Annotated in this window: 47 protein-coding genes and 4 pseudogenes; 31 read left to right on the top strand and 20 right to left on the bottom strand. The window is 40.9% G+C overall.

Annotated features, from left to right (window positions below):
* Positions 1-70 precede the first annotated feature (70 nt).
* Together V7K38_RS10060 and V7K38_RS10055 are read left to right on the top strand one after the other, a co-directional pair.
* On the top strand, positions 71-448 hold the full coding sequence (locus V7K38_RS10060) for a hypothetical protein (protein ID WP_334857438.1): 378 nt from the start codon (positions 71-73) through the stop codon (positions 446-448).
* Positions 449-478: 30 nt separating this feature from the next.
* Positions 479-2,968, top strand: a complete 2,490-nt coding sequence (locus V7K38_RS10055; protein WP_334857437.1) for a caspase, EACC1-associated type — start codon at positions 479-481, stop codon at positions 2,966-2,968.
* Between the two features lie 52 nt (positions 2,969-3,020).
* Here V7K38_RS10055 and V7K38_RS10050 read toward each other — a convergent pair whose 3' ends face one another.
* The 3 genes from V7K38_RS10050 to V7K38_RS10040 all read right to left on the bottom strand — a co-directional run bounded on the left by V7K38_RS10050 (position 3,021) and on the right by V7K38_RS10040 (position 11,811).
* Entirely contained in the window at positions 3,021-3,662 is a 642-nt protein-coding gene (locus tag V7K38_RS10050) for a Uma2 family endonuclease (RefSeq protein ID WP_334857435.1), read from the bottom strand.
* A 179-nt stretch (positions 3,663-3,841) separates the two neighbouring features.
* Positions 3,842-5,743: a sensor histidine kinase gene (locus V7K38_RS10045; RefSeq protein ID WP_334857433.1), complete on the bottom strand. Its 1,902-nt coding sequence runs from the start codon at positions 5,741-5,743 to the stop codon at positions 3,842-3,844.
* A gap of 110 nt (positions 5,744-5,853) precedes the next feature.
* Positions 5,854-11,811 carry a trifunctional serine/threonine-protein kinase/ATP-binding protein/sensor histidine kinase gene (locus tag V7K38_RS10040; protein WP_334857431.1) on the bottom strand — a complete coding sequence of 1,986 codons (5,958 nt, stop codon included), beginning with the start codon at positions 11,809-11,811 and terminating at the stop codon, positions 5,854-5,856.
* A 145-nt stretch (positions 11,812-11,956) separates the two neighbouring features.
* On the opposite strand from V7K38_RS10040, the pseudogene V7K38_RS10035 reads away from it, so the two are divergent.
* The 6 genes and pseudogenes from V7K38_RS10035 to V7K38_RS10010 all read left to right on the top strand — a co-directional run bounded on the left by V7K38_RS10035 (position 11,957) and on the right by V7K38_RS10010 (position 15,591).
* Positions 11,957-12,283, top strand: a pseudogene (locus V7K38_RS10035) (DUF433 domain-containing protein).
* Positions 12,284-12,286: 3 nt separating this feature from the next.
* Positions 12,287-12,616 carry a DUF5615 family PIN-like protein gene (locus tag V7K38_RS10030; RefSeq protein WP_334857430.1) on the top strand — a complete coding sequence of 110 codons (330 nt, stop codon included), beginning with the start codon at positions 12,287-12,289 and terminating at the stop codon, positions 12,614-12,616.
* A gap of 107 nt (positions 12,617-12,723) precedes the next feature.
* Entirely contained in the window at positions 12,724-13,449 is a 726-nt protein-coding gene (locus V7K38_RS10025; RefSeq protein WP_334857429.1) for a pyridoxine 5'-phosphate synthase, read from the top strand.
* 149 nt (positions 13,450-13,598) lie between these two features.
* A complete protein-coding gene (locus V7K38_RS10020; protein WP_334857427.1) occupies positions 13,599-14,318 on the top strand; it encodes a SnoaL-like polyketide cyclase in 720 nt (239 codons plus the stop codon).
* Between the two features lie 65 nt (positions 14,319-14,383).
* Positions 14,384-14,713 carry an MgPME-cyclase complex family protein gene (locus V7K38_RS10015; RefSeq protein WP_334857425.1) on the top strand — a complete coding sequence of 110 codons (330 nt, stop codon included), beginning with the start codon at positions 14,384-14,386 and terminating at the stop codon, positions 14,711-14,713.
* Positions 14,714-14,895: 182 nt separating this feature from the next.
* A complete protein-coding gene (locus V7K38_RS10010; protein ID WP_334857424.1) occupies positions 14,896-15,591 on the top strand; it encodes a hypothetical protein in 696 nt (231 codons plus the stop codon).
* A gap of 111 nt (positions 15,592-15,702) precedes the next feature.
* On the opposite strand, the gene V7K38_RS10005 is transcribed toward V7K38_RS10010, so the two are convergent.
* The 3 genes from V7K38_RS10005 to folD all read right to left on the bottom strand — a co-directional run bounded on the left by V7K38_RS10005 (position 15,703) and on the right by folD (position 18,451).
* The gene (locus V7K38_RS10005; protein WP_334857423.1) at positions 15,703-16,164 is read right to left on the bottom strand and encodes a divergent PAP2 family protein; all 462 of its coding nucleotides are present in this window, start codon (positions 16,162-16,164) and stop codon (positions 15,703-15,705) included.
* A 254-nt stretch (positions 16,165-16,418) separates the two neighbouring features.
* Positions 16,419-17,351 carry a geranylgeranyl diphosphate synthase CrtE gene (gene crtE / locus V7K38_RS10000; RefSeq protein WP_334857421.1) on the bottom strand — a complete coding sequence of 311 codons (933 nt, stop codon included), beginning with the start codon at positions 17,349-17,351 and terminating at the stop codon, positions 16,419-16,421.
* 221 nt (positions 17,352-17,572) lie between these two features.
* Positions 17,573-18,451, bottom strand: a complete 879-nt coding sequence (folD, locus tag V7K38_RS09995; protein WP_334857420.1) for a bifunctional methylenetetrahydrofolate dehydrogenase/methenyltetrahydrofolate cyclohydrolase FolD — start codon at positions 18,449-18,451, stop codon at positions 17,573-17,575.
* Between the two features lie 209 nt (positions 18,452-18,660).
* On the opposite strand from folD, the gene V7K38_RS09990 reads away from it, so the two are divergent.
* From V7K38_RS09990 to V7K38_RS09980, 3 genes are all read left to right on the top strand, one after another.
* Positions 18,661-19,149, top strand: coding sequence for a hypothetical protein (locus tag V7K38_RS09990; RefSeq protein ID WP_334857419.1), 489 nt, complete (start codon positions 18,661-18,663; stop codon positions 19,147-19,149).
* A 21-nt stretch (positions 19,150-19,170) separates the two neighbouring features.
* On the top strand, positions 19,171-19,599 hold the full coding sequence (locus V7K38_RS09985) for an NUDIX hydrolase (RefSeq protein WP_334857417.1): 429 nt from the start codon (positions 19,171-19,173) through the stop codon (positions 19,597-19,599).
* Between the two features lie 138 nt (positions 19,600-19,737).
* Entirely contained in the window at positions 19,738-20,841 is a 1,104-nt protein-coding gene (locus tag V7K38_RS09980) for an AI-2E family transporter (RefSeq protein WP_334857449.1), read from the top strand.
* Positions 20,842-20,851: 10 nt separating this feature from the next.
* Here V7K38_RS09980 and V7K38_RS09975 read toward each other — a convergent pair whose 3' ends face one another.
* The 3 genes and pseudogenes from V7K38_RS09975 to V7K38_RS09965 form a co-directional block, all read right to left on the bottom strand.
* Positions 20,852-22,261: a sensor histidine kinase gene (locus V7K38_RS09975; protein ID WP_334857415.1), complete on the bottom strand. Its 1,410-nt coding sequence runs from the start codon at positions 22,259-22,261 to the stop codon at positions 20,852-20,854.
* Positions 22,262-22,711: 450 nt separating this feature from the next.
* Positions 22,712-22,843 (bottom strand): annotated as a pseudogene (locus V7K38_RS09970) (hypothetical protein); the annotation flags it as partial.
* 292 nt (positions 22,844-23,135) lie between these two features.
* Positions 23,136-23,363: pseudogene (locus tag V7K38_RS09965) on the bottom strand (3-deoxy-7-phosphoheptulonate synthase); the annotation flags it as partial.
* 348 nt (positions 23,364-23,711) lie between these two features.
* On the opposite strand from V7K38_RS09965, the gene V7K38_RS09960 reads away from it, so the two are divergent.
* The 5 genes from V7K38_RS09960 (at position 23,712) to V7K38_RS09940 (ending at position 28,183) form a co-directional block, all read left to right on the top strand.
* Positions 23,712-24,206: a hypothetical protein gene (locus V7K38_RS09960; RefSeq protein WP_334857413.1), complete on the top strand. Its 495-nt coding sequence runs from the start codon at positions 23,712-23,714 to the stop codon at positions 24,204-24,206.
* A gap of 107 nt (positions 24,207-24,313) precedes the next feature.
* Positions 24,314-24,967, top strand: a complete 654-nt coding sequence (locus tag V7K38_RS09955) for a pentapeptide repeat-containing protein (protein ID WP_334857410.1) — start codon at positions 24,314-24,316, stop codon at positions 24,965-24,967.
* Positions 24,968-25,460: 493 nt separating this feature from the next.
* The gene (locus V7K38_RS09950) at positions 25,461-26,318 is read left to right on the top strand and encodes a DUF72 domain-containing protein (protein WP_334857409.1); all 858 of its coding nucleotides are present in this window, start codon (positions 25,461-25,463) and stop codon (positions 26,316-26,318) included.
* A gap of 182 nt (positions 26,319-26,500) precedes the next feature.
* On the top strand, positions 26,501-27,625 hold the full coding sequence (locus tag V7K38_RS09945; RefSeq protein ID WP_334857407.1) for a site-2 protease family protein: 1,125 nt from the start codon (positions 26,501-26,503) through the stop codon (positions 27,623-27,625).
* 234 nt (positions 27,626-27,859) lie between these two features.
* Complete coding sequence (locus V7K38_RS09940; RefSeq protein ID WP_334758451.1) at positions 27,860-28,183, top strand: hypothetical protein; 324 nt, start codon at positions 27,860-27,862, stop codon at positions 28,181-28,183.
* On the opposite strand, the gene nagA is transcribed toward V7K38_RS09940, so the two are convergent.
* Positions 28,176-29,360, bottom strand: coding sequence for an N-acetylglucosamine-6-phosphate deacetylase (gene nagA / locus V7K38_RS09935; RefSeq protein WP_334857406.1), 1,185 nt, complete (start codon positions 29,358-29,360; stop codon positions 28,176-28,178). The two genes, V7K38_RS09940 and nagA, sit on opposite strands and share 8 nt — an antisense overlap.
* A 138-nt stretch (positions 29,361-29,498) precedes the next feature.
* On the opposite strand from nagA, the gene purE reads away from it, so the two are divergent.
* The 8 genes from purE (at position 29,499) to V7K38_RS09895 (ending at position 35,308) form a co-directional block, all read left to right on the top strand.
* Complete coding sequence (gene purE / locus V7K38_RS09930; RefSeq protein WP_334857405.1) at positions 29,499-30,017, top strand: 5-(carboxyamino)imidazole ribonucleotide mutase; 519 nt, start codon at positions 29,499-29,501, stop codon at positions 30,015-30,017.
* Between the two features lie 93 nt (positions 30,018-30,110).
* Complete coding sequence (locus V7K38_RS09925) at positions 30,111-30,410, top strand: putative quinol monooxygenase (protein WP_334857404.1); 300 nt, start codon at positions 30,111-30,113, stop codon at positions 30,408-30,410.
* A complete protein-coding gene (locus V7K38_RS09920) occupies positions 30,410-30,532 on the top strand; it encodes a hypothetical protein (RefSeq protein ID WP_334857403.1) in 123 nt (40 codons plus the stop codon). The genes V7K38_RS09925 and V7K38_RS09920 overlap by 1 nt, the downstream gene beginning before the upstream one ends.
* A gap of 39 nt (positions 30,533-30,571) precedes the next feature.
* Positions 30,572-31,351, top strand: coding sequence for a class II glutamine amidotransferase (locus tag V7K38_RS09915; protein ID WP_334857402.1), 780 nt, complete (start codon positions 30,572-30,574; stop codon positions 31,349-31,351).
* A gap of 517 nt (positions 31,352-31,868) precedes the next feature.
* On the top strand, positions 31,869-33,062 hold the full coding sequence (locus tag V7K38_RS09910; RefSeq protein WP_334857400.1) for a sulfate ABC transporter substrate-binding protein: 1,194 nt from the start codon (positions 31,869-31,871) through the stop codon (positions 33,060-33,062).
* A 156-nt stretch (positions 33,063-33,218) separates the two neighbouring features.
* Complete coding sequence (gene cysT, locus V7K38_RS09905; RefSeq protein WP_442940761.1) at positions 33,219-34,079, top strand: sulfate ABC transporter permease subunit CysT; 861 nt, start codon at positions 33,219-33,221, stop codon at positions 34,077-34,079.
* Positions 34,066-34,941: a sulfate ABC transporter permease subunit CysW gene (gene cysW, locus V7K38_RS09900; protein ID WP_334857398.1), complete on the top strand. Its 876-nt coding sequence runs from the start codon at positions 34,066-34,068 to the stop codon at positions 34,939-34,941. The genes cysT and cysW overlap by 14 nt, the downstream gene beginning before the upstream one ends.
* 100 nt (positions 34,942-35,041) lie before the next feature.
* On the top strand, positions 35,042-35,308 hold the full coding sequence (locus V7K38_RS09895; RefSeq protein ID WP_334857396.1) for an NIL domain-containing protein: 267 nt from the start codon (positions 35,042-35,044) through the stop codon (positions 35,306-35,308).
* Positions 35,309-35,430: 122 nt separating this feature from the next.
* On the opposite strand, the gene V7K38_RS09890 is transcribed toward V7K38_RS09895, so the two are convergent.
* The gene (locus V7K38_RS09890) at positions 35,431-36,309 is read right to left on the bottom strand and encodes an aspartoacylase (RefSeq protein WP_334857395.1); all 879 of its coding nucleotides are present in this window, start codon (positions 36,307-36,309) and stop codon (positions 35,431-35,433) included.
* A gap of 190 nt (positions 36,310-36,499) precedes the next feature.
* On the opposite strand from V7K38_RS09890, the gene V7K38_RS09885 reads away from it, so the two are divergent.
* Positions 36,500-37,681, top strand: coding sequence for an AGE family epimerase/isomerase (locus V7K38_RS09885; protein ID WP_334857393.1), 1,182 nt, complete (start codon positions 36,500-36,502; stop codon positions 37,679-37,681).
* Between the two features lie 183 nt (positions 37,682-37,864).
* Here V7K38_RS09885 and V7K38_RS09880 read toward each other — a convergent pair whose 3' ends face one another.
* The 3 genes from V7K38_RS09880 to V7K38_RS09870 form a co-directional block, all read right to left on the bottom strand.
* The gene (locus V7K38_RS09880; RefSeq protein WP_334857392.1) at positions 37,865-39,193 is read right to left on the bottom strand and encodes an ATP-binding protein; all 1,329 of its coding nucleotides are present in this window, start codon (positions 39,191-39,193) and stop codon (positions 37,865-37,867) included.
* A 101-nt stretch (positions 39,194-39,294) separates the two neighbouring features.
* Positions 39,295-40,584 carry a tellurite resistance TerB C-terminal domain-containing protein gene (locus V7K38_RS09875; RefSeq protein WP_334857390.1) on the bottom strand — a complete coding sequence of 430 codons (1,290 nt, stop codon included), beginning with the start codon at positions 40,582-40,584 and terminating at the stop codon, positions 39,295-39,297.
* A gap of 149 nt (positions 40,585-40,733) precedes the next feature.
* A complete protein-coding gene (locus V7K38_RS09870; protein ID WP_334857389.1) occupies positions 40,734-42,074 on the bottom strand; it encodes an ATP-binding protein in 1,341 nt (446 codons plus the stop codon).
* A 98-nt stretch (positions 42,075-42,172) separates the two neighbouring features.
* Between V7K38_RS09870 and V7K38_RS09865 the strand changes: the two genes are divergently transcribed.
* On the top strand, positions 42,173-42,493 hold the full coding sequence (locus V7K38_RS09865; protein ID WP_334857388.1) for a TMEM14 family protein: 321 nt from the start codon (positions 42,173-42,175) through the stop codon (positions 42,491-42,493).
* Between the two features lie 277 nt (positions 42,494-42,770).
* Here V7K38_RS09865 and V7K38_RS09860 read toward each other — a convergent pair whose 3' ends face one another.
* Entirely contained in the window at positions 42,771-43,631 is an 861-nt protein-coding gene (locus V7K38_RS09860) for a fructosamine kinase family protein (RefSeq protein ID WP_334857387.1), read from the bottom strand.
* 212 nt (positions 43,632-43,843) lie between these two features.
* Positions 43,844-45,121 carry a M16 family metallopeptidase gene (locus tag V7K38_RS09855; RefSeq protein WP_334857386.1) on the bottom strand — a complete coding sequence of 426 codons (1,278 nt, stop codon included), beginning with the start codon at positions 45,119-45,121 and terminating at the stop codon, positions 43,844-43,846.
* Between the two features lie 565 nt (positions 45,122-45,686).
* Here V7K38_RS09855 and V7K38_RS09850 point away from each other — a divergent pair.
* The 3 genes from V7K38_RS09850 to V7K38_RS09840 all read left to right on the top strand — a co-directional run bounded on the left by V7K38_RS09850 (position 45,687) and on the right by V7K38_RS09840 (position 51,097).
* Positions 45,687-45,965 (top strand): GlsB/YeaQ/YmgE family stress response membrane protein, encoded by a 279-nt coding sequence (locus tag V7K38_RS09850; RefSeq protein WP_334857385.1) that lies wholly within the window; start codon positions 45,687-45,689, stop codon positions 45,963-45,965.
* Positions 45,966-46,023: 58 nt separating this feature from the next.
* Complete coding sequence (locus tag V7K38_RS09845) at positions 46,024-46,929, top strand: hypothetical protein (RefSeq protein ID WP_334857384.1); 906 nt, start codon at positions 46,024-46,026, stop codon at positions 46,927-46,929.
* Between the two features lie 532 nt (positions 46,930-47,461).
* Positions 47,462-51,097 carry a response regulator gene (locus V7K38_RS09840; RefSeq protein ID WP_334857383.1) on the top strand — a complete coding sequence of 1,212 codons (3,636 nt, stop codon included), beginning with the start codon at positions 47,462-47,464 and terminating at the stop codon, positions 51,095-51,097.
* On the opposite strand, the gene V7K38_RS09835 is transcribed toward V7K38_RS09840, so the two are convergent.
* From V7K38_RS09835 to V7K38_RS09825, 3 genes are all read right to left on the bottom strand, one after another.
* On the bottom strand, positions 51,071-51,406 hold the full coding sequence (locus V7K38_RS09835) for a hypothetical protein (protein ID WP_334857382.1): 336 nt from the start codon (positions 51,404-51,406) through the stop codon (positions 51,071-51,073). The two genes, V7K38_RS09840 and V7K38_RS09835, sit on opposite strands and share 27 nt — an antisense overlap.
* A gap of 198 nt (positions 51,407-51,604) precedes the next feature.
* Positions 51,605-52,300: a Uma2 family endonuclease gene (locus V7K38_RS09830; protein WP_334857380.1), complete on the bottom strand. Its 696-nt coding sequence runs from the start codon at positions 52,298-52,300 to the stop codon at positions 51,605-51,607.
* A 250-nt stretch (positions 52,301-52,550) separates the two neighbouring features.
* Positions 52,551-53,567 (bottom strand): ribose-phosphate pyrophosphokinase, encoded by a 1,017-nt coding sequence (locus V7K38_RS09825; protein ID WP_334857378.1) that lies wholly within the window; start codon positions 53,565-53,567, stop codon positions 52,551-52,553.
* 699 nt (positions 53,568-54,266) lie between these two features.
* Between V7K38_RS09825 and V7K38_RS09820 the strand changes: the two genes are divergently transcribed.
* Positions 54,267-56,216 (top strand): amino acid transporter, encoded by a 1,950-nt coding sequence (locus V7K38_RS09820; protein WP_334857376.1) that lies wholly within the window; start codon positions 54,267-54,269, stop codon positions 56,214-56,216.
* 52 nt (positions 56,217-56,268) lie between these two features.
* On the opposite strand, the pseudogene V7K38_RS09815 reads toward V7K38_RS09820, so the two are convergent.
* Positions 56,269-56,461: pseudogene (locus V7K38_RS09815) on the bottom strand (ISKra4 family transposase); the annotation flags it as partial.
* A gap of 599 nt (positions 56,462-57,060) precedes the next feature.
* Between V7K38_RS09815 and V7K38_RS09810 the strand changes: the two are divergent.
* Entirely contained in the window at positions 57,061-57,411 is a 351-nt protein-coding gene (locus V7K38_RS09810; RefSeq protein WP_334857374.1) for a histidine triad nucleotide-binding protein, read from the top strand.
* The last annotated feature ends 260 nt before the right edge of the window (positions 57,412-57,671 follow it).

Raw genomic sequence — 57,671 nt, 5'->3', positions numbered from 1 at the left:
ATTATGTCAATAGAGATATCACGGAAATAGAGTTGAGTGCCAACTGCTAAAAAACTTAAAAGGGTAACAAATGAGTTCTGAATCTAACGTCAAACTGACGATCGCTCTTTCTAATCCAGACTTAGATGCAGAGGAGCAAGAACAGGAAACGCGGAATCTGCTGCGAGAGATCAAAGACTTAGATGTAGAAAGTGCTGAACTGGTAGCAGTTACAGAAATACCCGAAGGAGCCAAGTCTGTTGGCGGTTTTCTAGTAGGGGTGTTGCAGGCAGAGGTGAGCCTAGCCAATTTTAAGAAATTGTTGGGATTTTTGGGCGATCGCTTGGGCAACAAAACCATTGAATTGGAAGTCGAGGCTAACGGTAAGAAACTCAAGGTGAAAGCTAGCAGTCGGGAAGAGTTAAATGCTGCCATTGAACAAGCGCAAAAGTTTGTCGCAGGTAACTGATAAATTCCATTAGCAAGGAAGAGTAGCGAGATGGCAAAAGTAGCACTGCTAATCGGAGTCAGTGAGTATGAACCTGGACTTACTCCATTGCCAGCAGCAACAAAAGATGTCGAGGCGATGCAGCAAGTTTTGCTAAACCCGCAGATAGGGGGTTTTGATGACGTAACACTACTGATAAATCCTCAACGACAAACAATGGATGAGGCGATAGAGAGACTATTTAGCGATCGTCAAAGAGATGACCTCCTGCTGCTATTTTTCTCTGGTCATGGAATTAAAGATGAGAAGGGCAACCTTTACTTTGCTGCTTGCAATACTAAAAAAAGTGATAAAGGAGAACTAGTTAAGGCCACAACAGTACCAGCTAGCTCTGTACATTCGGTTATGAGCAATAGCCGTTGCAAACGCGAAGTAGTAATTCTCGATTGTTGCTTTAGTGGTGCATTTGCCGAGGGTATGGCGGCTAAAAATGATGGTTTTGTGGATGTAAAGAACCAATTGGGTGGAGAAGGGCGGGCTGTTCTTACATCTTCGACTTCAACTCAATTTGCTTTTGAACAGCAAGGAGCAGATACCTCAACTTACACCACCTACATAGTTGAGGGGCTGAAGACTGGTGCAGCAGATAAGAATGAAGATGGTTGGATTTCTGTTGATGAATTGCATGAATATGCTACCAAGGCAGTACAAGAAGCTACTCCGGCAATGAAACCGGAGATATATGCTATCAAAGAAGGCTATAAAATAAACCTTGCTAAAGCACCTATTGATGATCCCAAGCTCATATATCGTCGAGAAGTTGATTATTGGGTAAGAGACGGTGAGATTATTAATATGGGTCGTATTCCTTTAATTAAGCGACAAAAAGAATTAGGACTTAAACCTGATGAAGCTTCTGGTATCGAGGCTGAAGTTTTAAAACCTTATCAAGACTACAAAGAAAATTTACAGGAATATCAAAAGGCGTTCATCGAAGCAACTAAAGGTAAATTATCTGTTAGTGACAATACTCATGCTGATTTGAAACGTCTTCAGCAAGCGTTAGGACTTAGAGATGAAGATATAGCGCTAATCGAAGCTCCAATAATTGCCGAAAACTCATCTAGCTCAACTCCTCCACCTCCTCGAAAAAACAATTTTCTCCAATATATAGGAGCGTGCATCATCGGCATAGTTATTGGCGGCACTGTAATATACGCTCTTTTTCACAGAGATACATCTAGCTCTTGTGCTATGGAAAATTATATTTCGAGCGACAGAATCAGTTTTGGTGAAAAAATCTTATTGAAGCAGGATACAAACTCAGACAAAGAAGCTGGAGTTAGAGCATTAGCTCAAGGTGATTGTCTGACTGCTATTAGTAAATTTCAAGCATATCGGAAAACAAATCCTAGTGATCCAGAAGCATTGATTTACTTGAACAATGCTAAAGCTCGTCAACAAGGAAATCGACTCAAAATTGCTGTGAGTGTACCTATTGGTGAAAGTCCAAACATAGCACAAGAGATGTTACGCGGTGTGGCTCAAGCTCAAAATGAAGTGAATAGTGGTGTTGGTATCAATGGTAAAGCGTTGGAAGTAGCGATCGCTAATGATGACAACAAACCAGAGATTGTCTCAAACATCGCCACTAAGTTTGTCCAAGATCCCAGCATTTTAGCTGTAGTGGGACATAATGCTAGTCGTGCTTCTCTCGCCGCAGCTTTAGTGTATCAATATAAGCTGGTAATGATATCTCCTACTAGCTATTTTCAAGATATCACCCCTTTTGGTAAAGGTGAGAATAGCTATATTTTTCGTACTGCTCCTAGTATTGTTTCCATAGTAAGTAAAGTTTCGAGTTCCGCCATAAATGACAATAGAAAAAGTAACTTTCTTATCTGTTTCGATGAAAATCCAGATAATGAGTCTGGTAAAAATTATTTTGTCAAAGCAATAAGAGAGGCTGGCGGTACTATCAATCCCATCGATTGTAATATTTCGGACTCTCAATTTAAACCAGAAACAGTCCTTTTTCAAGCTAGAAATAAAGGTGCTAATGCCTTATTGTTAGCTTTCTACCTTGATAAATCAAGGGATAAAACCGGGCAAGGTCGTGCGTTAGTAAGAGCTAATCAAGGTCGGTTGGCTTTATTTAGTACTCCGGCACAGGATACGGAAGAAACCTTAGAGGAAGGACAAAATATCAACAACATGATTATCTCTGTACCTTGGCATCCCCAAGCATTTCGCAGTTCTCTATTTGGGAAAAATGCTGAGAATCTTTGGGGTGAAACTGTGAATTGGCGAACGGCAACATCTTATGATGCAACTCTGGCAATCGTCAAAGGTTTACAACAAAGTAACACCCGTAAAGAACTAAAAAAGATACTACACAGTCCAACTTTTTCATTCGATGGCGCAACGGGAAAGATTCAGTTTTCCCAATCAGGCGATCGCATCAATAACCCCGCCTTCTCGGTCAAAGTTCAACGAATACCTGGCACTGATAAATATCACTTTGTGCCGATTCAACCTTAGTTTTACAGCTTTAATTAATAGCGATCGCCTTTCTCAGAAGGCCTTAGATTTTCTATGATAAATTATTCTTCACCCAATCTCGAAAGTTACGCATAGCTTGACTTCTCCCAATTGTTAAACACTGCTGAACATATTCATTCACTAATTCAATAATTGGAATATTAGGAAAATTAGGACTAGATTCAGATTTTATGTATTTCCCTTCTCTTAGCACAGAAATTTCTAACCCTTGTTGTGTATGTCGCCAAAGTTCAGGAACTCCCAATATTTCATAATTATCAAATCGAGTCCGAGAAGTAATATCAACTTCGATTGCTAAATCTGGTGGTGGATCTATATTTAAATCAAGGCGATTTTTTCCAATTACAGCAGCTTGATTTTGAATATAAAAATAGGTGTCTGGTTCTACTGCTTGCCGCGATCGCTCATTTTTAAGTGTTGTGGAACCAAAAGGTTCAAAATCGATTTGGAGTATTTCTAATAAAATTTTGACTAAATCTCCAATAAGTTCTTTATCTTTTTCGTGTTCTGGTAGAGGAACCATAATTTCTAACCACCCATTACTATAAGAAATCCGTGCGGCACGCCTTTCTCCCATTTCATCTAAAATATTTTCTAACTGCTGCCAGCTAATATCTTGGAGTAACATTTGTTGACCAGGCTTGACGATAATTTGTTGCAGTTTTAAAAGCATATTACCTCAGAGAGTTGATGTACTCTGTGAAAATTCACGTTGTCCAGATCACCGACTTCTCAAAGAAGTTGGGCATCTAACTACCAATTGAATTGACAAATTAACTTTCTTAAAGTATATCGCCTCTCAGCATAAGTGTAGAAATTAGCAAAAAATTATTAATATAATCTTTAGTTGTTTCAATGTTTAGCGCAATTTTTACTTGTTAAAGGAATACGGATAGTAAACTCTGTGCCATGTCCTGGAGTAGAATCAACTTCAATACTTCCTGCGTGTTTTTCTACAACAATTTGATAAGCGATCGCCATTCCTAATCCAATTCCTTTGCCCACAGGTTTTGTAGTGAACATATAGTCAAATACTCGTTGCTTAACCTCTTCTGACATACCAATTCCATTGTCATAAATCTGAATCATCACTTGTTTCTCATTAGCAAGTTCAGTCCGAATGCAAATTTGTCCTTGATTCTTTACTAATGACTCTTCTATAGCATCGATTGAATTCGCTAAAACATTCATAAACACTTGATTTAGTTGCCCTGCATAGCATTCTACTAGAGGTAAATCACCGTACTTCTTAAGGATCTGAATTTCTGGTTGATTAGGCGTAGCTGTGAGGCGATGATTTAGAATCATCAGAGTGTTGTCTAATCCTTCATTAATATCTACAAATTTCATGTCTGCTTCATCGAGGCGCGAGAAATTTCGCAGCGATAGCACAATTTGACGAATGCGCTTGGTTCCCACTTGCATCGATGCCATTAGTTTGGGTAAATCTTCTGCCAGAAACTCAATATCAAGGTCTTGGGTGCGATCGCTAATTTCTGGTGTAGCATTTGGGTAGGTTGCTTGATAAAGCTTAAGCAAATCGAGGATGCCTTCGCTGTACTCGCTGGCATGATTGAGATTTGCATGGATAAAATTAGCAGGATTATTGATTTCGTGTGCCACCCCAGCAACCATTTGTCCCAGGCTAGACATTTTTTCGGTGTGGATGAGTTGAGCTTGGGTATTTTGCAATTCTTTCAAGGTTTTGCTGAGTTGCTGCGCTTGCTGGCTGGAAATCAAGGCGCGATCGCGAATCTGTTCATATAGTTGCACCTGTCGCCATGCACCGATCAACCCAACTACTAGCAATCCTCCCAAAACCGTAGCCAACAAGTTCAACGCCTGTAATGGCGATTCAATATTTTCTTGGGGTACAACTAAAGCTACCGACCAATTTGCTTCTTTTAGGGGAGTATAAGCAATATAGTTCCATTTTTCATCCAATTGAGCAAGTTCAATATTTGTGCGTTTAGCTACCATCTTTTGAGTAATTTCAACTAACCTACTATTGGGTGAATTGAGGAAACTCTCGGCGGCTTTTTCGGGTGTGCCGATTAGTCGCGTGTCGGGATGAGCAATGGGAACTCCTTGAGAATTCAGTGCAAAGGCATAGCTACCCTTACCTTGATGTAAATCGCCAATCACCTCAACTACCCGATTAATCTCAATCCCTCCCATCAAAACACCTGATGGTTTTATGCCTGTTTTACCCGCAATTGGTGAACTAATCTGAATCTGCAACTGATTGCTTGTGCGCCCAATAATCGGATCGGCGGCTACCGTTTCACCCGCTATACTTTTGTGAAAAAATTCTCTATCTTTAACATTTGTCCGACCTCCCTGAGTATTAATCAATGCACCATCTGGTGTGGCGAACGCGATGAGCAAAAACGTTTGCAGCCGCCTTACCTCTGATTGCAAATAAGGTTCCATCACAGGCCAATCTAGCGATCGCACCACTGGAGAATTTGCCAAAGTCTTAATTTCTGTCTTCCGAATAGCTAACCAGTTATCAATATCATTCTGACCTTGGTAGGTTTTTAATAATGCTTGCTGTTTCAGACTATCGAGTAATAACCCCTTAACAATTTTGTAACTGGCGATCGCCGTGGTGCTAATACTAATGGATAGAATTACCACAATTGATAGCAACACAAAATTGCGCGATCGCCATTTCAATAAGTAGCGATTTTTGTCCGTTGAGGCATACCGTTGGAGATTGATTTTCAACCAACCTTTGCGTAATTTAAGCATTATCGTCGTTTTAATCCAATTTAAAATTTAAAAAGCTAAAACGAAGAGTGCTGACTCAAGTAAAAGTACTCAGCACGGGCTAAACGCCCCGCTAGCGCTAACAGCACTCATTATTCTTGTTGAGTAGAAATTTGAATGACAAACTCTGTGCCTTGTCCAAGTTCTGAAGTGCAGCAGAGGGAACCACCATGCGCTTCTACTATAATTTGCCGAGCGATCGCTAATCCTAATCCAGTGCCTTTTCCTACAGGCTTGGTGGTGAATAAATGGTCAAATACTCGTTGCTTGACCTCCGGTGACATCCCCACACCGTTATCGGCAATCTTAATCAAAATGTGCTGACCTGATTCTGCTACACGAGTTTGAATAGTAATGCGATTGGGGTTATGTAGAATCGCTTCCAAACTCCGCTCTGTATTGTATTGTTCAAGTGCATCAATGGCATTTGCCAACAAGTTCATAAATACCTGATTAAGTTGTCCAGCAAAGCATTCCACTAGAGGAAGTTTGCCATAATTCTTGACTACTTCAATTGCTGGACGGTTTTCGTTAGCTTTTAAACGGTGTCTGAGAATCAGAATAGTACTATCAATGCCTTCGTGAATATCAAAAGGAACTTTATAATCTTTATCTGCTCTAGAAAAGCTTCGCAAACTGTTACTGATACCACGGATACGATTAACACCCAATTTCATCGAATCCAGCAATTTCGGTAAATCTTCGCGTAAATAATTCAGGTCGATGGCATCAATTTCGTCTTGAATCTCTGAGCCAGGTTTGGGAAACTTTTGTTGATAAAGATTAATTAGTACAAACAAATCTTTAACATAATCTTTGGCTGGTTCAATGTTGCCTGCAATGAAGCAGATCGGATTGTTAATTTCATGGGCAACACCTGCCACTAAATTACCAAGAGCAGACATTTTTTCACCTTGAACCAATTGCAATTGCATAGTTTGGAGTTCTTGCAATGCTTCTTCTAATTGTTGCTTTTGATGTTGCAGCAATTGTTGTGCTTGCTGGCGTTCGGTGATGTCTTCAGATGTGCCAAGGATACCAAAAACCTTTCCTTCTCTATCTTTTAAGGGAATTTCATTTGTATTAGACCAGATTTGTGTGCCGTCTAGTTGTTGTACGGTTTCGATAATATTGAGTTCTGCTTCCCCAGATTCGATGATACGGCGATCGCGTGCTACAAAAAAATCTGATTGTTCGCTAGTCCAGTGAAGATCGTAGTCTCTTTTACCAATAACATTTTCTGGCACTCCTAGACCCCAAATTTGAGTAAAGTTATGGTTACAGCCTAAATAAACACTATTGCGGTCTTTCCAGAAAACAGACTGAGGGATATTGTCGATAATTAACCGCAAGAATTGTTCCGTCTTTCCTAAGTTTTCGAGAGTATTTTGTGCTTGCTGATAAAGTCGGGCGTTTTCCAAAGAGATTGCAGCTTGAGTACATAATAGATTGAGAATTTCGACGCGATCGCTGCTAAATGCCCCAGTCATCAGATTGTTTTCTAAATACAAAATCCCTAATAGTTTAGCTTGATAGAGAATCGGCGTACACAGCAAGCTTTTGGGTTGTTGACGAATGATGTAGGGATCGGCTATCAACATCGGATGGACTGTTACATCAACGATGACGGTAGGTTGCAGGCTGCGTTTAATGGCGTAAATTAGGCTATGGGGAACCTCTGCACTATCTTCCACAAAAATGGACTGTAACACGGTTGATTGCTGCCCAACTTCCGCAGTCGCCTCAACTACCAATCTACCTTCTTTGAGCAGTAGCAACGCACACTTATCTGCTCCAGCATTTTCAATTACTACTTGCAACAGCTTCGTAAGTAATTTATCCAGTTCAATTTCACTAGAGAGAGTCTGAGAGGCTTTTAAAACTGTTGCCAAATCTAGCATTACTGATCCACTGCTGCTAGACGTTGATTTATTATTGCTGGAGTGGAAGGTAGTAATGCTGTCAATATTGGCGATCGCCGAGCGCGTCTGTTGTAAAGTGGGAGCTAGAAGCCGTGGATAACGTTGTTCTAAATCGTCAACTTTGGCTTTAGCGCCCCAGCGAGTGTAACAATAGTAAGCGTTAATCAAATACTCTTGGGCAATGCGTTCTTTGTCCCATTCTAAATAAAACTTAGCTGCGAGTTCGTTGGCAAGACCTTCTTCGTTCAGGTATTCGTTTTCTTTGGCTTGAGCAATGGCGCGATCGTAATACTCAATTGCCTCGGCTTTTGCCCCCAAAACTCGACATTTTTCGGCGATAACTAAAGCATAGCGGTGAGCCTGATTGCTCGGTGCATAATCTGCCCACTTTCTGAGTTTTTCTTGATGATTTGTTACCCGTTCTATAATGCTGATTTGCTCTGTCTCACTGGCAGTTGGGTAAATCGCTAATCGAACCAATGCATCGTAGAAATAGAAAATTGGAACGTGCATGAGTCCTTTCCCTGCACTTAAATACTGTTCCGTTAAGTTGACGTTTTCTAATGCCCGTTCATAGCGTTGAAATAGGTAGGAAAGAAGCATTTTGTTGACATAAATCTGATATAGTGCTACTACATCATTGGTTTTGAGGTGAAGCTGAATCATTTCATCCTCATTATAATGTTCGCTATACAAGCGATCGGGTTCGGGCGTAGTCTCTAGCAGATTGAGTACAGCTTGATAGTAAATACTTTGCTTCTGGAGATAAGTATCCTGCCGCAGTTGCTGCATTACCTGGCGATGAGCTTCCATCGTTTGTCTGAGAGAAGATAACTCTTGACTGGTTAAATAGGCAGTGAGGCTATAGCCAAGAAGACTTAGTGCAACATATTGAATATCACCGATTTCTAATCCACTAGAATAGGCTCTTAGATACCCTTCTAGACTATCTTTCGCAGGTTCTTGCCAATGTCTGAGGAAGTTGTTGAAGGCAAAAATGGTTTTAGCGGCTAACTCAGGCGCATGGATATGTTGCAGCAGGTTCATCCCCAGTTGGCCAAACCTATAGCCCGCCTCAATATCTCCCAACACAACAAGCAATGTTAACCCGTACATCACATAGCCATGAGTCGATTCTGGTGCATTTCCATATTGCACAGATAAATCGACGTGAGCAAGAACGATCAAAGGTAATAAGTCTGGGGCAGCTTGAAAGGCAGCAGAAATAATTGTGGACAAAATAACCATTGCCGCTTTTTTCTCTGGTGCGGTCATTTGGGGTAATTCCAGCAAAGATTCGATTGACCTATCCTTGAGTAAGATTTGGGTGTGCCTCAGTGCCTGTTCGATGTCTGCTGGGGTAGGTTGAACTGGCAGATCCACTTCCAGATGCTTTAAGACTTCCCGTGCTAGTCGCAAGGCTTCTAGTTGCTGATTTTGGGCAATGCAAGCTTGAATTTTAATGTTGTAGATATTTGCCCGATCTAGCCACGATTGGGCATGATTCAGCACAATCTCGGCTAACAGTTCCATCTGTTCAAAATTGGTGCAGAGGTAAGCTGATTCAGTTGCTCCTTCATACAAGATTAGAGCAAGATTGTATTGATTTTGCCAACAATTAGGCGTAAGTATACTAATACCTATGTTGAAATATTCTAAAGCTGCTGCGTAAGCCGTTGCATTCTTGGCTTTACGTCCCGCCGCTAGGTTTAACTCTACAAGTTCTTGTTGCTCCTGTTCATCGCTAATCAAAGCCACCCCTTGATTGAGATGATTGACGATCGCAAAAATTTTCTCATCTCGTTCATTTCCAGTCGTGGCTTGTTGCAGCAAACGCCCAATGCGCAAGTGAGTAACTTGCTTTTGATTGTCAGGAATTAGTGAATAGGCAGCTTGCTGAATGCGATCGTGAAGAAATTTGTAAACTGTTATTTGTCTTTTGTCATTCGTCCTTTGCAAATCACTAATGACTAATGACGAATCCTGATAAAACTTATAGACTTCATTCGTAGGAATAATCAAACCATCTTGGACAGCTTGCCAAAAGTCTGCGGCTGTTTCCACCTGGGATTTTTCATGGACAATCGCCAGTGTCGCTAAGTCAAATTGGTTTCCGATACAAGCCGCTAATTTCAAAACTTTTTGAGTTTCTATTGACAACTTTTCTAGTTGAATTGTCATAAACTCTACTACATCATCAGTAAGGGCAAGTCTACGCACTTGAGCAACATCACATTCCCAATAACCACCGTCAAAATTAAATGTAATTAGTCGATCTTGATGTAGCGCTTTCAGAAACTGAGTACTAAAAAAAGGATTACCTTTGGTTTTGCTCAATACCAACTCTGTTAACGGGGCGGCTAACGCTAGTGTGCAACTCAATGTATCTGCAACCAAATAATTAACGGATGTTTGATCCAGAGGAGCTAAGGTAATTGTATTGACTGTAGCGCCTAACTTCTGAATCTCTGCCAAAGTCAGCATCAAGGGATGCACTGGATTAACTTCATTATCTCGATAAGCACCAATTAATAGTAGATAGCCGATGTCAGCTTCGCTCATTAACAAGTGCATTAAGTTTAAAGAAGCAGAATCTGCCCATTGCAGATCGTCAATAAAGATCGCCAATGGATGCTCTTTGGCTGTAAAGACTTGAGTAAATTTCAAAAACAGCGATTTGAAGCGATTTTGTGCCGCACTCCCAGAGAGTTCTGGCACTGGAGGCTGTTTCCCAATCATCCTTTCTAGTTCTGGAATCACCTCAATCATCACTTGTCCGTTCTCACCCAAAGCCGAGAGAATTTTGCACTTCCATTGCTCGAATTCAGCGTCAGTTTCACTCAACAGTTGCCTGATTAAGTCTCGAAAGGCTTGCACAAAGGCAGAGAATGGGATATTGCGCCCAAATTGGTCAAATTTACCTTTAATGAAGTAACCCCGTTGTCGGACAATTGGCTTGTGGACTTCGTTAATCACAGCAGTTTTGCCAATACCAGAGAAGCCAGCTACCAATATAATTTCTACCCCCCTTAGTCCCCCCTTAGTAAGGGGGGATTCAGGAGGGTTTAGTCCCCCCTTAGTAAGGGGGGATTCAGGGGGGTTTAGTCCCCCCTTGGTAAGGGGGGATTCAGGGGGGTTAGCAATTCTCTCAAAGGCATCCAATAAACTTTCAACTTCACCTTGGCGACCGTAAAGCTTTTCTGGGATGATGAAGCGATCGCAAATATCCCGCTCACCTAATTTAAAGGATTTAATCTCTCCAGTTTCCTGCAACTGAAACAAACATTTTTCTAAATCAAATTTCAGCCCTAATGCACTCTGATAGCGATCTTCAGCATTTTTCGCCATCAATTTCATCACAATGTCACAAAGAACTTCAGGAATCTCTTCTTCGCCCCAGCTACCTCCTAATTCTTCTGGAAGCTTTGCAATATGACAGTGAACCAATTCCATCGGATCGTTAGACTGAAAGGGTAAGTGTCCAGCCAGCAATTCATAAAAGGTAACACCGAGAGAATAGTAATCACTGCGATAGTCAATTCCGCGATTCATCCGCCCGGTTTGTTCCGGGGAAAGGTAGGCAAGAGTCCCTTCTAAGACATTAGGACTGTGAACTTCTTGGGTTTCTCTGGGTAAAAGAGAGGCAATGCTAAAATCAATCAACTTGACTTGCTGAGTTTCTGGGTTAATCAGGATGTTGGCAGGTTTAATATCTTTATGGATAACCCGATGGCGATAGAGTCCGTCAAGAATATTGCTCAGAGCGATCGCAATTTCCAAAAACTCTGTCAAACTATATTGCTTATCCCCCATTCTTTCGTTCATCCAATCTCTGAGGGAAATACCGCCAAAATCCTCCATCACCAAGGCATAGCTGTTGCGGTAGGGTTCCAGGCTATAGGGACGAACAGTACCAGGTAGGTTAATATTTTTAGCGATCGTATACTGATTACGAAACAGCAGCAGATCGTTGAAGCTGGGATACTCCTGCTGAAGCAGTTTGATTACAACCGGAAGTCGATCGGACTCTCGAATTGCACGGTAAACTAAGGTTCTAGAGCCTGCATAAAGTTGTTCGCTAATTCGATAGTTAAAAAGCTTGTCCATCGGCTTAACTGCTGTATTCATACTTCTTAAACTCTTGTTAAATCAGCTATTTAGTTAAAGTAGTTTGCCCAAAAACCAGCTTTTGCTAACGCAATTACGTTTTGTAACGGAGATTTAACCCCTAAACTTTGTTAATAAGTACAATAAAATTGAGCTAAGATACCCTATGACTCTCCAAGAACTAGAAAATCAAATCTTGGCACTACTTCCAACAGAAAAAACGGCAATTATCCAAAGCCTAACTTAAACCATTCATATTGGGGCAAAAGGTATTACTAAAATACCCGGTATTTGTGGTGGAGAAGCTTGTATTGCTGGAACTCGGATTGCAATTTGGCTATTAGTTGAAACACGTCGCCTGGGAATTACTGAAGTCCAACTTTTGCAAGATTATCCTCATATTGGCGTGGCTGATTTAGTTAATGCTTGGATATATGCAGATGCTTATCCTGAAGAAATTGAAGCTGCGATTCGTGCTAATGAGGTTGCTTAAATCATGGCGCGTTTATATGCTGATGAGATGTTCCCACCGAAAGTTAGTGAACTGTTAAGAATAATGGGACATGATGTTTTAACTGTACAAGAAGCTGGTAACGCAAATTTAGGTATTCCAGATGACAAAGTGTTAGCCTTTGCAATCGCCGATAATCGAACTGTAATAACACTAAATCGTCAAGATGTTATCAAACTGCATAGAAGCTCACCTAAACATTTAAATATTATTGTTTGTACAAATAATACTGATAGGTCTGGAATGGCAACTCGAATTAATGAAGCAATTAATCAAGACGAATCGTTGATTCGCATTGTACGCCCTACCAGTTGAAAATAGTTAAGCCTCGTTTTCAATTTGTCTTGAGCTTCTCAAGCAAAACTCCCCCAATTTCCGGTAAAATTGAATTCTGATGACTGTGGATTTGGGGGAAATTTGGGGTGCCTACACTTGGTGTTAACATTGACCACATCGCCACCATCCGGCAAGCGCGGCGGACGGTAGAACCAGACCCCGTAGCGGCGGCGGTGCTGGCAGAATTAGCCGGTGCTGATGGAATTACGGTGCATCTGCGCGAAGATCGGCGGCATATCCAAGATCGGGATGTGCGGATATTGCGGCAAACAGTGCGATCGCATCTTAATTTAGAAATGGCCGCTACAGATGAAATGCTAGCGATCGCTCTCGATATCAAACCAGATTATGTGACTTTAGTCCCTGAAAAACGCGAAGAAGTCACAACAGAAGGCGGACTAGATATTATCGGGCAAATTGCTAGAATAGGTGAAATAGTCGATAAATTGCAAAGCGCTAGCATTCCAGTTAGTTTATTTATCGATGCCGAACCAGCACAAATTGAAGCATCTGTCAAGGTGCAAGCGCAGTTTATCGAATTGCACACCGGACAATATGCTGAGGCTAAAGATGAAACAAATCGCCACCGAGAATTAGCCATATTAGCTAAAGGTTGTCAACAAGCCATTCAAGCTGGATTGCGAGTCAACGCCGGTCACGGACTCACCTACTGGAACGTCTATCCAGTGGCTGCGCTTCCAGGCATGGAAGAACTGAACATTGGTCATACCATCATCAGCCGGGCAGCATTAGTAGGTATAGAAAGGGCAGTCCGCGAGATGAAGCAAGCTATAACAGGGCATGGGGCATAGGGCATTGGTTATTAATTCTTCTTTCCCTGCTTCCTCATCCCCCTCATCTTCCGCAGTCCCCAATCCCCAGCCCCCAATCCCCAATCCCCCACAGAGGGTTGTCACTGCGAAATCTAGAAATTGGAATCAAATCTTCAGCAAAAACTTCTATGAGCGCAACAGAGTCTAACAACCTGCCACTTTGGGTACAAGATAGAGATAAGGTGATAGCAGAAAGCACTGATGTCGAGTGGCGCTATCAGACACCACCTGATTATTCCCGTTCAAATGAGAATCTTGCTAAAGAAAGTATCCACAATCACCTTGAAGGTACACTGGAAGCGATCGTGCAAAACTTGGTAAGAACCTTCGAGATGGAGGTATCTTTCAAAGCTAACCCCCAACAGTGGTTATCTATTGTTAATGAACAGTTTCGCGTCAGTACCAACGGCGGAGTAGAGTATACCGCAGCAGATGTATCAGCCCAAGGTACTTACAATCTATTTATGCCTGATTCAGAGCATTACAAAGCTTCAGAAGAAACCTTTGAATCATCCGCAAAAGTCTTCCACACAACATTTCCCCAAGGATTTCCTTGGGAAGTGCTGGAAGTTTTCTCAGGGCCACCAAATGTCACATTCAAATGGCGGCATTGGGGACATTTCAACGGAGAATACAAAGGCCATGCACCGACTGGAGAGACAGTAGAAATTATCGGCATGAGCATTGCAAAAGTTACCGATGACTTGAAGGTTATTTCCTTAGAACACTACTTCGACAATAATCTGTTCTTGGAAAAGCTAACATCTGGTGGCAAACAGATAGATACCCAAAAGTCGGCAAGTGCTTGTCCCTTCAGTTCTTGGTTCAAGAAATCCCGTAAGAGTTAGTTCATAAGGGTACAGAATGTAGTACTGTGCCCTTACATGATTCACACAGCAACCAAAGGATGAAAATGCAAACATACTATTACGTTTTGGCTAGTCTTCGCTTTCTTCTCCAAGAAGAACCCATACAGGAAGTTATCAAAGAACGCACTCGTCACTACCACGAACAAGAAAAACAAATAGATTTTTGGTTGGTTGAGCAACCAGCTTTCTTGGAAGCACCCGAATTTGCACAGCTAAAAGCAAAGTGTCCCCAACCAGCAGTAGCAATTATTTCTACAAATCCTCAATTTATTACTTGGTTAAAACTGCGTTTAGAGTACGTCATCACTGGAGAATTTCAGGCTCCTTCTGAGACAATACCAGATGCTTTGCGATCGCTGGCTAATGTATCTTAATGGTCATGGGGGATGGGGCATTGGTTAATCATCAATATCCAATTCCCAATTCCCAATATTCTTTGGTAAGAACAAAATATATTTTGTAACATTCCTTCTATTCCTATACTGAAGTAGCTAGGTTTTCAGCTTTTTTCTTATAAAATCTTCTAGGACACCTTGATTTACATAATCTAACTTTTGTGCATAGATTTCAGACTTTACCAAGTGTTTTAGGATTAGCGATATCTACGATGAGCTTCGCTTACGCAGGGTTGATTGTTGGCATGAGTTCTGTTTTTGCTCAACAAGCCATTCCTCTTTGTCAACCGCCGACTTCGGGTGAGTATCTTTTATTAGTAGTCAGTCCCACAGCAGATAATCAAAAGCAGTTGCGTAGTGCCTTACCGCCTGAACTAAAGACCATTAACTGCAAATATCTCAATGAAACTGTAACGCGGATAGGGGGCTTTAAAAAAATTGATGATGCTAATCGATGGGCAAGGTATGTAAGTAATATTGTTGGCTTGTCTGCCATCATCACCACTAGACCGGCAACGGCAGATGTGCAGCCACCGCAACAGGCACCACAGCAGGCACAACGACTGCAACAGCCACCACAGCAAACAGTTAACTATAATCCTCAAGCATTAGGAGAGGGCTATGCAGTGTTGGTAGATTATTACAACCGTCCTGAACTAGTAAATAACGTACAGCAAGCAGTAGGAGGTAACGTAGGTTTTGTTTCTTATGGACAACGCCCTTACTTGCTGGCGGTTTACACCACAAACCAAAGTGAAGCATACAACACATTGCAGAAGCTGAACAATGGCGGTTTTGTTGCCAGTATAGTAGATAGTCGCAAGGTGATTCTGCTACGCTCAACTGTGCGGTTGTAGTGATATTAAGTTTTCTAGAATACTGATGCGATCTACCAATTTGGTAATTTGTCAGTTGACAAATTACCAGTTTTCAATTAAAAATAGTTGCTCAAACAAGGATTCATTGCCCTAGTTTAAATAAGCAAAGCTAGCTAACCAACAGATAGTTATACCCAAAGCCGACCCAGCTATTACCTGAACGGGTGTATGTCCCAGTAATTCTTTCAGACGGTCTTGGCTAAAATCTGGTTTTTCATGAAATAATTCATCAATCATTTGATTGAGGATACGAGCTTGCTTACCAGCTGCTTGGCGAACTCCGGCTGCATCATACATGACGATGATGGCAAAAACAATCGCAACGGCAAAGTCAGGAGATGCCCAACCAAGTGTTTGTCCTACACCAGCCGCTAAAGCTGTAACTAAAGCTGAATGGGCGCTGGGCATACCTCCGGTTGTCACTAAAACACGGATATTTAGTTTACGATTTTTGATGATCTCGACTACGAGCTTTAATGCTTGAGCAATAAAACAAGCTACCAGAGCAACCAGCAGCACCCGGTTGTCTAAAATGTTGCCTATGTCCCGCATGGTATTTTGGTTAGGTTAGTAAATATTAGCAGCAGTTTTTGGTTGAGAAAACATTTAGATTCAACCCAAAATCCAAAATTAACCTATTACATCATGGGGGAAGCAGATCAATTATTCAAAATTGTTTAAAAGCTAATCAAATAAGAATTTTGAATTCTGCTGGGCGGTAGCAGTACAGCATGATGTAAATAAACCACCCACTCCCAATCAATGAAACCCTTGCGTATGGAAATTACGAATTACCAAAAGCGTTGCTAGTTATTGCGGCTAGTAATAAAATGAGCGATCGCTTGGAGTGGCTTGGCTCTGTCTCCAAATGGTTCTAATTCTACACAAGCTACTTTAACTAGCTCTTGGGCTTTTAAGCGCGATTCTTCAAGTCCCCAAAGGCTAGGATAGGTAACTTTCTTGGCTTGTTGGTCTTTACCAGCTGTTTTACCTAATTGCTCTTTTGTAGAAGTGATATCCAAAATATCATCAATGATTTGGAATGCTAGCCCAATATTTTCAGCATAACGGGTTAGTCGCTGCACATCTTCGGTTGATGCTCCAGCGATGATTCCGCCAGAAACTACGCAAGCTTCCAAAAGGGCGGATGTTTTGTGTCTATGAATGAAATTTAGCGTTTCTAGAGAAATATCTGATTTCCCTTCACACTCTAAATCGACAACTTGACCACCGACCAAACCAGCTGCCCCCAGCGCCCGACCAAGACGAACAATTACCTGCAAGGTAAGCTCTCTGTTAACGCTTTGGGGGGTTTTAAGGGCAACCAACTCAAAAGCAAGTGCCAACAAGCCGTCCCCAGCCAAAATCGCCACATCTTCGCCATAGACTTTATGATTTGTCAGTTTTCCACGACGGTAATCGTCATTATCCATCGCTGGAAGGTCGTCATGAATCAAAGACATTGTGTGGATCATTTCCACAGCACAAGCAGTTGGCATAGCCATTTCGATAGTGCCACCCATCATTTCACAGGTAGCAAGGCAAAGAATGGGACGTACACGTTTGCCGCCAGCTAATAACGAGTAGCGCATCGCCTCATAAATCTTTTCTGGATAAATGATGGGGATAGCCTGATCTAAAGCAGTATCACAAAGCTTTTGTCGCTCTTTGAGATAGGCTGCTAAGTTAAATGTGGCTTCCTCTGGTGGTGTCTTTTGAACGTTATCAGTTGCTACCATTCTTCAATTCCTGACACTTTGGGATTTTTGTCTTATACGTCACAATTTTAAGGTGCTGTGGGGCTGAAAAAATGAAGAGTTGGAAATTATGAGTTAAGAGACGCGATGAATCGCATCTGTACAAAAGGTGGGAGTAGAGACGCGATTCATCGCGTCTGTAGAGGAGTTGAGTTTAATAATTCTTAACTTCTCACTTCTCACTCATAATTCCTCACGCTCTTTCATTTTTTTACTGCTCTGGAATAGCTGGTGAATGTATTTTGTAATAATATGGCGACAGTCATAGGGCCAACACCACCAGGAACGGGGGTAATAAATCCTGCTACAGCAGCAGTAGATTCAAAGTCAACATCGCCAATTAAGCGGCTTTTGCCACTAGTATCGGTGACGCGATTCATTCCCACATCTACCACAACAGCACCTGCTTTTACCATATCAGCAGAGATTAGTCCGGGACGACCTGCTGCTGCAATTAGAATATCAGCATTTTGGGTGATGGTTTTGAGGTCGTGCGATCGCGAGTGAGCGATCGTGACTGTGGCATCAGCTTCTAGTAGCATCAGCGCCATAGGTTTACCCACCAAAATACTGCGTCCCACTACTACTGCCTGTTTTCCCTGTAAAGGAATCTCATAAGCTTGCAAAAGCCGCATCACACCATCAGGAGTGCAGCTACGTAAACCAGTTTCCCCCCGTACTAGTCGTCCCAAGTTAACTGGGTGCAGTCCATCAGCATCTTTATCGGGATCAATTTGATGTAGCAAATTCACTGCATCCAAGTGGTTAGGTAAGGGCAACTGCACCAGAATGCCATCAACCCGTTCATCGTGGTTTAGTGCAGCAATTACCTCTTCTAACTCTCTAAGGGTAGTTTCGGCAGGAAAATGCTTACCAAAAGAGGCTATGCCAACTTTAGCGCAAGCTTTTTCTTTATTTCGGACATAAGCGGCTGATGCTGGATTATCTCCAACCATCAACACGGCTAAACCAGGGGGTCGTCCGATTTTTGGTTGTAATTGTGTAATAGCAACAGAAAGTTCTTGCTGAATTTTTGCTGCTATTGCTTTACCATCAAGGAGTTTGGCAGTTTTTGTTTCCATGAAAATTCCTAAATATAATTAATTCGTTTTTTGTCCAAAATCTGGAATAGAAATATTGATTATTGACTTTTCACTATTATTGTGTATATGTTGATGTCGTCGCGTTTCTCTCAGAGTAAAACCATAATGCTTATTTTCTCAGATCAACGGCTTTATCTGAAGAATAAAGAGTTGAGAGCCTGTTTTTAAAACCGCAGAGAATATCATAGATGGGAACTGACCTGATGAAACTGGCGACAAAGCAAGCAGTGAAGCAAAAATTTGCTCAATCGGTGGCTTTCATGGAACAAACAAGAAATTTGCCCCTTTCGTTCTTCTACGCGCACAGTATTGTTCCCTACCGGCTGGGGTTGATTTTTTTATTGGTGCTGGGACTTTGTAGTTGTGGTAGTTTAACCTCGTCTGGCTTGAATGGGACTAATTTTAAAATTGGTGCTAATGTCACCCCAATTCGAGAAATTAAGCCAAGACAAGACAATCAGGCTACAGTTTACATCCAAGGTCAGGTGGAAAACCAAGCACCTTTAATGAAGCAATGGGCTTATCAAATTAATGACTCGACTGGCAAAATTTGGGTTGTCACTAATCAAAAGAATCTGGCTAAGGGAGCGCAAGTGGTGATTAAAGGTAAAATTCGCTACCGAAGTATCCCCTTAGCTGGTAAAGAATTGGGGGAAGTTTATCTAGAAGAAGAATAATCAGCAATTAAAAATTAATATATGAACAATCAACCGGTGCATGTAGCGATCGCAATTCTCTATCAAAAAAACCAGTTTCTCATGCAACTACGCGACAACATTCCCGGTATTCTCTACCCTGGCTACTGGGGGCTATTTGGCGGTCATATCGAACCTGGTGAAACGCCAGATATCGCAGTAAAACGAGAAATTTTAGAAGAAATTGGCTACGATTTACCACCCTTTGTAGAATTTGGCTGTTATCCTGACGAAAGAGTAGTCCGTCATGTTTTTCATGCACCCCTCTTGGTGGAATTAAATCAACTGGTTTTAAATGAAGGCTGGGATATGGGATTATTGACCCCAGATGATATCCACGAAGGTAATTGTTATTCGCAAAACGCTGGCGAAGTAAGACCTCTGGGAAATATGCATCAGCGAATTATGTTGGATTTTATGGAGAGAAGTTAATCTTAATGGGAATTGGGCATTGGGCATTGATCAATAGTTATTAGTTAGTAGTCAGTAATTAATCTCCCTCATCCCCAGTCCCCAATCCCAGTCCTTAGAAGCCAAAATAAAGTTATAACTCTTATGAAGTCATCACTAATGCAATCAGCAAATAAACTACCGCGATGGTTAACTATAGGACTGGCGTTTCCGATTATTATTCTCAACGGTTGGCTATTGCTCCAAGTTGTGCAGTATTTCCAACCCTTGATCAGCATTATTGCTGCTGCCATCCTACTCGCTTTTGTGTTGAACTATCCAATCCAGTTTTTGCAAGAACAAGGCGTAAAACGTAACCTAGCGATCGCAGGAGTCTTGCTTTTCACTCTAGTGATTTTAGTAGGTTTAGGCATTACCTTGGTTCCCCTAATTATCCAACAGCTTGTTGAGTTAGCCAATATTTTGCCCAGTTGGATTGATTCTGGAACTCAGCAGTTGCAAACTTTCCAGGATTGGGCGCTAAGTCAACAGCAGCTTCCCATTAATTTAAGTGGTTTATTTACCCAAGTTCTGGAACGATTATCTAACCAACTTCAGTCCTTCACTGGTAGAATTCTTGGTTTTGCTGTCGATACCATTGGTATTGTTCTCAACGTTTTGCTGGCGGTAGTCTTGACTATCTATCTAATATTAAACGGTGAGCCTCTTTGGGACGGAGTATTTCAATGGTTTCCGAATAACATTGGGTTAAGATTGCGGGAATTGCTGCGAGAGGATTTTCACAATTACTTTATCGGTCAAGCAACATTGGGAGCCGTGTTAGGGGTGACAATTACACTGGCATTTTTGGCGTTACAAGTTCCCTTAGCTTTACTCTTTGGCATCGGGATTGGTTTGTTTTCTCTGTTCCCCTTTGGTACAGGAGTTGGCATTGCCATAGTCAGCCTTTTGGTGGCGTTGCAAAACTTTTGGTTAGGAGTTGAAGTCTTAGGTGTAGCTGTTGCAATCGACCAAGTTAATTCTAATGTTGTTGCACCTCGAATTCTGGGTAATTTGACTGGTTTAAATCCCGTGTGGGTGGTGATTTCTTTGCTATTGGGCGCAAAGTTAGGAGGAGTGCTGGGTTTATTAATTGCAATACCTATTGCCAGTTTTATCAAAGATATAACAGATAGCTGGCGGGCTGGAGAGTTTAATAAGATAAATGATATCGTGTCAGAACCTGTTACGGTCAAGAATGAAACAGCAGGAACTTATAGTTAGAATTAAATTTTTAACCTAAATTTTTACGGTTTTTTTTCTCAACAAGTTCAGAATTGAGGTGAACCGGAATTTTGATCGTAAACTCAGTTCCTTTGCCTAAATCTGATATGCATTGCAAATGACCACCGTGTTTTTCTACAATAATTTGATAGCTGATAGATAAACCTAATCCAGTTCCCTTCCCAACAGGTTTAGTAGTGAAAAAGGGATCAAACAATCGCTTCTGCAAACTCTCTGGAATTCCTAGTCCATTATCAGAAATGCGAATAATTACTTGACTATCATTAGTGAGTTGAGTCCGAATGCAAATTTTTCCTTCTTTCCTTACTAATGACGGATGATTAATGACAAATGACTCTTCAATAGCATCAATAGCATTCGCCAAAATATTCATAAATACCTGATTGAGTAACCCAGCGTAGCACTCAATTTCAGTAAGATCGCCGTATTCTTTAATTATGTTTATACTTTCACCAAATTTGTGATTTTTGAGACGACTTTGTAAAATTACCAGAGTGCTATCAATACCTTCATGGATATCAACTAATTTTTTCTCAGACTCATCGAGACGAGAAAAATTTCGCAACGAAAGAACGATTTGCTCGATTCGCTGGGTACCAACCTGCATAGAGGTGAGAAGATGGGGGAGATCAGTAGTTAAAAAATCCAGTTCAATTTCTGCGATCGCAGTTTTAATTTCCGCTTCTGGTTCAGGATAACATTGTTGGTACAATCTAATAAGATTGAGTAGATTTTGACTGTATTCGATGGCGTGAACAAGGTTTCCAGCAATAAAGTTGACAGGGTTGTTGATTTCGTGTGCAATACCAGCAACAAGTTGTCCTAATGCAGCCATTTTTTCATTTTGAATTAATCGCGTATAGTTTTGCTGAAGATCGTGAAAGCCTGCTTTAGCAATTCTAGATTGTTCTTCTACCTGCTGTAATTGAACGAGTGTTAATACATGAATTTGGGAGTAGGCTAAAAGTAATTGATGGAAATCAATCAGCTTATATTTTCCAGATGTAGTTTTAACTAAAATCGGCTCATAAGTAATTTGAGCTGGCCTTTGCAAATTTAACTCCGTAGCTTTGACAATAGACATATCTTCAGAAATAGCTAATATCTCTGTCTCGAAAAACTTGTAAAGAATTTTAATCGGTTTTATAGAAAATAGTGCCAAACTGTAGGGATAGCTCATATACTCAAAAAATTTCCGCCGCGAAATCATTCCTATATATTCTTGATTATTATTAAGGATAATTCCTGGTAATAAAGGCTCTTGCTTAAAGAGCGTAGCTAAATCATTCCCTGGACACTCTATTTCAATCTCAACTTGCCAAGAGACTAATTCTTGCAAAGTTGACTCTAATCGCAAGTTTAACTCATCAGCATTTGTTGTACCACCAATAGTAAGCATGCTCTCATGTGTTGATTGCTGAGATAATATTTCTGGTAACACCATGAATACCCGTCTCTATAATTTCAAAGTTCATCAATTGTTACAAACTTATCTTTCCCAAATTGATAACCAAAAATCACAGTGTAGACACGGGAATATAGAGTCAATATGCTTCGGTTAAGGCTTTTTGATGGAAATTATAGATTCTAAAGATGCGATAAATCGCCGTCAAGACGAAAGACTGATTATTGTAGGGCGATTCCTCGCGTCTCTTTCCCTAACCGAACAGTATTGAATATAGAGAGAGTACTTTAGCGAATCTAATAATTTTATAGCTGTGTAGATGTTTAGCTAACATTTATCTAATAATTTTATAGAAACTAAATTTATTGGAAGAAGTAACAATTAGTAGAAAAGACTTTTGTTCAACAATCAAATAGTAATCCTATAGAATGCGAGTATTACAAATTATATTGGCTGTTTACGCCAGTTACGTTTTTGCAACTTGGTTTGCCAAGATTCCATATAGGTGTAGAAAACAGGCGTTAAATAAAGTGTGAGAAACTGCGAGAATACTAATCCGCCAACTACTGCTAAACCAAGGGGACGACGTGTAAGGTGTTCCGCATTTAATTTGCACTAGATATTTAGGAAGTAAAGCATCGACTTCTAACTTGCCGTTATTAGCACTGTATTTTTTGATATCTGGCAGCAGTCGCTGGGGAATGGAAAAGTTGACGTAAATCGGGTGAATTTGGCTGATTGTAATGAGCGGATCGTCTGTACTAGGGCTTTGTGACTTTATTTTACAAAAGCGATCGCAGTTTGCCGTTCAGCCAAAATAAATATTTGGACTCACACATTTAACAGAAGCAATGCCTACGACGGTAAACTACGCCCTCAATCGAAATTTAAGCAGCAGAAAAATCGGGGCAGGTGATACACTCGCCCCGACATCTGATATACTACGCCCAACGGCTTTTGCTACAGGTTTTAAACTATCAACTAAATGCACCATATCTTCCAAAGAGAGGGCTTGACGGGCATCAGAAACAGATTTTTCTGGTTCTGGGTGACATTCAATAATTAATCCGTCTGCACCGCAAGCGATCGCACCCTTGCCAAAATCCTTATGCAAAAAAACTGCTGTAATTCTCCTGACTTGTCATCTCACCTTGCGAAAGCTTATTGCAGACAATTGAGAATCGCCATAGATTATAGGACTTACGCATTGACAGAAAACAATAAATATATATCCCGGAAAAACCATATTTCTCGTAGGGGTTTAGCATTGCTAAACCTCTACTCCACGGTTAAGTTATCGGTAAATATATAATTAGTCAAAGTCTGAAACAAGCTATTTCGGTGAAAGCATACTATGACTAATTTGTACAGTGCGTAAGTCCTAGATTATTGTTACTCAAGTTCTCATTGACCAAATCAACTTTTTAGGATTATCAGTTTCATTATGCCCAGTTCCAAAATCTTAGCCCAATCTTTCGACTATTATGGAGTTTACCCCTGCCCAGTCTGTCGGATAGGTAAGATTTCTCACATGCCATTGATGGAAGCGATGGCTTGTGACTTTTGCCAAGAAATTTTTACAGTCAATTTAGAACTACAGCAAATCAAGATGCCTTCTAGGCAACCACCCTTAACTTGGCGTTGGAGTGGGTTGAGTTGGACTGAAGGCCAGTTGGAAGGTGTAGAGTTAGGTTGGGGTTATGGAATAGCAGCAGCAGTTTTTGTAATTCTTCCCACTACTCTAATTGGCATAGTAGCTTACTATTTTCCTGCCGATCTTAAGGAACCGATTACCTGGATGCCATATATTTGGACGATATTAACTTTCTTATCACATTTATCAATTATTGTTTGGATCGTTATTGAAATTTATCAGATTCCAGTTGCAGCATATTTAAGAGCGATCGCTCGCTGGAGAAATCGAGAGATGGAAAGATGACGGAGTGGGAAAAACTATGAAAAATGACAAATGAAAAATGACAAAAGATGCAGCGAATACATGGCTTCATCACTGATAATTAAGTTGATTGTCCACCAAAATATCGTATGAGCGATCTGGAGCGGTACTATAGAATTTTGGAATTAGAGCCTGGAGCAACACTTGAGGAAGTGAACCAGGCTTACAAAGATTTAGTTTTTGTTTGGCATCCCGATCGCATTCCCAAAGAAAATCTCCGTTTACAGCAGAAAGCACAAGACAAGCTGAAAGCCATAAATGAAGCTCGTGAAAAGTTGCGCTCTCTAAAAACCAAACATCAAACCACATCTAATTCACCTTCACCATCACCTCAATACCAAACACCATCTCAACCAACCCAGCCACCACCAAACCAAAACTCAGATTTGAGTGGTAAAGACTACAGTCGGGCAAATTTGAGCAACAAAGATTTATCTGGCAGAAATCTAAGTTATGCAAACTTAAGCGGTGCTAATCTCAGCGACACTTTTATGCACAAAGTCAACCTCAGAGGGGCGAATTTATCTGAAGCAAATTTATTTCGAGCAAACCTCCTTTTAGCGGATCTCCGGGAGGCGAATTTACGCGCTGCTAATTTGATTGGAGCGGATCTCAGTGGAGCCGACTTGCGAGGAGCCGACTTGACAGGAGCGCGGATTCGTTCTGGTGAGCGCCTTTTAGTTAAATTAGTTGGTACTAACCTCGCTGGGGCAATTATGCCTGATGGGGCAATTTATCAATAGTCGAGGTTGCGCTATGACGCAGAGTAAGGTAGCACAGGTGTGCTACACGATTTTTTAGTAGAAGTACCGAAGTTGACACGCATAAGTAATACTGTGCTGTTGCTTTGCGGTTAAATAATCAATTGCGATCGCCTCCTTTTTAGTAGAAGTACCGAAGTTGACACGCATAAGTAATGCTGTGTCGTTGCTTTGCCGTTAAATCATAAATTGCGATCGCCTAGTCAGTTTTACGGGAACACAATATAAAATCTATTGAAGCTTATACACTCACGATTTTTGTAGTATGAAATCTTTCAAATCTGTTACTATAAAATGTTTTGAATTCGGGAATCTGACCGATCTAGTACAGCACGGCGGAAATAAACCACCCATTTAGAATGTCTAAAAACCTTATGCAATCTTAATTACGAATAACGCAAAGCGGTACTAGCCTCATCCATTCTTACAACTAGCCTGTAAAATTGAATATGATACATCAAGGCTTTTAGGCACTGTGAACTTTTTTATCGGTTGTGCTGTTTGGGCATATAAAGGTTGGGTGGGCGAACTTTATCCCCAAGGTACTCGCACTGCCAATTTCCTCCATCTTTACAGTCATCGCTTCACCACTGTAGAAGGTAACACCACCTTTTATGCCGTGCCTAACCAGGAAACTGTAACCCGTTGGGCTGCCGAAACCCCAGCAAATTTTGAATTTTGTCTAAAATTACCGCGAGATATTACTCATCAAGGGTTGCTACAACCTTATATTCCATCGGCTTTAAAATTTCTGCAAGGGATGCGCCCTTTAGGTAAACGTCTTGGCCCAATATTTGCTCAGTTACCACCCAGTTATACACCTGCATTACTTGACGATTTGACCAGCTTTTTGAAAGCTTGGCCGCGCACAGACGCACCCCTAGCGCTGGAAGTTCGTCATCCTGACTGGTTCAGTGAACCTCATGCTAGTAATTTGACGGCGCTTTTAGAAAAGCTAGGTGTAGGACGGGTACTTTTAGACTCGCGCCCCATCTACACTGGAGATGATGACCCACAGTTGGAATCAGAACGGCGTAAACCCAAATTACCGTTACAATTGAGTGTGACAGCACCTTTTACTGTGATTCGATTTATTTCTCATCCAAATTTATCAGTGAATCAGCCGTTTATGGAAGAGTGGGTAAGGCAGATTCAGCAATGGTTGCAGACGGGAGTGCGAATTTATTTCTTTGTTCATTGTCCAATAGAAGCGCGATCGCCTAACATAGCGCGTCACTTCCAACAGCTATTAGAACACAGTGGTACACCAGTTCCACCCTTACCTTGGAATAATCTTGAGCATCCCCCCAATCAGCTAAGTTTATGGTCTTGAAAGGCAGGGTGCAAAGGTCAGAGGGAATAGTCCCTAATGTCAAAATAATACTAATAACCACACCTTTACAGACGGACACTACTACCATCACCAAAATGAAAATCTCTTAACCTTTCGTTACAATAAAAACATCGAGCAGGACAAAAACAAACCTCTCGAAGCTGAAATCAAAGGTGAACGACATGAATGGCACAATTCGCGTTGGTAATCTCTGGGGAATTCCCTTCTATATCCATCCGTCATGGTTTTTAGTTCTGGGTTTAGTAACTTGGAGCTATAGCAGTGGACTGGCGACGCAATTTCCCCAATTGTCTGCGGGGTTAGCTTTGCTACTAGGATTGATGACAGCGCTGATGTTATTTGCCTCTGTCGTCGCCCATGAATTAGGCCATAGTTTCGTTGCGATTCGTCAGGGTATTAATGTCAAATCCATCACACTGTTTATATTTGGCGGTTTAGCTAGCTTAGAAAAAGAGTCAAAAACCCCAGGTGAGGCTTTCTGGGTAGCGATCGCTGGCCCAATGGTAAGCTTACTACTATGTGGTATCGTTACAGCTATTGGCGTTACAACTACTGCATCAGGCCCGTTAGCAGCAATTCTTGGTGTTCTCGCTTCTGTTAACTTAGCATTAGCCCTATTTAACCTGATTCCTGGCTTACCCTTAGATGGCGGAAATATACTGAAAGCTATTGTTTGGAAAGTCACAGGAAATCCTTATAAAGGTGTAACCTTTGCGAGTCGAGTCGGGCAAATCTTTGGTTGGGTAGCAATCCTTTCAGGTATAGTTCCCTTACTATTCTTTGGCAGCTTCGGTAACTTCTGGAACTTGTTGATTGGCTTCTTCTTGTTGCAAAATGCTGGGAATGCGGCTCAATTTGCCAGAGTGCAAGAAAAACTTACAGGTTTGACAGCCGAGGATGCTGTAACTATTGATAGCCCGATTGTATCTGCTAATCTTAGCCTGAGAGAGTTTGCCGATGAGCGAGTCATAAGCGGGCAAAACTGGCATCGGTTCTTAGTGACTGATGATGATGGACAATTAGTAGGTGCGATTGCAGTTGATAATTTACGAACTGTTCCAACAGCAATGTGGTCAGAAACTCAAATAAAAGAAGTCATGCGACCAATTACCGAATCTACCACAGTCCAATCAGATCAACCCCTGCTAGAAGTTATGCAGTTACTAGAACAACAAAAGCTATCTGTGCTTCCCGTAATTCGTAAGAATGGCGTTCTAGTTGGAATCTTAGAAAAAACTGCAATTATCCAACTACTGCAAAGCCGAACTCAACCTAACCCTGCATAGTTTATTGACATTCTCCCACCAAGCTACACTGTGGTGGGAGATTCTTGTTCTACACTAAACAAGAGTAACAGATGTGAAAGCCAGTAGCTTAAAGGATTTTAAACAAGATTACCCCGTTAATAAACGATGGTGCTATCTCTAAAGTTCGATAATTTAAATAAATCAAGTATCGTGTTTTTATATTGTTAGTCAACGCCTGAACTCTCAGTCACATTAGACATACGAGGATGATATATGAATTCGACAAATCCCCCTGAAAACGTGATTAATTGTTTGCAGACTATTTTGGATGCTACTGCTGCGGTAAATTACGAACTTTTTCTTACGGTAGGTGATTTAGAGTACAGAAGAGATATTACCAAAGAAATATTTGACCAAGTTAGCTCCCCGCTAATTCCACGCATGTCTGAGGGTTATACAACTACTTATTTCGGTCATCTCAAACAAGGAGAAACTCAAACCTATTTGTGGAAGTTGAGTTTTGCTGATGATGGACATGAATTTATAGTACGTGTGGGGATGAAGGGAGACAAAGTTAATCTGATATGGATTACTTAAAATATACCAAATCTGCTGCGATCGCACGTTCCCAAGTTAATGCTTTTGTAGTCTCATCCCAATGCCAGCGTAATAAGTTAGCGGATTGATTCTTAACAATTCCTGGTAAACCAATCGCTTTTCTAGGTGCATTAGTAGCTAAAGCGATCGCACTTTCTACATCACAAATTCCCCACTTCACCAAATTCTGCACTCCCACCAACAAGGGTAAAGTCGTCCCCGACAAAGTGCCATCTGCTAGTCGTGCCGTACCGTTTTTAACTTCAATTTCTCGACTATCCCAAGGATACACGCCATCGGGTAGCCCCAAAGGAGAAAGGGCATCGCTGACAAGGAACAGCCCTTTTTCTTGATAGCTAGCGCGAAGTAAAATTTGCAGCATCATGGGCGAAACGTGTTCACCATCAGCAATAAAACCACACATTACATCAGGATGGGTAATTGCTGCCCCTAATAATCCTGGTTCTCGGTGATGTAATGCTGGCATAGCGTTGAAAGCATGAGTTACCATCGTTGCACCTTGTTTAAAGGCACGCTGCCCTTGGGCAGATGTTGCCTGAGAATGCCCTAAACTGACAATGATTCCCAGAGAACACAAATATGGAATTACTTCGCCAGTGAAATCTAACTCCGGTGCTAAGGTGATGACTTTCACAACATGGGCATAATCACCCAAAACCTGCTTTACCCAATCCATTGTCAGGGGTAAGAGATACTCTGCTGGATGTGCGCCGCGCTTTTGAAAATTCAAAAATGGCCCTTCTAGATGTACTCCCAGAATCTTTGCACCTGCTGATTGATTGGGAAGAACTTCAGCAATAATAGCAAGCGATCGCTGAATGTTTTCTACTGAAGTTGTCACAAGTGTTGGTAAAAATCCATCTACCCCGACATCCCACAAAAATTGTGAGATTTTCTGGAGTTTATGAGCATTTTCAGCCGTCAAATCAGGAAATGCCAAACCCAAAGCACCGTTAATTTGCAAATCAACGCCACCCAATGAAATCCAGTCGCCTGCAACATTTATGATGGATGCACGGCTGCGTGCTTCTACTGTACCCATCGGCAAGATTTGCTCAATTATGCCTTCTTCATTAACCAAGAGCATCTGCAAATCTTTGTAACCAGGCACTCTAGCATTGATAATATCTACAGGATTTTGTATTACTTGGGTCATCACACTGAACTAGAAGAAAGATAAATCTGATTTTAGATGCAACCAACATCAATCAATGAGATGATAAATCGGCATAACCTAGCTTCCATAAGCTAACTCAAATAATTTTGAATCTTGAATTTTAAATTTTGAATTATTATGACTCTCCTAGTTGGTATTATCATGGGCAGCGATTCTGATTTGCCCACCATGAAAGACGCGATCGCAATTTGTGAGGAATTTGGCGTTGAGAGTGAAGTAGCGATCGTTTCTGCTCATCGTACCCCAGAACGCATGGTGCAATATGCTCAACTTGCACACCAACGTGGTATTAAGGTAATTATTGCCGGTGCCGGTGGTGCTGCCCATCTGCCGGGAATGGTAGCGTCTTTAACACCACTTCCTGTTATAGGTGTTCCTATAGCCACCCGGAATTTACAAGGCGTGGATTCTTTATATTCTATTTTACAAATGCCCGCAGGTATTCCCGTAGCAACAGTGGCGATCGGTAATGCCAAAAATGCCGGACTTTTAGCAGTACAAATCCTCGCAACTCAGCAACCAGAATTGCTAGAAAAAGTGCAACAATATCGCCAAACTTTATGCAAATCAGTAATTGCCAAGCAAGCAAAACTAGAACAACTAGGCTACGAGCAATATTTAAAGCAGATGTTTTAGATAATTCGTAATGTGTTAATAAATCTTAATAATACAGTAGGGGACATAGAAAATAAGCATATCCAATGCCCCATGACAAATGACAAATGACAAATGACTAACCAAACTATTCGCGTTGTTGCCCGTATTACTGCTTTGCCTAACAAAGTAGAAGAACTAAAAGCCGTACTGTTGGAACTCATTGAGCCAAGCCGTCAGGAAGCAGGTGCGATCGCGTATAAACTTTTGCAAAACCAAGACGAACCAACAGACTTTACTTTTGTAGAGGAGTGGACTTCTCATGAAGCCTTGAATACTCATCTAGATTCACCCCATTTCCAAGCGGTAGCAGCTAAACTCGAAGGTTTAGTGAGTGCTGCACCAGATATCCGTTACTACCATCTTTTGGCATAGTGTCATGTTGCCAACTAGAAGTAGGCTCTTTATTGTTGCGGATAATTTGGAATATCTCAGCCCTAAATTCTAAGATTGAAGCGATCGCTCCAGAATCAATACAGCATTCTGAAGTATCTTGATTCTGAGAACTTAGTCAAAAATTGAGAGCTACAACATCCATGTGTCAATTGCTCGGAATGAATTGCAATGTTCCAACAGATATTTGCTTTTCTTTTGAAGGGTTTTCTGCACGGGGAGGAAAAACGGACGATCATAGCGATGGTTGGGGCATTGCTTTCTTTGAAGGGAAGGGATGTCGGATGTTTTTAGATGCCCAGCCTTCTATTGCTTCTCCGGTAGCGGAGTTGGTGCGGAGTTATCCTATCCACTCAACCCATGTCATAGCCCATATCCGCAAAGCTACTCAGGGTGAAGTTGCCCTACACAACTGTCATCCTTTCCGTAGAGAATTATGGGGTCAATATTGGGTATTTGCCCACAACGGTAATTTGCCAAATTTTGATCCCGAAAATTTGGGCTTTTATCAAGCCGTAGGTGACACTGATAGCGAAAAAGCATTCTGTATGATCCTAGAAACATTGCGATCGCGCTTTCTTGATGGTAAGCCTGACATCAAGGAACTGTACCCTGTACTAAAACAAATTAGTGATGCAATTGCAAAGCTAGGTATATTTAATTACTTGTTATCAAATGGTGAATACTTTTTTGCTTATTGTTCAACCAACCTCAGCTACATTGTCCGCCAAGCGCCCTTTGCAGCTGCCCATTTGATCGATCAAGACATGACTGTAGATTTTCGGGAAGTGACTACCGAACGCGATCGCGTTGCTGTTATTGCTACCACACCTCTTACTGACAACGAAGTTTGGACACCAATCCAATCAGGAGAATTACTAGTTTTTCAGGATGGGTTACCCCTCAAATATGCATTTACTTAAGAATGCGAACCTGTGGGCGAATTCAAAAATTAACAGAAAATTTCCCATTTAGATAGTTTCTAAATGGGTTTTATTTTTTATCCTAAAAAGTTTTATTTTTACTCGGATAAATCGGAGCAAAAATATGTAAAGGCTCTCACAACTATTTCAAATGATAAAGAGAGAATAGTTAATACTCAATTCTCAATTACCTAGCAAGTTGCTTGATAAACTAAAAATCTTTTAATTTGCATCTTCAAAAAAATGAATCTCTTGTGGGGTGGGCATCTTGCCCGCCCTAGTTGTGCAAATTAAATGCGCGACAGCTTATATTCGGTAGTTGATTGCGATTGCAATTTGATATTTGAAAATAAAAGTATTTGTAATTCCTCACAGAACTGGTAGAATCACCATGTTCTTGATAAAGAATATGAGGTTTTTCAGTGTTTGCAACTAGATGTATCAAATCATATAGTATTATAAAGATAATATAACTGTATTCCCATCAAATAACTGTAGATTTAGCGGAGGAAATAGAATGAGTTTGTGGCAACGCGCACTGAAAAGATTACAAGCGATGTCTTACGACAAGCTGCTAGCCTACGGCAACGCCAAAGGCGATCGCATCTACGCTGAACGTAGAACATATCGGTTCAGACTAAATTCGCTCAAAAGCTTTGTATCACTCTTTTTAGTAGGGACTGTGTTGAGTGTGGCGCTTGCCGCCTGCTCCGGTGGAACAGCGAATAATTCTTCCTCTGAAACCCCTAGTGCTACTCCTGTGGCTGCAACCAAAGATAATGTTGAACTAACTCTGGTTTCCTTTGCTGTCACCAAAGCGGCTCACGAAGCAATTATTCCTAAATTTGTAGAACAGTGGAAAAAAGATCATAACCAAACTGTCGTCTTCAAACAAAGCTATGGCGGATCTGGTTCTCAAACTCGCGCCGTTATTGATGGTTTAGAAGCAGATGTTGTCCACTTGGCACTAGCTGGAGACACCTCAAAGATTGAGAAAGCTGGATTGATTCAGCCAGGATGGGAGAAAGAAGTTCCCAACAATGGTATTGTCTCCAAATCGGTAGCAGCATTGGTAACACGTCCAGGAAATCCTAAAGGCATTAAGACCTGGCAAGATTTATCTAAAGACGGGATAAAACTAATTACAGCCGATCCGAAAACATCAGGGGTTGCTCGCTGGAATTTCTTAGCTCTTTGGAATTCAGTGATTAAAACTGGTGGAGATGATGCTAAAGCAACTGAGTTTGTCACCAAAGTCTACAAAAACGTGCCTTTGCTGACTAAAGATGCCCGTGAAGCTACTGATGCCTTTTTCAAGCAGGGTCAAGGTGATGCCTTGATTAACTATGAAAATGAGATTATCTTGGCAGAACAAAAGGGTGAAAAGTTAACTGCAATTATACCAGATGTCAATATATCCATCGATAATCCCATCGCAGTAGTAGATAAAAATGTTGATAAGCACGGCACACGTGAAGTTGCCGAAGGTTTTGTCAAATATCTATATACTCCAGAGGCTCAACAGGAGTTTGCAAAATTGGGATTCCGACCAGTAGATGATACCTTGACTCTAAGTAAGGAAGTTGCAGACAAATTTCCCAAGGTGAAAACTCTGGGTACAGTTGCAGACTTCGGTGGTTGGGATGGAATCAATAAGAAGTTCTTCGCCGATGGAGCTATTTTTGACCAGATTCAAGCCAAGAAAAAGTAATTAGTCAAAATAATTCGTAATTTGTAATTCGTAATTGAAGGACAGACTAACTTCCTTGCTTACGGCACACTCCGCGAACTGTTGTGGAGTAATAATTACGAATTACGAATAATACCAAAAAACTTATTTTGAATTTTGAATTCGGAGCGAAGCGACGTGACGACTGTAGGGACTTCTGTGGAAATTGAACGCAAAACACCGTTCTGGAAGAAATTGGGGCGGGTTCCCTGGACTTGGCGAATCACCATTGGATACCTGACGGTGATGTTGTTTATCCCCATAACTGCCATGTTCTTGAAAGCGAGTACAGAACCTCCGGCGAGATTTTGGGCGATCGCAACCAGTGATATTGCATTAGCAACATACAACGTAACTTTTTTTACAGCAATATTTGCTGCCTTACTCAATGGCGTATTTGGAACTCTAATTGCTTGGGTTCTGGTTCGCTACGACTTTCCCTTAAAACGCTTGATTGATGCCACAGTAGATTTACCCTTTGCCCTACCAACATCGGTAGCAGGGCTAACTTTAGCAACAGTTTACAGTGATAATGGCTGGATTGGTTCCCTACTAGCACCACTGGGAATTAAGGTATCCTTTACCCGCACGGGAGTAGCAGTGGCAATGATATTTATCTCACTACCTTTTATTGTGAGAACTGTGCAACCCGTGCTTCAGGAAATGGAACATGAAATTGAAGAAGCCGCTTGGTGTCTGGGTGCTTCTCAATGGCAGACCTTTTGGAAAGTAATTTTGCCACCTTTATTTCCCACAATTTTAACTGGTGTTGCCTTGGGTTTCTCCCGTGCAGTTGGAGAGTATGGGTCAACTGTAATTATCTCTTCCAATACACCCTATAAAGATTTAATCGCACCTGTGCTGATTTTCCAACGGTTAGAGCAGTATGACTACTCTGGTGCAACAGTAATTGGTATAGTTTTACTATCAATTTCGTTGGTACTGCTATTGGCAATTAATTTCTTACAAGCATGGGCAAGGCGATATGACACTAGATAAGCCAAGTTTTCACTCATCTGCATCTGATACACATCCGGCGAAGCCGAAAGAACAGAAGAGTTGGGTGCCAATAGTTTTAATTGGGATAGCGATCGCTTATTTAGCCCTAGTTCAATACATCCCTGCAATCAACGTTTTTATCCAAGCCTTTAGCAAGGGAGTTGGGCCATTTCTATCCAACCTGACGCGACCGGCTTTTCTCCATGCAGCTTGGTTAACACTATTATTGGCTGTAATTTCTCTACCTTTGAATACAGTATTTGGACTATGTGCAGCGTGGGCGATCGCTCGTCATAAATTTCCAGGACGCGCCATAGTTTTAAGCATTATCGACCTACCCTTTTCCATCTCACCTGTAGTTGCAGGATTGATGATTGTGCTACTTTACGGACGCAATGGCTGGTTTGGCCCTTGGCTCCAAGCACACGATATCAAAATTGTCTTTGCCTTTCCAGGTATGGTGCTAGCTACAGCCTTCGTGAGTATGCCCTTTGTGGCACGGGAAGTAATTCCCGTTTTAGAGGAATTTGGTAAAGATCAAGAAGAAGCTGCTAGAACTCTCGGTGCAAAAGATTGGCAGATATTTTGGCGTGTCACCTTACCTAGCATCCGTTGGGGCTTACTCTACGGTTTAATTTTGACCAACGCCAGAGCAATGGGTGAATTCGGCGCAGTTTCAGTGGTATCTGGCAACATTGCTGACCAAACCCAGAGCTTACCACTGTTTGTAGAAGATGCTTACAAACAGTATGAAACCGAAGCTGCTTTTTCTGCTGCTGTACTTTTAGCGTTGCTAGCAGTAGTAACCTTAGTGCTGAAAGAGATTTTAGAACGCAAAACCAGCATTAAAGATGTTGAATAGTTAAGTTTTGGGCATTCATTGGGCATGGGAGAATATTCTTCCATGTTCTCCCTGTTCCCTCTGCCTTCAACAATCTCTAATCCCCTTGATGGTGATAATTATGGCTAGTGACAATACACTTATCAATAAAAGGATTCGATTAAGAATTCCCAAGGACTATCACCAGGAACCTGTAATTTCTCGCCTGGTGTCTGACTATGGACTGACTGTGAATATTACCGCAGCAATTTTGGGAGCAAATGCCGTCGGTGATGGTTGGTTTGACCTGGAATTAAAAGGAACAGATGCACAAATTAAGAGTGCCCTCACCTATCTTCAAGAATTGGAGTTAGAAGTCTGGGATGATACTAAAGCAACTGATTGGTAAAAATTATAGCAACACATAGTGAGGGCTTACAGCTAGTTACACACCCTCATCGGAATATACCTCGCATTCAATTATTCAAAAAAATTGGCGGTAATCCTATGCATTCAAGGGGAAAATTTCTATTAAACTGCCTCTTGTTGCTTTTGAGTGAGATACATTGCAATTCCTTTCTCGTAGTAAGCGGCTTCATTAATAAAAATAGGATAAACTGTAGACGCTCCCTCATAGAAAATCTCTTTTCCTTCAAAAGTCAAAAATATTGGATCGCCTGGATTGAGAGGTTCATAATCCCTAAACTGAAGTTGAGGGTGAATCATGGCTTGAATATTTTTGCAATCGCTTCTAGGATAATCGACCGTCTCAATATATTGATAGAGTGTAAGCTTGCTGTTTGTCTGGGGAATATTACCTTGATTGCACCCTTCAAAATAGTCTAAGATTGCATAAATAAGTTGCTCTGTTTTCTGAAATAATTCAGCATTTAAAGTATTTTGAGCTACAGCACCAACTTCTATCACAAAACCCAATTCGCATAAAGAACGGAGAAAACCACCTTCTTTAGATTGTGGATTCACAAAAATCTTTACCATCGGATTTATTGAAGTCAAATAAGCGCCTAACCGAAGTAAGAAAGGATGCAGATCACAAAAAATTAGGCTTAATCCCATGTTGGCAGTTGTGCTATGCAAATCTACAATTACGTCCACAAAGGGCTGATTTTGCGGTTGGAGTATCTGTTGGATTTCTCTGGCTCGCGTATCTTCATAACTTGAAAGTTGAAGATTTTGTAAGCTTTGATTAGTGAAGCAACGGTTTAAATCTTTGTCAATGTATCGTTTACCTTCTTCAATAGCTTTAAGATTACCAAGTAATGCCAGAGTCTCAAAACTCGATCTATTAATTAAATTTGGATACTGCTGAAATCTTTTAACTAAATGTACTCCTGTTAACTCATTACCGTGGTTTCCTCCGACGATCGCAACTCGTTCAATCTGACTCATAACAACCTCACTGGCTCCCCTACGGTTATTGAGAATGGTGCAAGATACAACATAGAAGTATAACTGCTGCTGACTAAATCTTGTAAAAGACTGACGCAATGTCTACGACGGGCTACGCCTATGCTCCATATTCGAGCCAAAATGTGATACCTGTTAAACTGTTAGCTTTAGCACAAGGGGGAGGAAATTTATGGAGTATAATTTTCAGGCGTTGGCTGAACTTTACAAAAACGCCCTCCTCAACGATATCCTCCCTTTTTGGGAAAAATATTCTCTCGATTGGCAACAAGGTGGCTATTTCACTTGCCTAGATCGCTACGGCAAAATTTATGATACAGACAAATTCATTTGGCTGCAAAACCGCCAAGTGTGGACTTTTTCTATGCTTTACAACCAGTTAGAAAAACGCGAAAACTGGTTGAAAATTGCCAGCAATGGCGCTAATTTTCTCGCTCAACATGGCAGAGACAATGATGGTAACTGGTACTTTGCCCTTACCCGTGAAGGGAAACCATTAGTTGAGCCTTACAACATCTTTTCCGATTGCTTTGCAGCGATGGCATTTAGTAAATATGCACTCGCTGGCGGCGAAGAATGGGCAAAGGATGTAGCGATGCAGGCTTATAACAACGTGTTACGCCGCAAAGATAGCCCCAAAGGTAAATATAATAAAACCTATCCCGGCACACGCCCGATGAAATCATTGGCTGTACCGATGATTTTAGCCAACCTGACTCTAGAAATGGAATGGTTGCTACCCAAAGAAATACTAGATAATGTGCTAGCTGAGACAGTCCGCGAAGTGATGACCGACTTTCTCGACCAAGAACGGGGACTAATGTATGAAAACGTTGCCCCTGACGGTTCCCACATCGATTGTTTTGAAGGAAGGTTAATTAACCCCGGTCATGGTATCGAAGCGATGTGGTTTATCATGGATATCGCCCGTCGTCAAAACGATACCAAAACTATTAATCAAGCTGTTGATGTGGTGTTAAACATCCTAAATTTTGCTTGGGATAGCGAGTACGGCGGATTGTATTACTTTATGGATGCAGATGGTCATCCTCCACAACAATTAGAATGGGATCAAAAGCTGTGGTGGGTTCATCTAGAATCTTTGGTTGCATTAGCGATGGGCTATCGCCTGACTGGGCGTGAGGTGTGTTGGGAATGGTATCAAAAGATGCATGATTACACCTGGTCACATTTTGCTGATTCGGAATACGGTGAGTGGTTTGGGTATCTCAATCGCCGTGGAGAAGTATTATTGAACCTCAAAGGCGGCAAATGGAAAGGATGTTTCCACGTACCGCGTGCATTGTACCTTTGTTGGCAGCAATTTGATGCGATCGCAACTCCTTTGCAATAGATTTCTTACAAAAATTCATGTTCATAACCACAACTTAAGCTATGGTTATGAACATCATCCCTATCCCGAAGATATAAAGCTTAACTGGTGAATTGTATTTTTTTCCTGTCATTCCTCCAGAACTTGACTAGTTAGCTTATGAACTTAGCGATTGGTTGGGCTTACCAATTACTAGAGAGTAAATCACAAACTAAATTCTGCTGCATCATCTTCATGCACATCTGCATCTTTACCCATAGCAGTAGGTTTAAATTTAGAGCCATGAATTAATTCACCAAACGCAATTCCCGGATTTTGGTGAAGAATATTCAGCAAACTCATAAAATCTCGCACAATTTCCCCTGGTGTAAGTAATGCTTCTGCACCCAAGCGACTAATAATTTCTTTCACAAACTCCTTCAACTCACGATTTGTCAAAGTCTGTTCATAGCCAAAATTGAGTGCATGAATCTCAGCTAAACGTTGCAGAAGGGTCAATATTTCTGCTTCACTCAACGGATTTAGCCGAATCACTGGCCCTAAATGTTCTTGAACGCCAGATTGTGCAACAAAACGACTTTCTTTTGTGCGTCTTTGCCAAGCTTGGTCTGCAAAAAGTCCCCGTTTCGGGTCTTCTAAAAATTTAGTTGTTCCACCAACAACAATACCAAGATGTTCTGCTTTACATTGCATGGTATCGTTAAACATTGCGAGGAGTCGATTATAATTTTTTTCCCGCGTGACTGTAGTAGATATTTGATATAAATGTACAGCTTCATCAACTAAAATTAACAGTCCTTTATAGCCAATTTCAGCGACAAATTTAGCAAACAATTTTATATAGTCATACCAACTATCATCATCAATAATTACCCGTACTCCTAAAGCTGCTTTCGCCTCAACTTTAGTAGTAAATTCTCCCCGTAACCAGCGCATCGCCGCATTTTTTAAATTATCATCATCCATTCGATAGCCACGCCAATAAGCGATAATCACGCTACCAAAATCAAACCCGTGAACTAAGTCTTCGATATACTGAACTACTTCCCTAATTTTTGATTCAACTTTGTCATCGAAACCATCGTCATTGGGACGCATGTCAGTTTCTTTAACAACTTCTTGTTGAATTTTATTAATCCATCCTTCTAAAATAGAAACTAAAGCACCACCATCAGGACGAGTTTTTGTAGCTAGGTGGCTCATTAATTCTCGATAGGTAGCGACACCTTCATGGTTGCTTCCAGCTAATCGCCGTTCAGGGGATAAGTCAGCATCAGCTACTACAAAACCTTGCTCCATAGCGCGGTTGCGAATTAGTTGTAATAAAAAACTTTTACCGGAACCGTAGTTACCAATTATGAAGCGAAATGCTGCGACACCTTCGGCAATATCATCAAGATTTTGTAATAGGCTTTTTAGTTCTTGTTCTCGCCCTACTGCTATATATTCAACTCCCACTCTTGGTACTACACCCGCGCCAAGGGAATTGATTAAAGCAGTAGAGATTTTTTTCGAGATTTTGAGCTTTGCCATGTATTACACTTCACTTTATTCTAAACGCATAAGCACGCAGTAAGTAGAGTAGGTAAGGTAGATATTCACCTTAGTACAAATCTTATGACCGCAATAGTAATTTAATTTGACGACGCATGTCTAGGCATGAGACTTTCATGCATTGCAATCATTTTTTTGGCATGGTTAATATGCTCAGGGTAAACTTCTGGATTTTCCGAATCTGGGTTAATTATTAATTCACCAATAGTATCATTTGCCCGCTCATTTATAGAATCGATTAATAGATTTGGCATAGTGATATTTGCCTCGGCAAGTTTTTTAATAGCAGGTTTTGGGTTATCTTGTTCGACTATAGCTTTTAATACTTGTAGTTCGTATCCTGGGAGATTTTCTAAAAAATTAGTCCATTCTTCAGGTAGGTTATCTGATGTATCGGCTTGCGAAGTATTTACGACTGCTGTAGTTTCCATTATTTCAGAAAAAGGAAACAATTCAGTATCATCTTCTTTAGAATTATCAGGTAAAGGTTCTGAATTAAATGTTTCTAGTTGTTGGAGTAATTCCCATACTTGATTTTGTAATGAATCTCGTTCTTCTTGCAATAATGAAACTTGCCCTTGCAACTGCTGTAATTCGGCTTTGTGTTCTTTTAGTTGAGTTTGCGAAGAATTCAGGATTGCTTGGATATTTTGTATTTCGGTTTTTCTCGCTACTAGTAATTGATTTTTTTGAGTTGTCTCAACTTCTAATTCTTGAATTGTAATTCGTAGCTCGTATAGTTTTTCTTCTAATTGGGGTTTGAGTCTGCCTAAAAGAGTTACATTACTTTCAACTTCTTGTTTCTCTTGCTGGAGTTCAGAGATTTGACTTTGCATCTGGGCAATTTCAGCACGAGATACATTGCAATTCGACTCTAGACGGCGCTTCTCTGCTGTCAGGACAGAAAAGGCATTGCTCAATTCTGTTTGATTTTTCTGCAAGTTATTCATTTCAGTTTGCAGAGTATTGATTTCAGTTTCTAGCTGTTTTTTTTGTCCGGCACAGGTTCTTAATTCTCGATGTAAACTATCCCTTTGGTTACGGCTTTCTATGACTTGGTTTTGTAGTTGTTGTGACTCTGCATATAATAAATTATGATGTTCTTCAATTTGATTTATTTCTCTGACAACACGAGCTTTCAATCCCTCCATTTCTTTAATTCGCTTGCGGAGAGAACCTAAAACAAACATTTCATAGTTTCTCCGTCGCTTATCTACGAATAATGCTGCTCCGTAAATGATAGATGCAGTAATTACACCTGTGAGAAAGGCTTTATTAAAATCCCAGCTTGGGACGAGACTAAGACCAAAACTCACACTAAAGGCAACTATCCCTAGTATAAATCGATTACTGATCGTTACTGATTGCATATTGCTGGTTTTTAGGGTAGTGAAATTATCATGGTAATTCGTAATTCGTAATTAGAATAGACATAGTGCTTTTGAAATATATAGTTTTAGTTACTGGTGCATAATATTGGATGTGACTAATAAAAAAGTGCAATCATAATTAAATAATTTTAATCAGAAGTCTTGGATGTATTATGTTCTGAATTAAAAAGTCTTAAATCTGCTTTTAAGAAGTCAATAAACTGCCGTGCTGTGCGTCCAGAACGACCGTTGTGGCGAGTTGCCCATTGTAATGCTTGAAATTCCAAATCTTGTTGGGTAATATTAATTTCAGCTTGTGCCGCTAGATGTTGTACAATCTTCAAATAAGTTTTCTGATCGGCTGGTTCAAAAGTCAAGGTTAAACCAAAGCGATCGCTAAACGAAAGCTTCTCCTGCATCGTATCCCAAGCATGGATTTCCTCATTATCCTTGGGGGTAGGTCTATCCACAAAAAACTCCCGAATCAGGTGGCGGCGATTGGAAGTAGCATACACAACTACATTTTGCGGACGGGCGGTTAAATTACCTTCTAAAACTACCTTGAGGGCTTTAAAGGCATCATCATCTTCTTCAAAGGAAAGATCGTCTACAAAGATGATAAATTTTTGTGACACTCCTCGTAAATGTTCCACGATTTCTGGTAAGTCTTTTAAATCAGATTTTGTCACTTCCAACAAGCGGAGATTGCGATTACTATATTCATTTAACAAAGATTTCACTAAGGAAGATTTGCCAGAACCGCGACTACCGTAAAGTAATACATGGAGTGCCATCTCTCCTGATAATAAAAACTCTGTATTTTTCAATAAAGCATCTTTTTGAGACTCATAACCTACAAGCGCACTCAGCTTAACCTGATCGGAATACCGAATACCGATAAACTGCCCAGCTTGCCACCGTAAAGCGCGATATTCTGCAAATAAACCAGAGCCACATTGCCGATAATAAGCCGCCAACTCTTCGACAGCATCACCCCAATTATCTAATTCTTGTAAATATGTAGCGAACTTTGGATCTACTCCTACGAATTCTTGCTCTTTATACCACACTACTGGCGAAATCGGCGTATGAGCTACGCCTTGTGTCCACTCGCTTAAAGAAGCGCTACTACATTCATAGAGGCTTTGCAATATTTGTAAATCGTGCTGTACTGCTGCGACTAAAGCTGGAGGTAAATCTTTAAATTCTCGCAGTTGGGCTAGCTTTGTAAAAGGATTCTTAGAGAAGAGAAGTTGAGTAATTAAATAGTCTTCCCAGTTTTGATTTTTAGCAGCCAAAGCGTGGAAGTAACGGCCGTAGGCTTCGAGACAACCCCGGGCATCAGAGTCAGTGTAGCGTATAGCTTGCAACAGTTCCAAAAATGCCATCCCCACTTCGCCTTGGAGAACAGACTGGTACAGTAAAAGTGAGGCCGCTTGACGCTGGAGGTATTGAACTTTTGTATATGAGGAAGTATTTGCTATTTGCATCGCTTAATTATCCATCAATCAACTGTGTAGTATAGCTATTGAGCTATGGTAAATTGTCTGCTGACCTTGGCAGTAAAGTCAAAATCTACAGATGAACAATGAATTTAAGTATAATTGCTGCTTTCGCCTACGGCATACTAGCGATCGCTGGTGGCATTATTGGCTATATTCAAGCTAGAAGTAAGATTTCACTCTTAAGTGGTAGTATTAGCGGTTTATTACTAATACTCGCCGCTTACTTTCAACTTCAAGGGCAAACCTGGGGTTCGATTTTAGCAGTGTTAGTTACTGGTATTTTAGTGGTAGTCTTTGCAGTTCGACTGGCTAAAACACGCAAGTTTATGCCGGCGGGATTAATGACGATTTTAGGGATGGTGGCTTTGGCGGTGATGGTGAGTCAAATTGCGGCTTTAAGGTAGCATCAGTCTTATAAGTAACAACCACCCTCCTGTTTGTTGTCACGCTTAGAATTTACGACGCGCAGCCATCGCATTAACATAACAAGCTATCGCATTAACATAACAAGCCCACGCATTAACATAACAAGCCATCGCATTAACATAACAAGCCGACGCATTAACATAACAAGCCATCGCATTAACATAACAAGCCATCGCATTAACATAACAAGCCGACGCATTGCTATTGCAGGATATTGCCAAATCTAATTTGCTACAAATTAATGAAATGCTGTAGTTAGCGCAAAATCTGCTCAATCATCCGGTTCGCTTGGGAAGCATAACCGCCGCCAAATAAATTGAAGTGATTCAAAACGTGATACAGGTTATAGAGTGTTTTTCTCTGCTCATAGCCTGCATCTAAAGGAAAAACTTCGTTATAACCTTTGTAAAAAGCTGCGGGGAACCCACCAAACAATTCTGTCATGGCAATATCAACTTCGCGATCGCCAAAATAAGTTGCTGGATCAAAAATCACGGGTTCTCCTGACGCTGTACACCCAGCATTTCCGCCCCATAAATCGCCATGTACTAAAGAAGGTTCCACCTGATGCACCAATAGTTCAGGGATAGCTGCTAATAATTTTTCTTGTTGGGGAAAACTCCCTCCGCGTCGCCTTGCCAACTGAAATTGATAATCCAGACGATATTTAATATAAAATTCTGTCCAGTCTGCTGTCCAAGTATTGATTTGGGGCGTTGAACCAATGGTATTGTTAATTTTCCAACCAAAACCTTGGCTACTGCTAGCTTGATGCATCGCCGCCAACTTGCGCCCCATCTCTTCCCACAAATTGCTGTCACCGTTACCAAGTTCTAACCATTCCAGCACAATATAGCTAGAATTCTCTGTGACACCCCAGCAAATAGGTTTGGGGACGCGAATACTAGCTGTTGCTAGCATTTCCTTTAAACCCAATGCCTCAGCCTCAAACATCGCAACTTGAGAGGCTTGGTTCAGCTTGACAAAGTAAGCGATCGCACCATTGGAAACAGCATAACCTTGGTTGATACACCCACCACCAACCGATCGCCGTTGCTGACTCTGGAATTTTTCGCCAGTTACCTGGCTGATATGAGCATCGATTTGAGTCCACATTGTTAAAAAAGTTAGGAGTTAAAAGTTAGGAGTTAGGAGTTAAATAAAAGTTATACCGATTCTCCGTGAGCTTGCACTTAATTATTACTCCTTCTCTCTTGGCGTACTTGGCGTACTTGGCGGTTCGTTTCATAATTAAGTGCATCTTCATAGCGAATTAGTATTAGGAGACACAATCATGGCTTTTTACTCCTAACTCCTAACTTTATAATTTACGGCTTAACGACAACTACACCATAAGCATCTGGAGAAAGATACTCTTTCGCTGCTTGCATTAAGTCAGTTGCACTTTGACTTTGAATATAGTCTGGGTAATTCAAGGCGGGTTCTAAATCTCCCACCAAGGAATGATAATAACCATATAATCCAGTGCGATCGCTTGGTGTTTCATTGCCAAAAATAAATTTGTTCGCTACTCGCTGCCGCACACGGGCAATTTCTGACTCTGTGACTAACTCGGTTTGGATTGTGCGAATATGTTGAGCGATCGCATCCTCTACTTCTGCTAAATTTTCCACTGCACATTTAGCTGAAATATAAAATGTTCCTTGCAGCTGATTGCTCATATTGCTCACAGAAATTGAAGTAACTAATCCCCGTTCTTCTCGTAAATCCCTCACCAGTCTTGATGTCCGTCCATGTCCCAAAACTCCTGCTAAAACATCCAGTCCATAGGTGCGATCTAACTGCACCATTCCTGGAACCCGCCAAACCATCACTAGTCTTGCTTGCTGGAGACTTTCATCTATAAATTCTCGGCGGACAATTTCTGTAAATGGTGATTCCGTGGGGAGTGGGGAGTGGGGAGTGGGGAGTGGGGAGTGGTAAGTGCTGAGTTTTGTAAATCCTTCCGCAACGATCGCAATTAATTCTTCCACAGGCAGATTGCCCACAGCAACAGCAGTAATTGACTGGGGTTGATACCAACTAGTATGAAAATCCCGCATTTGCTTGGGTTTAAGTTGGGAAATCACCGATTCTGGCCCCAATACCGCACGGCGATAAGGTAGCTGACTATAGGCTGTTTCCATTGCCCGTCTAAATGTCCGCCGTTGGGGATTATCCTCTGAACGCCTAATTTCTTCTAAAACTACTAATCGCTCACGTTCAAAAGCATCATCAGGAATACTAGCATTTGTTACTACATCGATTTGTAGTGGAGCAAGTTCGGCAAAATCTTTGGGGGCAGAGGTTATATAGTAATGAGTATAATCTTGGCTAGTTGCGGCATTGGTGACAGCACCCCGTTCTTCAATTCGCCGTTCAAACTCACCGCTAGCTAGTCGTTCTGTTCCCTTAAAAATCATGTGTTCTAAAAAGTGAGCCATACCGTTAATGGCATCAGATTCTACGGCTGAACCAACTTTAATCCATAAATTGAGGTTTACAGCATCAACTGGCATTTGCTCCGCGATGATTGTCAAACCATTGGGTAACTGATGCAGGGTTGGGCTATTAAGACGAGTGAATTTTTGCAGGGTTGAAGTCATTGCTACTTGTGTGAGGAGCTATATTACCGGAATTAATGGGTCTAGAGCTACGCACTTCTAGGACGGGTTCTATTCCATTAGCGATCGAAGAAACTTCTTTATGATATCTGTTTTGGTTCGTTTTGCTTTTTTTGCATATCGCTCAAAAGCTCTCATCTCTTCTTGGTAAACTCTAATGTGCAACTGTTTTTTATCAATCTATTTGATTAAGAACATTTATCGAGACAAACAACAAAACCACATCTATCTACAGAAGTAATTTATTCATATATAGTATAAGATACAAGTGTGATACCTACGGCTGACTACGCCTATGCCATTGATTACGATGTGCGTATTAGTCTATATAGTTAGTTAAATGAAAAAAGTAAGATTGGTATAGCAAAGATATTAGTGTAACTCATTTATCTATTCATCCTTAAATACAACCAAGTTTGCAAATATTCAAATAATATCTAAAGATTTTTGATATTAGTTCTCTAGATAGATCGGTAATTTTGTAGCTAAACTTTAAGATGAAATAGTCAAAAGCAAACAGAGCGGATTCTCACAAAGGAGAAATTCAATGACTAACATTATTGCTTGGCTGGTTTTGGGTTTAATTGCAGGCGCGTTAGCTAAGTTATTTTATCCAGGAACCCAAGGTGGCGGTATTCTCTCCACCATTATCTTAGGAATACTTGGAGCCGTAGTCGGTGGTTATTTGGGTCAAGTTTTACTAGGAAGTGGTTCAGCCGCCGCCGCATCCGCCGGAGCTTTTTCTCTTGGAAGCATTTTGTTTGCTGTTTTGGGTGCTATGCTACTGATTTTCCTTTGGGGTTTACTGACTCGTCGAGCAGTATAATTACTTTAAATTAGCTGACAGTTTGGGGAATCACTTCTAGCTGCAATAAACCGATAAAATGACATTAGAAAAAAAGCTAATAACCATAGAGGTTTTCGCTAGATGTTCCGATGCACAGTTGGCACTCCAGGAATTAAAAGCTTCTAATTTCCCAATGCATAAGGTTTCTGTAGTTGCCCGTAATGTAAAAGAACAAAGTGATATTGCTGGTGTTGAAGTTAAAGAGCGCACTAGCAATATATCTGCAAAAAATGTAGCCGTAGCCTCTAATGGTAAAGCTTTAGGTGATTTTAGTGGCTTATTAGTCGGTCTAGTTATCTGGGTAATTCCTGATATAGGTAAAGTCACACTAGCGGGAGTAGAAGAAGCAGCGATCGCTGCTACTTTAACAGGTGGTTTAGGAGGTTTCTTCCTAAGTTTAGGATTTTCTAAAGAGCAAGCACAGAATTACAGCAATCTTGTCTGTAAAGGTTACTATTTGCTGATATTAACCGATATACAAATTCAGCTTGCTCAGAAGATTTTTAATCGCCGCGATCTTCAACAAGGGAGTATTCATGTGCCATACTTAACCCCAAGTAGTCGCTATAAACATGCTGTTAGTCTTTTTCATACGCGCAAAGATGTAGAAAAAGCGCTTATGGAACTGAGAACTGCTGGCTTTCCTATGGGTCAAGTATCTATAATAGCTAAAAATGCAAACAGCATAAGTAATATTTTTGAGTTGAATATCAGGAGTTGCCAAGACAATTACACTACTTTAGGGATTCCCGATGAGGCAGGCAGATATTATGAGCATCAGGTATCCGTAGGTCATTATCTAATAGTCATCAAAGGCACTGATATCTACATAGCAGGTGCAAGAGCTATCTTAGAGAATAACAATATCGAGTATTTTAGTATATATAGTCAATCTGAACTTGACACTGCTAGAAGCGATCGCCAAATAACTACAAACTTCTAGTGAAATGTCAGTTAAACTCAAGAGGTTTAAGACATTACTTAATTATGAATATTTCTGAAATTTTATAGAAAAAGCATGTTGACAGGTGTATCAATTACACATTGGTACAATTAATACTATCTTTGAAAACACTAATTTTCTATTGTGATGCCTCATTTTAACGTTAATCTTTAATATGTATGTATCACAAAAATATTAATTGGTAGTAAAATTATTTAAATTATGCGCAAAAAAATACATGCCGTGTGTAGTTTACAAATTGCCTTAAGAATAAAATCAGGGGTTTGGTTATTGTTTGCGTAAGTTCTATTAATATCCTCAAGGTTCTTTGATAAAATTATCAAAATGTTAGATATAAAAAAATATTTATAAATTTATTTAAAATAACGTGACATTTGTAAAAATATTTCAAGTAATAATCTTGAAAATGACAATAATTAGGTATATTCCAACAAAACTAAATATTTTACATTTTTTTTGGATAGTTAAAACAAAATTAGAACAGAAATAATTTGAATACCTACCTGCAATAATGTTGAACCGTTTGAAGATTGGAACCAAAATTGGAGTAAGTTTTGCCCTGAGTTTGGCAACTCTGACCACCATTGGTCTAATCTCCTACCAAAGCACCAATGATCTAATTGAAACTTCACGCAAAGAAACCCATACTTATCAGGTGCTAAGTCAGCTTGAAGACCTCAACTTGCAACTGACAAATGCTGAAACTGGGCAACGCGGTTACATTATTACTGGAGAAGATCGCTATTTAGAACCTTATAATGCTGCCATTGGAGTACTCAATCAAAAAGTTAATGAACTTCAAAGGTTAACATCAGATAATCCCAACCAACAAAATCGGCTTGATATTTTGCAGCCACTACTAACCGAGAGAATGGCTGTAATGAAAGATGTCATTGAGCTACGGCAAAGCCAAGGTTTGGAACCTGCTCAGAAAGCTATCCTCACAGATCGGGGTAAGCAGTTGATGGATCAGATTCAGAAAGTGATCCAGATGATGAAAACTGAGGAGAATACACTGCTGAAACAGCGCTCTGAGAGAGCAAAAGCGGCTGCCCAGCAAACGATCGCTAGCATTGTCTATAGTATTCCTTTATTTTCTTTAGTCTTAGCTTTGATTGGATTCGCCCTGACGAGAGATATCTCAGTCCCTCTGAAGCAAGTTTCTGGTTTGGCAGAAAAAATGGCGGATGGAGATTTATCGGTTACTTTACCAGATAGCGATCGCCTAGATGAAATTGGCGTGTTGACGCGCACCTTCAATCAGATGATCGTTAATCTGCGAAACACAACTCAAAGAAATGATGAGCAAAACTGGCTAAAATCTAACTTAGCTGAATTTACCCAAATGCTCCAAGGGCAGCGTAATTTGGAAAATGCGACTAGCTTAATATTGTCTAATTTAGCACCATTGGTTGGAGCATCGCAGGGCGTTTTTTATGCTATGACCTCTATAGACAACCAGCCGGTGCTGAAATTGTTGAGTAGTTATGCTTACAAAAAGCGAAAAAACTTAGCAAACCAGTTTCGCTTAGGCGAGGGATTAGTAGGACAATGCGCTCTAGAAAAACAAAGAATCCTTCTCACAGAAGTTCCTAGTGACTATATCCGCATCAATTCCGGTTTGGGAGAAGCACCACCATTAAATATTATTGTCTTGCCTGTACTATTTGAAACAGAGGTAAGTGCCATCATTGAACTTGCCTCTTTTGGCCCTTTCAGCAATCTGCATCTGACATTTTTAGAGCAATTGAGTGAAAATCTGGGTGTATTTTTAAATAACATTGCTTCACAATTACAAACCCAGCAACTACTTGAAGAGTCTATTGCTTTAACAGAAGAACTACAAACTCAGCAAGAAGAACTACAGCAGAGCAATCAACGCCTAGAAGAACAGGCACACGAATTAGAAGAATCACAATTTCTTGTCAAGCAGTCTAACGAAGAATTGCAACAACTAAATGAAGAATTAGAAGAAAAAGCAGAATTGTTAGAAGTTCAAAATCAAGAAGTTGCTCGCAAGAACCAGGAAGTTGAGCGGGCAAGGCAGTCTTTTGAAGAAAAAGCTGAACAACTGGCTTTATCTTCAAAATATAAGTCGGAATTTCTTGCGAATATGTCCCATGAATTACGGACACCGCTAAATAGCTTGTTAATTTTAGCAAGACTGTTAGCAGATAATTCTCTTAACAACTTGACCGACAAACAAGTAGAGTACAGCCGGACTATTTACTCGGCTGGGACTGATTTGCTGGAATTGATCAATGACATTTTAGATTTGGCAAAAATTGAGTCGGGTACTATGTCGCTCAATATTGAGCAAATTGCTTTTGCAGATTTGGAAATCTCTTTAGAGCAGACTTTCCGGCAAGTAGCCCATAATAAAGAACTCAGTTTTACTATTGAACTGGATGATAAGTTACCTCCAACAATTTATAACGATTCCAAACGTCTGCAACAAGTACTGAAAAATCTCCTAGCTAACGCTTTTAAGTTTACTGAACAGGGAAGTGTGAAGTTAGAAATTAGGATGTCTTCCGATGCATCCCAAGTTGATAGTTCGATGATTGCTTTTGCAGTTAGTGACACAGGTATAGGCATTCCACCTGAAAAACAGAAGATTATTTTCGAGGCATTTCAGCAGGCAGATGGCACAACTAGCCGCAAGTACGGCGGGACTGGCTTAGGTTTGTCCATCAGCCGCGAATTGGCTCAACTTTTAGGAGGGAGAATTGAACTAGTCAGCGAACCAGGGCAAGGAAGCATCTTTACTCTTTACTTGCCCAGGCGACAGGAAAAAAATAGTAAAAATACTTTTACACCCCCTAAGCCAATCACTATCCGTAAAGCATTAACTATAAAAGAAGTACCTCTGGTGGAAAAGGAATCTGTAATTTTAGATACGGATTCAGGCACGAAAGTACTTGCTAACTTGGCATACGAAATTCCAGATGATCGAGAAATAATTCAACCGGGCGATCGCATTTTGCTAATTATCGAAGATGACGATAAATTTGCCCGCATCTTATTAGATATGGCTCGTCAGCATGGCTTTAAGACCATTGTTGCTTTACACAGCAAACAAGGTCTAGCACTCGCGCAACAGTTTAAGCCCGATGCAATTATGCTCGATATCCACATGCCAGAAATGGATGGTTGGACGGTGCTGGATCGTCTGAAGCATAAACCTGATACCAGACATATACCAGTACATATACTTTCTGTGGATGAAAGACAGCAACGGGGATTACAACTAGGAGCGATTACTTACCTACAAAAACCTGTTTCTCCAGAGGCGCTAACTCAGGTATTGACTGATATTAAAGGCTTTATTGAGCGTCAAGTCAGAAATCTCCTCATCGTAGAAGACGATCCCGTACAAGCTCAAAGTATTATCGAACTGATTGGTAATGGTGATGTCCACAGTACAGCAGTGGGTACGGGAGCAGAAGCTCTCTCGATTTTGCGATCGCACCACTTTGATTGTATGGTACTGGATCTTGGTCTGCCCGATATGAGCGGGTTTGCCCTAATTGAGCAAATCAAGCAAGAACCCAGGTTGTTGAAACTGCCGATCATCGTTTACACCGGCAAAGAACTCAGCCGCCAAGAAGAAACCCAACTGCGGGGACTAGCAGAGACAATTATTATTAAAAATGTGCGATCGCCAGAGCGGTTGTTAGACGAAACTGCTCTATTTTTGCATCGGGTGCAAGCCAATTTGCCCACACCAAAACGGCAAATGCTAGAGCAACTACACCAAAATGATCCGGTGCTGGCTAATCGGAAAATTTTGATTGTAGACGATGATCTGCGGAATATTTTTGCCCTCACCAGCTTTTTAGAAAGCTATCAAATGCAAGTGCTGTTTGCCGAAAATGGCAGAGATGGTATAGAGATATTGCAAACTAATCCTGACATTAATACAGTCTTGATGGATATCATGATGCCAGAAATGGATGGTTATGAAACCACCCGCGCCATCCGCCAGCAACAACAATTCCGTTCCCTACCAATCATTGCTTTAACTGCCAAAGCCATGCCAGGCGATCGCGAAAAGTGCATCGAAGCTGGAGCCTCTGACTACATCACCAAACCTGTAGATACTGAGCAACTGCTTTCACTACTCCGAGTTTGGCTGTATCGTTAAGGAGTGATGTTTTTTATTAGCCTTATCCAAGAGGGCTTTTTCATACTGATCACATTCTAAAGAATCCTCAAAAACAGGAACTCCCTTTTTTTCAAGATACTTTATGTATATTCCATTAAGTTGATCATCTTCAACTAAAAACATCACAAGACAATTGTTATATGATAAATAATATATTATCCCAATGTTCAATTTAGGTGTACCAGAAATATAATAATTTTCTATTAAAGCGAACTGTGTAAGTTCATCATGAATAAGCTCATCAGTGATCCCAGGTCTAGTTTTAATTTTAACTTTTTTAGCTTTCATATTTTTAACTTCCTATGAGGACGAGGAAAGCCAATATCTTCAGTACATATAGGAATCTGATTTGATTTATGAAAAAAGTTAAATATTTGTACGGTGTGTTAGACGGAACGTCGTAACGCACCAGAAGCTTTGGATGGTGCGTTACGCTACGCTAACGCACCCTACGTGTATTTCAAAAATCAAATATGAGTCCTATCTCTATTCCTTATTTCCCATATTCTCATTCAACTTTTGCACAAATTCTTGATGTTCAGTGGCAGCTAAACCTACTTGTAACACAGATAACACCGTTGCCATTTCTCCTGACAGTAACGCAGGTACTGGCAACCACAACCCTGGAAATACCTGACTGCGAATAATTACTTGCTCATCGGTTGGTAGCGAAACATACTCGTCTGTTTGCAGCCTAAACCAATCCAACTGATTATCTAATGTTCGCCAGACAATATACTCCTGTACTCCATTCCGTCGATACGTGCGTTTTTTATCATGTAAATCTATGGCTGCACTGCTTGCCGCCACTTCTATCACCAGTTCGGGTGCGCCTTGGATATAATCATCCTCACTAATCAACGCCTGTCTGCCCGGAATGAATAGTACCGCGTCAGGCTGTGGTTCATTATCTGAATCTAAACGCACTGTGGGTTCAATTCCCAGAACAATGCCTAGGGTTGCCGTTTTATAGTTCCACAACCACCCGATCAAATCTCCATGTGGTTCCCCATGACTTTTAATTCTCAGTGGCGATGCCATGATATATACAACTCCTTCAACCAGTTCAGCTTTTCTTAAATGCGGCATTGCCTGATAGCGACGCTCAAATTCGCAGCGAGATAAGCGATCGCCATTTTCCAGAGGTAAAACTGAAATCACTTTTTTAGGAGTTGTAACCATCCCTTTGTCCTCTTTATGCAAATTGTCCAAACTGAATCAAAGTATTCTAATTTGGCAGTGCTGCATCCATTTTACTACTGCACGTCAATAACCCCAGCCTAAAAGGGATGGGGCTGTAGGGTATCTCGCAGAAGAACAGTTGAAATTATTAATCTTGAAGAATAAACTTAGTTATATAACTAAAAACCCACTCTGTAACCGATTAAAGGGTACAGCGTGGGTAATTGATGCCTGTAAAGTGAATGGCAATTTAGCGAAACATACTACTAACAGAAGTATCTTCATGAATCCGCCAAATAGTCTCTCCTAAAAGATTAGCCACTGACAGCACCACTAGTTGGGAAAAACGATTGGCCTCTGGTATGGGGATCGTATTGGTGACAATAACTTCCTCAAACAAACCACTGGATAATCGCTCCATTGCTGGTGGAGAGAATACCGCATGAGTTGCACAGGCATATACCTGACGCGCTCCCTCTTCACGCAGTAATCGCGCCCCTTCTGCGATCGTGCCACCAGTGTCAATCATGTCATCCACCAACACTGCTGTTTTGCCTTTAACATCACCGATGATATTTAATACTTCTGCAACATTATGTGCCTGACGACGTTTGTCAATAATCGCCAGTGGCGCATCACCCAGTTTTTTTGCAAATGCTCTGGCTCTTGCTACACCACCAACATCGGGAGAAACAACTACTAGGTCGGGCAGTTGTTTGCTAGCTAGATAATCGAGCAATACTGGTGAACCGTAAACATGATCAAAGGGGATATCGAAATAACCTTGAATTTGCGCCGAGTGCAAATCCATTGCTAAAACGCGGTTGGCTCCGGCTTCGACGATCAAGTTAGCAACAAGCTTGGCAGTGATTGATTCTCGTCCTGCCGTTTTGCGATCGGCACGAGCATAGCCATAGTAGGGAATTACTGCCGTCACCTGTCGCGCAGAAGCTCGACGACAAGCGTCAACCATAATCAATAATTCCATCAAATGATCGTTTACGGGTTGACAACATGGCTGGATTAAATAGACATCACAACCCCGAATCGATTCTTGGATTTGAACGTAAAGTTCTCCATCCGCAAATCTTTTGCGAATCATTGGCCCCAAGTCCATGCCCAGATAACGAGCAACTTCTTGAGACAGTTGGATATTGGCAGAGCCAGAAAACAGCCGCAGGCGATGATTCTCGGTCAGTCCTGTTGCGGATGGTTGCACTTTGAAAGTTGCAGAACTGAGCACAGCAGATCCTCTATGTGCGTTCATAGTAATATTATCATTAGAGATTTAATAGATTTAACCGAGAAATTGCCTAAAAAACATTTGTGAGTTTTATTGAAGCTTCCATACAAAATTAAAACATGTTCCCAGAAAATTATCATTTGTTAACTGTCTAATTTTTTTGCCGAGCAAACTATTGATACCTAAACGGGTATCAAGTCCGTCCACTAGGTCTATAGTTCAAGTTTTTTGGTTTGAGGTAAATAACCCCAATCTCTCAAAGATTGGTATGATATATTACTTATTCTAAGTACCTCATTTATAAGTTACAGTAAAGCATTTACAATTACAATTTAAGTGAGATTGAAGTTTGCTCTTAGATAGATAAACATTTGCGACTAAGTGTCCAACACGTATCTAATTATATTCTATGATCCTAGCGGTAAATAAATAAACTGGCAGACTTAATTTTTAGCTTGGAGCCAAAAGCCCACTCCCGATCCTTACTCTGAAAGTCTTAAATCCTTTCCCATTGGTCTTATCGGAGCAGATAAAGCCGATTCATGTTTTTTCTGTATTTGACTTTTCGTCGATCTTACTGATTTAGTCTCACTAAATATTTTGTAAATCGGACAGGATGCTTAATCTACAATAATATTGCTATATCTTTGTAGTTAACAATTTTAATAAACCACAAAGGCTTAGAAAAATTACAAAGCCAAGTTTTACAACACACTGTATTTGATGGCTAAATCAATTATTTCAACAAAACGCCTCAGCAGCCAGTTTATCAGCTGGTTGCTTGAAGAAAACAGAGGTGATAAGGAAGGATCGTACCGCCGCAAGGAAGAAACACATCGTCAGCATTCTTGGTGGCGGGTCATGTGCTTGACTGGTGTAGATTATTTCTCAACCCTTGGCTATCAACCTGGTATTGCAGCACTGGCCGCTGGCGCTCTTTCTCCTATAGCTACCCTGATTCTAGTTTTGCTGACGCTCTTTGGAGCATTACCAATCTATCGACGTATTGCTGCCGAAAGCCCTCATGGTGAAGGGTCGATCGCAATGTTAGAGCGTTTGCTCCCTTGGTGGCAAGGCAAATTACTTGTGCTGTGCTTACTTGGCTTTGTGGCAACCGACTTTATTATTACTATTACCCTGTCGGCTGCTGATGCTACAGCCCATATCATCGAAAATCCCCTGATCCCAAATTGGTTTCACGGTCAGACGATCGCAATTACCTTACTATTGGTTGCATTACTAGGCGCTGTTTTCTTGAGAGGTTTCCGAGAAGCGATTGGGATTGCAGTAGTGTTGGTGGCAGTTTATCTGCTGTTAAATTTCGTTGTCGTTGGCGTTGGTGTGTCTCAGATTTTAACTCACCCAAGCGCGATCGCTAATTGGCAGACTGCACTTTTTGCCCGCCATTCTAATCCTTTGATCCTAATTGGTATAGCTCTTTTGATATTTCCCAAGCTAGCGCTAGGATTATCAGGCTTTGAGACTGGCGTAACCGTTATGCCCCTTGTCAAAGGTAGTAGCAATGACACTCCCCAATACTCGAGAGGGCGGATTCGGAATACACGCAAGCTGCTCACCACTGCTGCTTTGATTATGAGCTTCTTTTTGCTCACCACCAGCTTTATAACGACTCTATTGATTCCAGTTGCAGAATTTGCATCTGGGGGCAAAGCTAACGGACGGGCCCTTGCTTATTTAGCACATCTGTATTTAGGCAATGTCTTTGGCACAATTTACGATCTAAGTACTATTTCCATTTTGTGGTTTGCAGGTGCATCTGCAATGGCAGGGCTGCTAAATATTGTGCCTCGCTACCTACCACGCTATGGGATGGCTCCTAATTGGGCACGAGTTACTCGACCTTTAGTATTAGTCTACACAGCGATCGCTTTTGTTGTGACAATTATCTTCAAAGCAAATGTGGAAGCCCAAGGTGGAGCTTATGCAACTGGTGTGCTTGTATTGATCACCTCAGCAGCCTTTGCCGTAACCTTATCAGCCCACCGTCACAGAGAGAAGCGGGCAAGAGTGGTTTTTGCCATTATTACACTGTTATTTTTATATACCACTATTGTCAATATCATCGAAAGACCAGAGGGCATTAGAATTGCTGGGTTTTTCATCGGTGCGATCATTTTTACCTCACTGGTTTCTCGTGTTTGGCGTTCAACGGAACTGCGAACAGAGCAAATCGAATTTGACGAACTTGCTGGCCAATTCCTGGCCGAAGAGAGCCAGGGAGCAATCCGACTAATTGCAAATCGGTTGAATACGGGCGATGCCCTAGAGTATCTTTTAAAAGAGAAAGAGGTACGCGAAGACAACCATATTCCAGCCAACGATCCAATTCTTTTTCTAGAAATTCAGGTATCAGATGCTTCGGAGTTTGCCGATATTATCAAAGTAAAAGGGGTACAAGTTGGCGATTATCGCATTTTACGGGCTGAGAGTGCAGCAGTACCTAATGCGATCGCAGCTTTATTGCTTTACATTCGCGATCGTACAGGAAAAATCCCCCATGCCTACTTCGGCTGGGTTGAGGGCAACCCCATACAATACTTACTGCGTTTTATCTTATTTGGAGAGGGCGACATTGCTGTGGTAACTCGTGAAGTACTCCGTCGGGCTGAAAAGGATCCGCACAAACGTCCTGGTGTTCATGTTGGTGGTTAAGCATCATAAATAATTAAGCCGCCCCAGCAAAAACTTCATAGAAGAGGCGCTACCCTGCACTTGTGCCTGTAACCGTTTCGATAAAAAAACCCCTACTTTTGGCATGACGTGCTTCTGCATTTGACTTCGCACTGCTTCTTCAATTCCTGCAAGCTTGTGAGTCTTTTTGCTGAAGTGTCTTCGTCCAATATTTTAGCGATCGCTTGAATATGTTCTTGGAGGGCTTGCTTTTGTTCTGGTGTCATCGGTAAATACACTCGTCTTAATTATCCTGACTGATTTTCGCCCTCTTTGCAAAAAACTGGGATGCTCCCTAAACAAGTAAAAAATATAGTAATTACTGAACCGACTCCTAGCAGAGATGAAAGCGATCTAATCGCAAATTCACTATCTCCGAAAACTGAGCGCCAATAAAACAAGACCAAATAATAAAGTGGTTGATATTTATCACCAGCTTCTATAGTTATAATTTTTAAGAGATTTTCTTGAAAGCTTGCACGATCAGATAGTTCTAGGCTCCAGCCTTCATCAAACCAAAGACTTTGATTTTGCAACAAAAAGAAACGCAAAAAGATGCTAATTATAATAATAAAAAAAACAATAAAATGTTATTTGAACTGTTTCATAAAAAACTTAAAAGCAGTGGTACACAAAACATGGAACTTTCCAACCATTAAAAACCCACCTTATCTTGGGTAAAAGATTGTAATTATTGTCTCTATCTTGGGGTGGAATAAATTTAATTCAGGAAAAACTTTATCACATGAAGGAATATTTTTATGCGGATGATCTACTTACTACACGAAAGCTTTAAAATCTCTAGCAAATGAGTAGGTAGATTAGCATGAGTGAAACCATAGAAACAATTTTCAGCAAAATCATTCGTCGGGAAATTCCGGCTGATATTATTTATGAGGATGATTTGGTCTTAGCATTCAAAGACATCCACCCCCAAGCGCCCGTTCATATCCTCGTTATTCCCAAAAAACCCATTCCCACGCTAGCTGATGCTGAATCTCAAGATCATGCTTTGTTAGGGCATCTTTTGTTAACCGCCAAACGTGTTGCAGAAGAAGCTGGATTGAAAAACGGTTATCGAGTTGTCATCAACGCTGGTGATGATGGTGGTCAGACAGTCCACCACTTACATCTGCATATTTTAGGAGGACGGCAGTTGGACTGGCCCCCTGGTTAATAAAAGTCGATGAATTGTGTCTCTAGACGCAATTCATCATTAAAAAAAATCACTGTCATAATCAATACATATATAATATTTCTTTACAAATCTCAATTTTGCTTCTAATGTAATAGACATAGAGAAGCACATTTGCTTCTCAAAATCATAAATAACTAACCGCACTTATAAAACCATGACAGCAACCATCCAACGCCGCGAAAGCGCCAACGTATGGGATCGATTCTGTGAGTGGATCACCAGCACCAACAACCGGATTT

This window comes from Nostoc sp. (assembly GCF_036917465.1).
In the GTDB taxonomy this organism is placed as follows: Bacteria; Cyanobacteriota; Cyanobacteriia; order Cyanobacteriales; family Nostocaceae; genus Nostoc.
Note: the sequence above shows the minus strand (reverse complement) of the source record. Positions and strands in the feature narration are given on the sequence as shown.

Bases quoted from the DNA above. Each gene is read 5' to 3' on its own strand.
- V7K38_RS10060 (WP_334857438.1), top strand. From the start codon at position 71: ATGAGTTCTGAATCTAACGTCAAACTGACGATCGCTCTTTCTAATCCA.
- V7K38_RS10055 (WP_334857437.1), top strand. From the start codon at position 479: ATGGCAAAAGTAGCACTGCTAATCGGAGTCAGTGAGTATGAACCTGGA.
- V7K38_RS10050 (WP_334857435.1), bottom strand. From the start codon at position 3,662: ATGCTTTTAAAACTGCAACAAATTATCGTCAAGCCTGGTCAACAAATG.
- V7K38_RS10045 (WP_334857433.1), bottom strand. From the start codon at position 5,743: ATGCTTAAATTACGCAAAGGTTGGTTGAAAATCAATCTCCAACGGTAT.
- V7K38_RS10040 (WP_334857431.1), bottom strand. From the start codon at position 11,811: ATGAATACAGCAGTTAAGCCGATGGACAAGCTTTTTAACTATCGAATT.
- V7K38_RS10030 (WP_334857430.1), top strand. From the start codon at position 12,287: ATGGCGCGTTTATATGCTGATGAGATGTTCCCACCGAAAGTTAGTGAA.
- V7K38_RS10020 (WP_334857427.1), top strand. From the start codon at position 13,599: ATGAGCGCAACAGAGTCTAACAACCTGCCACTTTGGGTACAAGATAGA.
- V7K38_RS10015 (WP_334857425.1), top strand. From the start codon at position 14,384: ATGCAAACATACTATTACGTTTTGGCTAGTCTTCGCTTTCTTCTCCAA.
- V7K38_RS10005 (WP_334857423.1), bottom strand. From the start codon at position 16,164: ATGCGGGACATAGGCAACATTTTAGACAACCGGGTGCTGCTGGTTGCT.
- crtE (WP_334857421.1), bottom strand. From the start codon at position 17,351: ATGGTAGCAACTGATAACGTTCAAAAGACACCACCAGAGGAAGCCACA.
- folD (WP_334857420.1), bottom strand. From the start codon at position 18,451: ATGGAAACAAAAACTGCCAAACTCCTTGATGGTAAAGCAATAGCAGCA.
- V7K38_RS09990 (WP_334857419.1), top strand. From the start codon at position 18,661: ATGGGAACTGACCTGATGAAACTGGCGACAAAGCAAGCAGTGAAGCAA.
- V7K38_RS09985 (WP_334857417.1), top strand. From the start codon at position 19,171: ATGAACAATCAACCGGTGCATGTAGCGATCGCAATTCTCTATCAAAAA.
- V7K38_RS09980 (WP_334857449.1), top strand. From the start codon at position 19,738: ATGCAATCAGCAAATAAACTACCGCGATGGTTAACTATAGGACTGGCG.
- V7K38_RS09975 (WP_334857415.1), bottom strand. From the start codon at position 22,261: ATGCTTACTATTGGTGGTACAACAAATGCTGATGAGTTAAACTTGCGA.
- V7K38_RS09960 (WP_334857413.1), top strand. From the start codon at position 23,712: ATGCCCAGTTCCAAAATCTTAGCCCAATCTTTCGACTATTATGGAGTT.
- V7K38_RS09955 (WP_334857410.1), top strand. From the start codon at position 24,314: ATGAGCGATCTGGAGCGGTACTATAGAATTTTGGAATTAGAGCCTGGA.
- V7K38_RS09945 (WP_334857407.1), top strand. From the start codon at position 26,501: ATGAATGGCACAATTCGCGTTGGTAATCTCTGGGGAATTCCCTTCTAT.
- V7K38_RS09940 (WP_334758451.1), top strand. From the start codon at position 27,860: ATGAATTCGACAAATCCCCCTGAAAACGTGATTAATTGTTTGCAGACT.
- nagA (WP_334857406.1), bottom strand. From the start codon at position 29,360: ATGACCCAAGTAATACAAAATCCTGTAGATATTATCAATGCTAGAGTG.
- purE (WP_334857405.1), top strand. From the start codon at position 29,499: ATGACTCTCCTAGTTGGTATTATCATGGGCAGCGATTCTGATTTGCCC.
- V7K38_RS09925 (WP_334857404.1), top strand. From the start codon at position 30,111: ATGACTAACCAAACTATTCGCGTTGTTGCCCGTATTACTGCTTTGCCT.
- V7K38_RS09915 (WP_334857402.1), top strand. From the start codon at position 30,572: ATGTGTCAATTGCTCGGAATGAATTGCAATGTTCCAACAGATATTTGC.
- V7K38_RS09910 (WP_334857400.1), top strand. From the start codon at position 31,869: ATGAGTTTGTGGCAACGCGCACTGAAAAGATTACAAGCGATGTCTTAC.
- cysW (WP_334857398.1), top strand. From the start codon at position 34,066: ATGACACTAGATAAGCCAAGTTTTCACTCATCTGCATCTGATACACAT.
- V7K38_RS09895 (WP_334857396.1), top strand. From the start codon at position 35,042: ATGGCTAGTGACAATACACTTATCAATAAAAGGATTCGATTAAGAATT.
- V7K38_RS09890 (WP_334857395.1), bottom strand. From the start codon at position 36,309: ATGAGTCAGATTGAACGAGTTGCGATCGTCGGAGGAAACCACGGTAAT.
- V7K38_RS09885 (WP_334857393.1), top strand. From the start codon at position 36,500: ATGGAGTATAATTTTCAGGCGTTGGCTGAACTTTACAAAAACGCCCTC.
- V7K38_RS09880 (WP_334857392.1), bottom strand. From the start codon at position 39,193: ATGGCAAAGCTCAAAATCTCGAAAAAAATCTCTACTGCTTTAATCAAT.
- V7K38_RS09875 (WP_334857390.1), bottom strand. From the start codon at position 40,584: ATGCAATCAGTAACGATCAGTAATCGATTTATACTAGGGATAGTTGCC.
- V7K38_RS09870 (WP_334857389.1), bottom strand. From the start codon at position 42,074: ATGCAAATAGCAAATACTTCCTCATATACAAAAGTTCAATACCTCCAG.
- V7K38_RS09865 (WP_334857388.1), top strand. From the start codon at position 42,173: ATGAATTTAAGTATAATTGCTGCTTTCGCCTACGGCATACTAGCGATC.
- V7K38_RS09860 (WP_334857387.1), bottom strand. From the start codon at position 43,631: ATGTGGACTCAAATCGATGCTCATATCAGCCAGGTAACTGGCGAAAAA.
- V7K38_RS09855 (WP_334857386.1), bottom strand. From the start codon at position 45,121: ATGACTTCAACCCTGCAAAAATTCACTCGTCTTAATAGCCCAACCCTG.
- V7K38_RS09850 (WP_334857385.1), top strand. From the start codon at position 45,687: ATGACTAACATTATTGCTTGGCTGGTTTTGGGTTTAATTGCAGGCGCG.
- V7K38_RS09845 (WP_334857384.1), top strand. From the start codon at position 46,024: ATGACATTAGAAAAAAAGCTAATAACCATAGAGGTTTTCGCTAGATGT.
- V7K38_RS09840 (WP_334857383.1), top strand. From the start codon at position 47,462: ATGTTGAACCGTTTGAAGATTGGAACCAAAATTGGAGTAAGTTTTGCC.
- V7K38_RS09835 (WP_334857382.1), bottom strand. From the start codon at position 51,406: ATGAAAGCTAAAAAAGTTAAAATTAAAACTAGACCTGGGATCACTGAT.
- V7K38_RS09830 (WP_334857380.1), bottom strand. From the start codon at position 52,300: ATGGTTACAACTCCTAAAAAAGTGATTTCAGTTTTACCTCTGGAAAAT.
- V7K38_RS09825 (WP_334857378.1), bottom strand. From the start codon at position 53,567: ATGAACGCACATAGAGGATCTGCTGTGCTCAGTTCTGCAACTTTCAAA.
- V7K38_RS09820 (WP_334857376.1), top strand. From the start codon at position 54,267: ATGGCTAAATCAATTATTTCAACAAAACGCCTCAGCAGCCAGTTTATC.
- V7K38_RS09810 (WP_334857374.1), top strand. From the start codon at position 57,061: ATGAGTGAAACCATAGAAACAATTTTCAGCAAAATCATTCGTCGGGAA.